Genomic DNA, 52576 nt, shown 5'->3' on the forward strand with positions numbered 1-52576 from the left:
GGCCCGAACGGAAAGCCGCTGGCCCTGTTCGAATCCGGCGCCATCCTGATCTATCTGGCGGAAAAGACCGGAAAGCTGCTCTCGGCCGACCCGGCGACCCGCTACGAGACGATCCAGTGGGTCATGTTCCAGATGGGCGCGATCGGCCCGATGTTCGGCCAGCTGGGCTTCTTCCACCGCTTCGCCGGCAAGGACTACGAGGACAAGCGCCCGCGCGACCGCTACGTCGCTGAAAGCCGCCGCCTGCTGGGCGTGCTGGAGACGCGGCTTGCCAATGACGGGGGAGAACCCCGCGACTGGCTTGTCGGCGACTATTCCATCGCCGATGTCGCCACCCTGGGCTGGGTCCGCAACCTGATCGGCTTCTACGAAGCGGGCGAGATCGTCGGCTTCGCCGACTTCCCGCGCGTCGCCGCCTGGCTGGAGCGCGGCCTGGCCCGCCCCGCGGTCCAGCGCGGCCTCAACATCCCGGCGCGCGACTGATCTGAACCTCGCCTCGTCGGTCGCGTTGTCTGCTCGCAATCAACAGGAGCGCGACCGATGGGCATCTTCTCTTCGATCTGGAACAAGATCACGGGCCACAAGCCGAAGGCGGCCCCCGTTCCGCCGCCCGCCTCGACGGCTGGAATCCCGGCGCCCAACGCCGCGCCGGCCCCGACCGCCGCGCCGGCCTTGCCGCCCGTCGATGTCGAGGCGGTGCTTAGCGATCTGGCGGCGTCCAAGGGCGGCGGCGGCAACTGGCGGACCTCGATCGTTGATCTTCTGAAGCTGCTGGATCTGGATTCCAGCCTGGCCGCCCGCAAGGAACTGGCCGAGGAACTGAACGTCCACGCCGGCGAGCACGGCTCGGCTGAACAGAACATCGCCTTGTCCAAGGCCGTCTGGAAGAAGCTGGCCGAAAACGGCGGTCAGGTCCCGGCCTCGCTGCGCGACTAGCCCCATCCGCTGGATCAGGCCGTCGGCCTGATCCAGCGGATCGCGGCCAGCGCGGCAAAACCCACGACCAGACCCCAGAAAGCCGATCCGACGCCGAACAGGGTCAGGCCCGACGCCGTCGCCGCAAACGTCAGCACGGGCGCCTCGCGCGATCCGATCTCCGTCATCATGATCTGCAGCGCCCCGATCAGCGGTGCGATCAGCGCCAGACCCGTCACCGCCGCCAGCACCGCCGGCGGCATGGCGATGAACAGCCCGGCCAACGGCGCGGCGAACAGGGCCACGACCAGATAAAGACCGCCGTAGATCACGCCCACGATCCAGCGCCTGGCGGGATCGGAATGGGCGTCCGGCCCCGTGCAGATCGCCGCCGTGATCGCCGCCAGATTGACCCCATGCCCGCCGAACGGCGCGATCAGCAGGCTGGCGACGCCGGTGGACAGGATCAGTCGGTTGGCGGGCGGCGGATAGCCGGCGCTCTGCAGCACCACCAGCCCGGGCAGGTTCTGGGCCGCCAGCGTCACTAAAAACAACGGAAAGCCCAGGCTGACCGCCGCCTTCCAGTCGAAGACGGGCGCGACCGGCTCAAGATGGCCGAACAGGCCGGTGCCGGCCGGCAGGGCCAACTGTCCCCGCATCGCCAGCACCGCAAGGGTCGCCGCCAGCACGGCGGGCAAGGCCCAGGTCGGCCACATCCGTCTGAAGATCAGGAACACTGCGATCAGCCCGACGACCAAGGCCGTCTCGTCCGGCGCCACCTTGAACAGTCTCAGCACGAAGGGCAGCAGCACCCCCGCCAGCATGGCCGAGGCGATGGCCGCCGGTATCCGCGCCGCCAGCCGTCCCAGCACCGGGATCAGGCCGGTCAGGATCATCAGCAGGGCGGCGAATACGAAGGCGCCGATGGCCGTCGGCCACGACAGGCCCAGGGTCGAGGCCGCCAGCAGGGCCGCCCCCGGCGTGGACCAGGCCAGCACGACGGGGATCTTCAGCCGCCAGCTCAGCACCGCGCCGGGCAAGCCGATGCCGAGGCACAGGGCCGTCACCATCGACCCGATCTGGCCCGCGTCCGCATCCAGGGCCTGGCCGGCCTGGACCACCAGGGCGACCGTCCCGCCAAAGCCGATCACCGTCGCCACCGCCGCGGACGAAAAGGCCGAGGCGGGCAGGGCGCGCATGGAAAAGGCCGGAGCAGTCATGCCCCGGCCTTAAACCGTCGCTTCAGGTGGCGGAAGGCTGGGATCAGCCCTCCTTGATCAGCCTTCGATGTCTTCCGGCAGGCCCACGGCATGGAAGCCCGCATCGACGTGGACGACTTCGCCCGTGGTCGAGCGGCCCAGGTCCGAGCACAGCCACAGGGCCGCGCCCGCGACGCCCTCCATCGAGGTCTCTTCCTTGATCAGGGAGAACTGGGCCGACTTGGAGTGCAGGCCGCGCCCGCCCGAGATGCCGGCCAGCGACAGGGTGCGCATGGCGCCGGCCGAGATGGCGTTGACGCGGATGTTCTTGGGACCCAGGTCGCGCGCGATATAGCGGGTCGCGGCTTCCAGCGCGGCCTTGGCCACGCCCATGGTGTTGTAGTTCGGAATGACCCGCTCGGACCCCAGATAGGTCAGGGTGATCAGGCTGCCGCCGTTCGGCATCAGCTTGGCCGCGCGACGCGACACGTCCACGAAGCTGAAGGCCGAGATGTTCATGGCCAGAAGGAAGCTGTCGCGCGTGGTGTTGTCCACGAAGCTGCCCTTCAACTCATCCTTGTTGGCGAAGGCCACCGAATGGACGACGAAGTCGATCGTGCCGAAGGTCTTTTCCAGCTCGGCGAAAGCCGCATCCATCGAGGCGTCGTCGGTGACGTCGGCCGGGATCAGCAGCTTGGCGCCGACGCTTTCCGCCAGCGGACGCACGCGGCGCTCCAGGCTTTCGCCCAGATAGGTGAAGGCCAGCTCGGCGCCCTGGGCGGCGAGTTGCGAGGCGATGCCCCAGGCGATGGAGCTGGAGTTGGCCACGCCCATGATCAGGCCCTTCTTGCCCTTCATGAGGTCGCCGGTCGGCATGTCCCAGCCTTCGGAAGTCGCCATGGTTCGTCTCCTGATGATTTGCGCGGAGGGTTAGCAGGGGCGGGCGTAAACCGGAACCCCCGCCGCCTTCCCTAGCGTCAGAGCAGGCCCGCGATCGCCTCGCGCGCCGCATCGCCCAGGTCAGGGCGTTTCAGGGCCAAGGCGACGTTGGCGCGCAGCAGGCCGATCTTGTCGCCGCAGTCGTGGGTGACGCCTTCGTATTCGACGGCGGTGAAGCCCTGGTCCGCCATCAGTCGCGCCATGGCGTCGGTCAGCTGGATCTCGCCGCCCGCGCCCTTTTCCTGCGTCGCCAACAGGTCGAAGATTTCCGGCTGCAGGATGTAACGGCCCGAGATCGACAGGTTGGACGGCGCGGTTCCAGCCGCGGGCTTTTCGACCATGCCCTTCATGACGATCCGCGAACCGTCGCGGCTGACCGGATCGACGATGCCGTATTTGTGGGTCTGATCTTCCGGGACGGATTCCACGCCGATGATGTTGCCGCCGGTCTCGGCATAGACCTCGGCCAACTGTTTCAGGGCGCCGGGCTGAGAATCCACGATGACGTCGGGCAGGATGACGGCGAACGGCTCGTGGCCGATGATGTCGCGCGCGCACCAGACGGCGTGGCCCAGGCCCTTGGGCTGCATCTGGCGGGTGAAGCTCATCTCCCCGGCCGAGGCCAGTTCGGCGTTCATCATCTCCAGGATGTCAGTCTTGCCCTTGGCCAGAAGCTGGGCTTCCAGCTCGATCTGGTGATCGAAATAGTCCTCGATGGCGCCCTTGGAGCGACCGGTGACGAAGACGATGTGCTCGATCCCCGCTTCGCGCGCCTCTTCGACGATGTAGGACAGGATCGGCCGGTCGACGACGTTCAGCAGTTCCTTGGGGGTCGTCTTGGTGCCGGGCAGGACCCGGGTGCCGAGGCCCGCGACGGGCAGTACGGCCTTGCGCAGGCGCGCGGGCGTGGTGGTCATCAAATCATCCTGACAGCTATCCCGCCCCTTCTACGGCCTCGTGCGCTTGAGTTGAAGCGCTTCGCGCTTCAACGGGGCGAACCGGTGAAAGAAGGGGCGGAACGGCGGTCGGGTTCCGCCTTATTTGGCGGGGCGGGCCATCGGGGTCATGGCGGCGATGGTCGCGCGCTGAGCAAGCAGTTGGTCTTCCGGCAGCGGGATCAAGCCGCGGTCGGCCAGATAGCCGCCCTTGCCGGCGGCGCCTTCCGACAGGAACTCCTGCACGAACTGCTGCAGGCCCGGAATGACGCCGATATGGGCCTTCTTCACATAGATGTAGAGGCTGCGCGACAGCGGGTATTCACCGCTGGCGATGGTGTCAGCGGTCGGGGCGACGCCGTCGATGGTCTCGGCCTTCACCGTATCCAGGTTCTGCTCCAGGAACGAATAGCCGAACACCCCCAGCGAGCCTGGCGTGCGGGTCAGGGTCTGGACGATGGCGTTGTCGTTCTCGCCGGAATCGATCCAGGCGCCGTCCTCGCGCAGGGTGTGGGCGATGGCTTCGAACCGGTCCTTGTCGCCTTCGATCGCCTTGACCGCCGGCACCAGCTTGGCGCCCGGCGTCATGCCCAGCTCCAGGAAGGCATCGCGCGTGCCCGAGGTGGGCGGCGGGCCATAGACTTGGATGCGCTGGTTCGGCAGGCCGGCGTTGACCTGGTTCCAGGTCTTGGCCGGATTGGCGACGAACTGACCGTTGGTGCCCGGCACTTCCTTGGCCAAGCCTTCGTAGAGGTCATTCAGTTCGAAGTTGAAGCCGTTGCCGTTACGGGCCGTGGCGATGACGATGCCGTCGAAGCCGATTTTGATCTCGACGATGTCGGTGACGCCGTTCTTGGCGCACAGGTCGAACTCGGACTGCTTCATCTGACGCGAGGCGTTGGCGATGTCCGGGGTGGTCGGGCCGACGCCCTGGCAGAAGGCCTGAATGCCGCCGCCGGTGCCAAGCGATTCGACGCGCGGCGCGGCGCCGCCCGAACCGCGTGCGAAGGTCTCGGCGACCCGCGTGGCGAAGGGGAAGACGGTCGACGAACCGGCCGCCCAGATGCCGGAGCGCGCGCCGGAGGCGGAGCCGCCCCCGCCGTTGTCGCCACAGGCCGCCAGGGCCAGAAGGGCGGCGGCCGAAGCCGCCAGTTTCAGTGTGCGGATCATCCAAGGCTCTCCCTGAGCATCGATTTCGCGATGCTTAGAGCAGAGGATTATGACAGTCCCGCGAAGGAACCGCCGCCGCTACAGCAGGCGGCGGCGCATTACCTGCGACAGGGTGTCGATCAGGGTCACGGCGACCACGACGACGATCACGATGGCCGAGACGGCGCGGAAATCGAAGGCGTTCATGCTGTCGAACAGCACCTGGCCGATGCCGCCTGCGCCGATCAGACCCAGCACGGTCGCGGACCGGCTGTTGGATTCGAAACGGTACAGGGCGAACGAGGTCCACAGCGGCGCGACCTGAGGCAGGACGCCCCAGACGATCTCGTGCAGTTTGCCGGCGCCGGTGGCGCGCACGCCCTCGACCGGACCCTTGTCGATCGACTCGACCGCTTCCGAGAACAGCTTGGCCAGAACCCCGGCCGTGTTCAAGGTGATGGCCAGGACGCCCGCCAGAGGCCCCAGGCCCACGGCGGTCACGAACAGCAGGCCGATCACCAAATCCGGCACAGAACGCAGCAGGTTCATGATCCAGCGCACCGGCGTCACGACCCAGACGGGCGCGATGTTGCGCGCCGCCGCCAGACCCAGCGGGATACCCAGGATCACGGCCAGGAAGGTGCCCCATAGGGCGATCTGCACCGTCTCCCACATCTTGGCGACGAACATCTTCCAGTCGCTGAAGTCGGGACGCAGCAGGTCGTGGACGAACAGCTGGGTGCTGTCGTTGCCGGCGAACAGACGCGAGATGTTGCCCAGATCGACGGCGTCGATGCTGTACAGCAGGACGGCGGCGACGCCGCCCCAGACCAGGACGTCGGCGACCCAGGCGAGGGCGGACTTCTTGGGCGCCGCCGGAATCGCGACGGCGGGAGACGCGACTGCGGTCAAGGCCGGACCTCGCGCAGGCTGCGCAGGCGTTGAAGCTCGCGCTCGGCGGCGGCGGCGGCGGCCGTGTCGCCCTTGGCGCGGGCCTCGCCCAGTTTCTGGTCGGCGATCATCTCGCGGATCGGGTCCAGATAGCTGTCGTCGGCGGCGGTGAAGCGGGAATATTCCAGGTCCGCCAGAACCTTGCGCTGCCGCTCGGCCTCGGCGCCTTCGCCCTGGCCATAGGTCAGGAAGAAGCCGCGGATCTTTTCCTTCAGCGCCGGATCCAGGTCCTCGCGCACGACGATGCCGCTCTCGGGGATCGGCGGCGAGGTCCAGATTTCCTCGATCTGGCCGGCCAACTGCGGGTTTTCCTTGCGCATGAAGATGGTGTTCACGCTGTTGGAGGTCGCCACGTCGATCACGCCGGTCGCCACGCCGAAGGCGTTGGCCTGGTGATTGGCCGAGCGCACGGTCTTGAAGCACTGGCTGGGGACCACGCCGCGCGGATTGAACAGGAAGGTCAGCGGGGCCAGGGTGCCCGACGTCGACTGGGCGTCGCCGATGCCGAAGTTGTACTTCTTGCCGCACGCCATGACCTGATCGAGCGTGATGCCCGATCCCTTCTTGACGATCAGGGTGGACTGATAGCTGTCCAGACCCTCGCGGTTGACGGTGCGGGCGATGACCTCGGCCTTGGCGCGATCGATGGCCTCGACCTCAGGCTTGGCCGAGAACCAACCCACCTGGGTGTGGTTGCCGCGCATGGCCTCGACCAGGACTGTGTAGTTCGAACCGAAATAGGGCTTCACCGGCACGCCGATGGCCTTGGACATGTCGTCCAGCAGCGGCTGCCACAGCGGGCCGGCCGAGGCCTGGCCTTCGGCGGACAGGATCGAGAAGGTGATCTCGCTGGGCGCGCCCCCCGCAGCCTTCTTGTCCTCGCCGCCGCCGCAGGCCGCCAGGCCCAGGATCATGACGGCGGCGCCGGCCGCAGCGATTAGACGGCGGGTGGGGGAAATGCGCGACAGGCTCATGCCTTGGTCTCCCAGAACGCGTCCTCGAACTCGGGACCGTAGATTTCGATCAGGCGCTTTTGGTCCAGCGCCGTGGACGGGCCGTCATAGACGATCTTGCCGCCTTGCAGGGCAATGACGCGGTCGCAGTAGCGGATGGCGTAGTCGACCTGGTGCAGGGTGACGATCACCCCCATGCCGTCGCGCTTGTTCAGCTCGACCAGCAGTTCCATCACCTTGCGGGCGGACACCGGGTCCAGCGAGGCGACGGGTTCATCGGCCAGAATGGCCTTGGCGCCCTGTACGATGGCGCGGGCGATGGCGCCGCGCTGCTGTTGGCCGCCGGACAGGGTGTTGGCGCGCTGGGCGGCGTAGTCGCTGACGCCGACGCGGTGCAGGGCCGCCATGGCCTTGTCCTTGTCCGCCTGGGGCCACAGGCCTAGCAGGCCCTTCCATCCGGGCAGACGGCCCAGCGCGCCCAGCATGACGTTGGAGAACAGGCTCAGTCGCCCGACCAGATTGAACTGCTGGAAGATCATGCCCAGCTTGCCGCGCGCCTTGCGCACGGCGCCGGTGACCCGGCCGTCCTTCTGCACGGTCTCGCCGAACACCTGGATCGTGCCGGCGCCGGCGTCGATCGACTGCAGACCGGTGATGGAGCGGAGCAGGGTGGACTTGCCCGAACCGGACGGACCGATCAGGGCGACCATTTCGCCGGAGGCCACGGAAATCGAGACGCCGTCCAGCGCCTTTCGCGATCCGAAGGTCTTCGACACGTCACGCGCCAGGACTAGCCCAGGGGCGGCGGCGGCTGCGGATGAACTCATGAACTCGCTAGGAGGCTATGGCGAAGGGGCGCCGCAATAAGCTGAAATCGCGCTCGGGCAAGTCCTAATCGCACGTCGGGCGCAATCTCGTCCAGACCCGAGCCGTTCAGGAGCCTTCCGCCGCACCCTTCACCCGGGCGTAGTCCGCCGGAATCGGCAAAGCGGCCCGCGATCGCTCCAGCGCCTGATCGGCGATCATCCGGACCGGCGCGGCCAGACAGGGAATCGAGGCCAGCGCCCTCAACCCTTTTTGCAGTCTGATGGCGACCGCAACGTCGCCGGCCCCATAACGGGCGATCGGGCCGAACAGATCGTCGAGCAGATCGTCTTCGGAGACGCCCGGCATCATCAGGCGATCGCGCAGGGTCCGCTTCTCGTCTTCCGCGCCGTCTCGGGCCCAGATGTCCATCAACCTCACGCCGGTCGACACCACCTGAATGGCCGTTCCGGGATCGTTGATACCAGGCGACAGGGCCTTGGCGGCGATCTCGCCCAGAACGATCAGGCCAAAGCGGGGGTCTTGATCATAGGAGCGCGAGTCTCCGATCGCGAAGGCGGAGCAGAAGGCGTCCTGGGCCTCTTTGTCGCAGGCCGGCAGGCTGACCCGGGCGAGGACCTCGCCGCGTCGCACGAAGGCGCCCGGCGCAGCGACCACCTCCACATGGCAATCCCGCTTTTCGGCCATGGCCTGCAGGCGATCGGGATCGACGTTCTGGACGTAGCCGGTTTCCGGCGCCGTCACGTCCGCGCCGTTTTGCAGATGGCCCCCGCGCCCGCCCAGAAAAGGATTGTCGCGCCGCTGTTCCAGCGCCTCGCGCGCCCGGGCCTCGACCAGATCGATCATGTGACCGACCCGCGCCAGGCTGGACAGACGGTTGATCCAGGCCAGGAGGCGAAACGCCACCAGACCCACCATGGCCAAGCTGATCAGGAACAGGATCGCCCGACCGTTCTGTCCGTAATAATGGGCGTTGATCGCGGTGACGGCGACGATGGCGTAGAGAAAGGCGCCGACGAAAGTCGCCAGCGATTTCTGGGTTTCGTCATCGCTGGTGACCAGGGCCGCGACGCGCGGACTGGCCGCCGACGACACGGACGTATAGGCCGTGACCATCGCGCCGACCGAAAAGGTCGCCACGCCCAGCAGGCTGGACGCCAGAATCGTCAGGATCGATTCCACAGACTCGCCGCCCAGGCGCTCGGCCATCTCATGCGGCACCCATGGGGCCAGGGCGGCGGCCAGCAAGGCTGCGGCGACGCCCGCGACCGCATAGGCCGTGGCGCGCACCCACAGCTGACGCCGCATCTTGCGCCAAAAGAACAGCCATCGATTCATCAAACCCTCCGAGCATCGCAACGGCGCAGAACGGTCAAGGTTGCCGTCGGATCGTGTCGTGGAGGGCGCAGAGCGGATTTGTGACAGCCAAACCTAGGCCCCGCCACGAAAAAACCTCTTTACATGACAGTCGCGCGTCCCCATATCGCGCTCTCCGGCGGACCCCGTAGGTCCTGTCTGCGCCGCTAACGCCGGTCTGGGTTTAACAATTAGCAGGGGGTTACGTGAATTGCGCACGTATCAGCTTCCCCTGGACCTGGTCCGTGAGCGGTCCCCTGAACGTCCCGTCGCCCTCGTGCGGCCGCGTTCGGTTTCCGTAGCGGCGCGCTGGTTCCAGGATAATCTAAAGGCCGACGTCTTCTACGCTGTGAAGGCCAACCCTTCGCGCTGGGTCGTCGAAACCCTGATCGAGGCCGGCGTTCGCGGCTTCGACGTGGCGTCCATCGCCGAGATCGAGCTGGTTCGCTCGGTCAGCCATGACGTGCGCCTGGCCTTCATGCACCCGGTCAAGAGCCGCTCTGCGATCACCAAGGCTTATTTCGATCACGGCGTGCGCACCTTCTCGCTCGACTGCATCGACGAGCTGAACAAGATCCTCGACGCCACCGGCGGCGCGGACGACCTGAACCTGATCGTGCGCATGGCCGTCTCGGCCGACGGCGCCGCCTATACGCTGTCGGGCAAGTTCGGCGTGTCGTCGGATCAGGCGCCGGCCCTGCTGATGGCGACGCGCCAGGCGGTCAAGGACGGCCTGATGGGCGTCTCCTTCCACGTCGGCAGCCAGTGCATGCGCCCGACCGCCTATCAGGCCGCCATGGCCCAGGTCGGCCGGTCGATCAGCCGTGCGGGCGTGATCGTCGATATCGTCGATGTCGGCGGCGGCTTCCCGTCGGTCTATCCGGGCATGGTCCCGCCGGACATGAGCGAATACGCCGACGCCATCCATCGCGGCTTCAACGAGATGCCGGTGTCGGAAACGACCGAGCTGTGGTGCGAGCCCGGCCGCGCGCTGGTCGCCGAATCCTCGTCGATCCTGGCCCGTGTCGACCTGCGCAAGGGCGACGCCCTTTATCTGAACGACGGCTCCTACGGTTCGCTGTTCGACGCGACCCATTCGCGCTGGCCCTTCCCGACCAAGCTGGTGCGGGACGGTGAAAGCGCGAGCGAGCTGAAGGCCTTTCAGTTCTACGGCCCGACCTGCGATTCCATCGACCATATGCCGGGACCCTTCTGGCTTCCGGCCGATGTGCGCGAGGGCGACTTCATCGAGATCGGCATGCTGGGCGCTTACGGCGTGGCCATGTCGACGGGCTTCAACGGCTATGGCGAACACGACATCGCCGCAGTCGAGGACGCTCCGATGGCCTCGCTCTACGGCCTGGCCCCGCGTTCCATCCCCACCGTGCGCACCACGGCGGAGGAGAACGCCCGCAAGGTCGTGCGTCTGTCACGCCCCAAGGGTAAGGCCGGTCAGCGCAAGTCGCGCCGGAAATAGGACGCCCGCACCTGTAATCGTCATCCTCGGGCTCGACCCGAGGATCGGCCCCCTCTGCGTCTTCCTTGCGAGGAACGCGCGGCGGAACGTCCGACCCTCGGATCAAGTCCGAGGGTGACGGCCGATGGTTGGGCGTCTATCGGTCCTGTCGGTCGCTCCGTCCCGGCACGTCTGCTTGTTCGACGGGCGCTCAAATCACAGGGAAACCGCCGAAATGAACGCTCCCGTTCAATCGAACACCAAGGCCCAACTGCTGCAGAATGTCGTCGAGCACGTCGACATCACCAGCTTCGATGCGCGCCCGATCATCGACTCGATGCGCAAGATGTCCTTCTCGTCGCGCGACACCGCCCGCGCCGCCGACATCTTCTCGATGGCCATCGAAGACAAGGACTGCTCGCCCTGGCTGATCCTGGCCGGTTCGACCTCGGCCGGCGGCTGCATGCACGTCTACCGCGACATGGTGAAGTTCGGCATGGTCGACGCCGTGGTCGCCACCGGCGCCTCGATCGTCGACATGGATTTCTTCGAGGCCCTGGGCTTCAAACACTATCAGGCGGCCGGCGAGGTGGACGACAACGTCCTGCGCGACAACTACATCGACCGGATCTACGACACCTATATCGACGAGGAAGAGCTCCAGGCCTGCGACCACACCATCCTAGAGATCGCCAACCGGCTGGAGCCGCGCGGCTATTCCAGCCGCGAGTTCATCTGGGAGATGGGCAAGTGGCTGAGCGAGGGCAATGCGAAAAAGCCCGGCTCGCTGATCCAGACCGCCTATGAAGAGGGCGTGCCGATCTTCTGCCCGGCCTTCGTCGATAGCTCGGCCGGCTTTGGTCTGGTGAAACACCAGAAGGAACGCGCCGCCGCCGGCCATCCCTATCTGATGCTGGACGCCATCGCCGACTTCCGCGAACTGACCGACATCAAGATCGCCGCCGGCGTCACCGGCCTGTTCATGGTCGGCGGCGGCGTGCCCAAGAACTTCGCCCAGGACACGGTCGTCTGCGCCGAGATTCTCGGCGTCGAGGCAGAGATGCACCGCTACGCCGTCCAGATCACCGTCGCCGACGTCCGCGACGGCGCCTGCTCGTCGTCCACGCTGAAAGAGGCCGCGTCGTGGGGCAAGGTCCAGACCACCCACGAACAGATGGTCTTCGCCGAGGCCACCACGGTCGTCCCCCTGATCGGCTCCGACGCCTACCACCGCGGCGCCTGGAAGGCCCGCGACAAGCGCCGCTGGAACAAGTTGTTCGAGAAGGACTGATCAAAGAAAAAGGCCGGCGGATCGCTCCGCCGGCCTTTTGTCTGTCAGTCTACCTTTGAAATCAGGCGGCGCAGGCCTCGAAGCCCGCCTTCAGCGCGGCTTCGTCCAGATCGCGGCCGATGAAGACCGCGCGGCTCCAGCGGCGTTCGGCGGCGCCCCATTCGCGTTGCAGATCGCCTTCCAGGATCATGTGGACGGCCTGAAAGACCAGGCGGCGGTTCTCGCCCTTGACGTCGATGATGCCCTTGGCGCGTAGGATGTTCTGACCCTGCTCGCCCAGCAACCGGTCCAGCCAGGTGGTGAACTTGGCCCCGTCCAGCGGCCGATCCAGCGACAGGGAGATGCCCTTGATGTCGTCCTGGTGGGCGTGACCCCTGACTCCGTGAGAATGGGCCCCGTGGCCGTGATCATGCGCATGGTCATGGTGATCATGGTCATGATCGTGGTGGTCGTGGCCGCAGGACTCGTCGTGCACATGGCCGTCCGCGCCATGCGGCGGGTTCACGAAGTCCGGCTTGACCTCGAGAATGCGCTCCAGATCAAAGGCGCCCAGGCCCAGCACCTGATCCAGCGGCACGTTCGACCGCTCGGCCCGCACGATGGGCGCCAGCGGGTTCAGCGCCCGCAGACGCGCCTCGACCGCGTCCAGTTCGTCAGCCGTCGCCAGATCGACCTTGTTCAGGATGATGCGGTCGGCGAAGGCCACCTGCTCGCGCGCCTCTTTGGAGTCGTCCAGGCGCGCCATCACATGTTTGGCGTCGACCAGGGTCGTGACGCTGTCCAACTGCGTCTTGGCCTTGACGTCCTCGTCCACGAAGAAGGTCTGGGCCACCGGACCGGGGTCGGCCAGACCCGTCGTCTCTACGATGATGGCGTCGAAGGCGGGCTTGCCGGGACGTTGGCGCTTCATCAGGCCGGCGACCACACGGATCAGGTCGCCGCGCACGGTGCAGCAGACGCAACCGTTGTTCATTTCGAACACGTCTTCGTCGGCGCCGACCACCAGGTCATTGTCGATGCCGATTTCGCCGAACTCGTTGACGATGACGGCGTAACGCTTGCCGTGGTCCTCGGTCAGGATGCGGTTCAGCAGCGTCGTCTTGCCCGCGCCCAGATAGCCGGTCAGCACGGTGACGGGGATCTTGCCATTGGCGGGGGACGAGGCGGGGGCGGCGAGGGTGTCGGTCATAGGCCGCTAGATGGCGGCTGCATCGCGCGAAGGGAAGAGGGTCAGGCCTTCTTCACGAACTCGGTGCGCAGGACCAGGCCGCGCACCTTCTCCACATTGGCCTCGATCTCGTCCGTGTCGCCGGTCAGACGGATGTTCTTGACCAGGGTCCCGCGCTTCAGCGTCACCCCGCCCGATCCCTTGACCTTCAGATCCTTGATCAGGGTCACGCTGTCGCCGTCGGCCAGGATGTTGCCGTTGGAATCTTTGGTCACGTCGTCGGTCATGGCCAAGCTTCTAGCGGCGCGTCTCCTCCCCATGCAATGGGGAGGGGGACCACGAAGTGGTGGAGTGGTTCTTCTACCCACACAGTCAAGAGCCCCTCCGTCTCTCCGCTACGCTTCGAGCCACCTCCCCGCAAAGCGGGGAGGAGACGGTCAGTCCGGCACGTTTGCGTCCAGCTCGTCCAGCCACACCCGCGCATTGCCGTCGGACGGCGCGCGCCAGTCGCCGCGCGGCGACAGCGATCCGCCGGTGACGACCTTGGGCCCGTTCGGCAGGGCCGAGCGCTTGAACTGGGCGGTCTGGAAGAAGCGGATCAGGAACTTCCTCAGCCAGCCCTTGATCGTCGCCAGATCGTATTCGACCTTTTCGTCGTCCGGCGTATTCGCCGGCCAATGCCCTGCGCCCGCATCGCCCCAGGCCTGGTGCGCCAGGAAGGCGACCTTGGACGGCGCCATCCCGAACCGGCTGATGTAGAACAGGAAGAAATCGTTCAGCGCATAGGGGCCGACGGTCCCTTCCGTCGACTGGATCACCCCGTCCTTGGCCGGCACCAGCTCGGGCGAAATCTCGGTGTCCAGAATGGCGTGCAGGGTGTCGCGCGCCTCGCCGCCGATCAGGTCGCCGGCCGCCACCCAGCGGATCAGATGCCGGATCAACGTCTTCGCCACCCCGCCATTGACGTTGTAGTGGCTCATATGGTCGCCGACGCCATAGGTGGCCCAACCCAGCGCCAGTTCCGACAGGTCGCCGGTCCCCAAGACGAAGGCTTTGTGCTGGTTCCCCAACCGGAACAGATAGTCGGTCCTCAGGCCCGCCTGCACGTTCTCGAAGGTGATGTCGTGCACCGGCTGACCCTCGGCATAGGGGTGGCCGATGTCCTTGAACATCTGTTCGGCGGCGGGGCGGATGTCGATCTCTGCGCCCGTGACGCCCAACGCGGTCATCAGGGCCCAGGCGTTGGACTTGGTCCCGTCCGAGGTGGCGAACCCCGGCATGGTGAAGCCCAGGATACTGGTCCGCGGCAGATCCAGCCGGTCGAAGGCGCGGCACGCGACCAACAGGGCCTGGGTCGAATCCAGCCCGCCGGACACGCCGATCACCAGCGACCTGGCGCCTGTCGCGGTCATCCGGCGCATCAGCCCCTGAACCTGGATATTGAACGCCTCATAGCAGTCCTGATCCAGCCGCCCGGCGTCGTCCGGCACGAAGGGGAACCGGTCCAGCGGCCTGATCAGCTCGCTGGCCTCATGATCCTCGCGCGCCATGAAGGGCACGACCGTCGCCGGCTCGCCTTCGTTTCTCGCACATTCGGCGAAGGTGCCGTTCCGCAATCGGTCCAGCCCGATCCGGTCCACGTCCACGTCGGCGATGGTCAGATGGCTGTCCAGGGCGAACCGCTCTCCTTCCGCCAGTTTGGACCCCAGTTCGTGGATCGTCGCCTGGCCGTCCCAGGCCAGGTCGGTGGTGCTCTCGCCCCAGCCCGAGGCGGTGAAGACATAGGCCGACAGGGTGCGGGCCGAATGGCTGGCGCTCAGCATCGCCCGCTCGTCCGCCTTGCCGATGACGATGTTGGACGCCGACAGGTTCAGCAGGATCCGCGCCCCCGCAAGCGCCGCGCGGGTCGAGGGGGGCAGGGGCGCCCAATAGTCCTCGCAGATCTCGACCGCGAAGACGAAGCCGGGCCGATTGATGGCCTCGAACAACAGGCCCGGCGCGAAGTCCACCGTCTCGCCGTTCAGCGCGATCACGTCCTCGGCGCGCGCCGTCGCCGGCGCGAACCAGCGTTTCTCATAGTATTCGCGGTAGTTGGGCAGATAGGTCTTGGGCACGACGCCCAGCACCTCGCCGGATCCGATCACCACGGCGCAGTTATAGAGGGCGTCGCCGTTGCGGATCGGCGCCCCGACCACCGCCACGACATCCGCCTCGGCCGTCGCCTCGGCTGCCACGGCGATCTGCCGCTCGACCTCGTCCAGCAGCGCCGCCTGCATGTGCAGATCGTCGATCGCATAGGCCGACAGCGACAGCTCGGGAAAGACCATCAGGTCCACGCCCTGTTCGCCCGCCTGACGGATCAGCGCGACGTGCTCTTGCCCGTTCGCCCTGGGGTCGCCCGGATGGCTGACCGGCGTCGCCGCCGCCACGCGCACGAAGCCGTGGGTCTTGGGAGAATGGAACAGAGCATCAGCCATCGGATCGTCCGTATCACCCGGCCCGCGCCGGTCGTCGGCCTTCATATAGGCCCGAATGATGAAGGGACGGAATCTCTCCTTCACGCGCCTATGCGCCCCGCTTCTCGTCCGGCCTCAGGGTCAGGACCCGCACGCCCTCCTTCGTCACCGCCACCGTATGTTCGAACTGGGCCGACAGTTTTCCATCGGAGGTGACCACGGTCCAGCCGTCGTCCTCGGTCAGGACCGTGCGCACGCCCTGGTTCAGCATCGGTTCGATGGTGAAGGTCATGCCTTCGCGCAGGGTTACGCCGGTCCCAGCCTTGCCGAAATGCAGCACCTGCGGCGCTTCATGCATCTCGCGCCCGATGCCGTGCCCGCAATAGTCGCGCACCACCGAATAGCCGGCCTTCCTGGCGTGTTTCTCGATGGCGAAACCGATGTCGCCCAGCTTGGCACCAGGTCGCACCGCCTGGATCCCCTTCCACAGGGCTTCATAGGTGGTGCGCACCAGCCGCCGGGCCTGCGGTCCCACCGAGCCGATGAGATAGGTCTTGGAGGAATCGGCGATGAAGCCGTCCTTCTCCAGCGTGATGTCCAGATTGACGATGTCGCCGCTCTTCAGGATGTCGTTCGCCGAGGGCACGCCGTGGCAGACGACCTGGTTGATCGAACTGTTCAGCACGAAGCCATAGCCGTACTGCCCCTTGCTGGCCGGCCGCGCCTTCAGCTCGTCGACGATGAAGGCCTCGACCCGTCGGTCGATCTCCAGCGTGCTCAGCCCCTCAAGCGTCATTGCGTCCAGATGGGTGAAGACCGAGGCCAGCAGCCGCCCCGCCTCGGCCATCAGTTCGATCTCGGCCGGTGTCTTGATCATGCGGCGGCGCCCGTCGGGACGGACGCATCGACGCCCGCCGCCCGCAACTCGCGCGCCACCAGTTCCTGGAATGTCACCCCGGGATGTATCTCACACAACATACCGATCCTGATCCAGAACGCCGCCTGGGCGTTGATCGATCGATAGGACGCCTTGGCGGCCCGACGCAGCTGCTCATGCAGTTCGTCCTCGATGTTGACGATGCCCATGATGCTCTCGCTCTATATGAAACGTATACGTTGCGCATATTAAACGCGCCTCAGAAAGGCAAGAAGGCACGTCCTCCCTTTCGTCATCCCCCGGCGCAAAGCGACCGGGGGATCCAGCGGGCGCGCGTGAGCGCGAACCTGTCGTGCACGTCAGGCTTCAAACATTCGCCCAGCAGACGCATCGCCTTCGGCGACGCTGGGTCCCCCGGTCTGCGCCGCAAGCGGCTTGCCGGAGGATGACGAAAGAAAAATGACGACAGCCATCCTAACCGCAGGCTCCAAACGTCGCGCTTTCAACGGCTTGCCGATTTCTAGCGGCCTTCCGCCATCGTCGATTTTGCGAGGGTCTATAATCCTCGTCTTCGCGCTCACGCTGACAGGGAGGTCTCGATTTCAGACCAATTAGACGAATTAGACGGTGTTTTTGTCGCCGACCGTCTGAAACGTCGCGGACGACCTTCGCGAATGCGGATGACGTTGGCCTTCGCCCCCGCTAAAGCCATGGCATGAACGACACGCCGAAAAAGGGCTGGTTCCAGCGCCTGTCCGCTGGGCTCTCGCGCTCCTCCAAACAGATGACCGATCAGGTCGTCGCCACCTTCGTCAAGGAGCCTCTGTCCGAGGCGTCGCTGGAGCAGCTGGAAGAGCATCTGCTGGAGAGCGATCTCGGCCCTGCCGCCTCGGCCCGGATCGTCGAACGCTTTCGCGGGCTGAAGTTCGGCAAGGACGCGCCCGAGCGCGAGGTCAAAGAGGCCCTGGCCGAGGCGGTGGCCGCCGAACTGTCGCCGCGCCAAGCGACCTTCGATCCCCTGTCCGGCCCCAAGCCCTATGTCGTCCTGTTCGTCGGGGTGAACGGTTCGGGCAAGACCACGACGCTCGGCAAGATCGCCGCCGATCTGACGGGCAAGGGCGCCAAGGTGATGATCGTCGCCGGCGACACCTTCCGCGCCGCCGCGCGCGAACAGCTGAAGGTCTGGGCCGAGCGCGCGGGCGCCGACTTCGAAAGCCGTCGCGACGGCGCCGATGCCGCGGGCCTCGCCTTTGACGCCTATACCAAGGCGCGAGCCGAAGGCTATGACGTCGTCCTGATCGACACCGCCGGCCGACTGCAAAACAAGTCCGCCCTGATGGACGAACTGCTCAAGATCGTCCGCGTGCTGAAGAAGGTCGATCCCGAGGCGCCGCACGACACCCTGCTGGTGCTGGACGCCACGGTGGGCCGCAACGCCCTGGCGCAGGAACAGATCTTCGGCCGCACCGCCTTCGTGACCGGCGTGGTCATGACCAAGCTGGACGGCACCGCACGCGGCGGCGTGCTGGTGCCGGTGGCCCAGGCGTCCGACGCCCCGCTGATGCTGATCGGCGTCGGCGAAGGGGTCGAGGATTTGCAACCGTTCGACGCCCGCGCCTTCTCCCGCTCGCTGGTGGGACTGGAAGACTGACATGACCGAAACGCCGAAGAAGGCTTCCAACATCCGCCAGGCCGTCGATTTCGGCGCCCTCGTGGCCTTCATGGCCGCCTATGCGATCAACCGGTTCGCGCGCGGTCTGGACGGGCAGGAAGCCCTGGTTCAGGCGACATGGGTCCTGGTCGGCGCCTCTCTGATCGCCCTGATCGTCGGCTATGTGGTCGAGCGTCGTCTGGCGCCCCTGCCGCTGCTGACCGGCGGCTTCGCCCTGATCTTCGGCGTGCTGACCATCGTCTTCCACGATCCGAACCTGTTGAAGATCAAGCTGTCGATCCAGAACGGCCTGCTGGCGGTCGTGCTGTTGGGATCGCTGCCGCTGAACCGCTATCCGTTCAAATATCTGCTGGGCGAGGCGATCCGCATCACCGACGCGGGCTGGCGCGGGCTGACCCTGCGTTACGGCCTGTATTTCGCCGCCGTCTGCATCATCAACGAGATCGTCTGGCGCACCCAGTCGGATGATGCGTGGGTCGCCTTCCGCGGCGGCCTGTGGATCGCCTCGGCCGTTTTCGGCGTCTGGCAGGTCTTCTTCATCATGAAGCACCTGATCAAGGACGACGAGCCGACGCCCGTCTCGCCCGATACCGGGCTCTAGGCGCCAAGCGGAACTGTCACGGAACCGACGCGCTTTCCCCGTCAAATCGTAAAGCAGAGCTGATACGTGTTCGGACGAAACTTCAGGGGAGCGGCGCGATGGTGAAGGCGGGAAAAGCGGCAAGGAAGGTCGGGCCCCTGGCCACTTCGCCCAGCCACCTGATGCACCGCGCCCTGCAACTGGCGCTCGACATCTATGCCGAGGAGACCGGCGCCGACGGCCTGACCCAGCGCCAGTTCGCGGTGCTTGAGGCGGTGTCGCTCAAGGCTGGCCTGACCCAGACCGAACTGGTGCGCATGACCGGCATCGACCGCTCGACCCTGGCCGATCTGGTCACGCGCATGACCAGCAAGGGCCTGCTGGAGCGGGAACGCTCGACCCTGGACGCCCGAGCCAAGGCGGTGCGTCTGTCGGCTGAGGGCGCCGCCCGTCTGGAGGCCGCGCGGCCGCTGGTCGAGGCCGCCGACAAGCGGATCATGGCCCTGCTGCCCAAGGGGCAGCGCGAGACCTTCCTCAATCAGCTGGCCGATCTGGCCGCCGCCGCCGACGCCGCTCCCGACGCCGCCAAGGCCGAGGCCAAGGCCGCCAAGAAGGCGCTGAAGGCGGCCGAGAAGGAAGCGCGCAAGGCCGAGAAGGCCGCCAAAAAGGCCGACCGCCCTGCCAAGCCCGCCAAGGTCAAGAAGCCCAAGCTCAAGCTGGTGGAGCCGGCCTAGCGCGTCTTGCGCAGCCGTTTGGCATTGGCGGTCGCCGTCTTGTGGATCGGGGCCAGAGCCTCGGTCTGGGCCTTCAGAAGTTCGCCGTTCAGGGTCATGGCCTGGGCCGCCGCCCGACTCCACCAGCCCATGGCATAGCTGAACTGGGCCTCGGCCGCTTTGGCCGGGGTGCGGGCCTGGGTGACGGCCGCCGCCGCTCGCAGGGCATGGGCGCCCTCGTCCATCGCCACACGCCCAAGCCGCTGACCGATGGCCCCGGCGCTGGCGGCCAAGGCGTCGGCGGAGGCGGACAGCGCCTCGGTCTTCTCGGAGCTCATCAGCGACAGCTCCTTGAAGTCCTGCCCCTTGGCGCTGGTCAGGCCCTGCGCCATCAGCCCGGTCCGGGCCGCGATCACCTCGGCCGAGGCGGCCAGGATCTCGGCGCCGACGACGGCTGCGCTGGCGGCTGTGGGGGTTTTGCGGGTCAGTGAGGACCTCCAGGTTGGGTCTCTGCGGCGAAGGCCGCGATGTCGCTCAACAGGGCGGGGATCGCCGCGTCGATGATCTGCTGGCCTTTCTCGGGGCTGGCCTGGGCCGGGTCCGAGCCGATCCGGCCGTCGGGGAAGCGGGCGCGATAGTCCAGGGCGTCGCGGATTGGCCCGTTCGGCGCGATCTGCGGGTTGTAGTCGGCGGTCTTGATCCGCTCGGGATAGGCGGCCTGCGTCACCGCGATCTCGGACGGGGTGGCGTGCATGCCATGGCCGGTCGGAAACAGGCGGTTGCACAGGCCATGGACGCCGGGCAGGTCCCACCAGTTCTTCAGCTTCAGGATGAAGGGCGGGCTGTCCTCGACGAAGCTCCACTCGGCGTAGATTTCCGAGATGGTCGCCTCGATGGTCGCGACGTTCCCGCCGTGACCGTTCAGGAAGTAGATCCGCTCGAACCCGTGACGGCTCAGGGACGACACCCAGTCCGTGATCGCGGCCATGAAGGTCGAGGGGCGCAGGCTGATGGTGCCGGCGAAGGCCAGGTGATGCTGAGCCATGCCGATGTTGAAGGTCGGGGCCACGATCAGGTTGGCGTCGGTCTTCTCGGCCGCATGGGCGATGATCTCGGGGCACAGCCAGTCGGTGCCCAGAAGCCCCGTCGGCCCGTGCTGCTCGTTGGAGCCGATGGGCACGACCACCGTCCTGGACAGCGGACCGCCGTCGTTCAGTCGCGCATCGATTTCGGGCCAGGAGGACAGGTGGATCAGCATGAAGGCGGTCTCAAGCGACAGGGTGGAACGACTGTAGCGCGCCAGGCTCAGGAAGTCTTGGCGGCCGTGGCGGGCGGATGGGCGGCCATGAAGATGCGCGCGGCCTCTCTGGCGCGGCCTGCGCGCTTGTCAGCCTCCAGCTGCGGCACGTCCAGCATGGCGCGCAGATGGCCGTGGCCCAGCACCAGGCCGGCGAACATCTCGGCCGCCTCTTCCGGATCGGCGACGCTCATCCGGCCCAGCCGCGTCTGTTCCGCCAGCCAGGCGCCCAGTTCGCGCAGGCTGCGACGCGGGCCGGCCTCATAGATGGCGTGGGCGATCTCGGGCGCCTCGACCGAGACCAAGGCGACCCCGCGCATCGAGCCGACCTTGTCGCCGCTGCACACCCGGTTCAGCAGCGTCAGGGCCAGGGTCTCCAGCACCGTCTGCGGATCGCCGGCGCCGCGCAGGGGGGCGACGATATCCTCGACGCGCTTTGACGCCAGGGCCTGGGCGATCTCCAGCTTGGAGGCGAAGCGGTTATAGACCGTCTGTTTGGAGACGCCGGCCAGTTTGGCGATTTCGTCCATCTTGGCTTGCAGCCCCTTGTCGGCGAACAGGGTCGCGGCGGCGTCCAGGATCGCCTCGCTCTTTCGTTCATCGACCTGTCCGCGACGGCGCGCCATCAGTGGACGTCCGAAGGCGGGGCGCCGGCCTGGGCCTTCACCGGCTGGGCGGCCAGGGTGACGAAGGCCGCGCCCGCGCACAGGATGGCCAGCAGGGCGAAGGCGTCGCCGAACGCCATCGTCGTCGCCTGTTTCTGCAACATCCCATAGATGGCCTTCATCGCCGAGGCGGCCGGGTCGATGGAGCCGGCAAACCGCTGGGTCATGCCGGCCATCATGTTGCGCATCGCCTGGTCGCCCTGACCGATGGCGCTGGTCAGTTCGCTCATGTGCAGGGCCGTGTTGGACGTCAGGCTGGTGTTCAGGATCGCCAGGCCGAAGGCCCCGCCGACGTTGCGCGACAGGTTGACCAGCCCCGAGGCGTTCTTGACCATGTGTGGTGGCAGGGTCGCCATCGTCACCTGCTGGGACGCGATCATGGCCAGCATCACGCCGACGCCGCGGAAGGCCTGCACCGAGGCGAAGTTCCAGAAGCCCCAGTCATCGGTGACGACGCGCGCCTCCCACATGCCCCAGGCGCACAGCATGAAGCCGCCGAACATCAGCACCCGCGCATCCAGCTTGCGCACCAGTCGTCCAGCAAAGGGGCCGGTGGCGAACATGGCCAGGCCCGACACGACCATGGTGGTGCCGACCTCTGACGACGAATAACCAAGCACGCGGCCCAGGAAGAGCGGCAGCAGGAAGGTGCCGCCGAACAGGGCGAAACCGACGATGAAGGTCATGATGAACCCGACCAGGAAGTTGCGATTGCCAAAGGCGCGCAACTCCACGATCGGCTGGCGATAGGTCAGGGACCGCCAGATGAAAATCGGTCCGGCGACTGCCGCCACGACGGTCAGCAACAGGATGTGGGTGTCGTCGAACCAGTCGTTCTTGGCGCCCTCTTCCAGCACGAACTGCATCGACATCAGAAAGGCGGCCATCAGGCCCAGGCCCCACCAGTCGAAGCCCTTGGCCAGCGATGGATCGCCCTTGTCGAAGTTGCCGTACCGCCCGACCAGGAACAGCACCAGCAGGCCCGGCCCCACGTTGATGAAGAACAGCCAGCGCCAGCTCAGCCACTCCGTCAGGTGCCCGCCCAGCGTGGGTCCGACGGTCGGCGCCAGGGTGACGATCAGCCCCATGACGACGCTGGCGGTGACGCGCTTGTCAGGCGGAAAGGCGGTGAAGGCGACGGCGAAGACGGTCGGGATCATGGCCCCGCCCACGAAGCCTTGGATGGCCCGGAACAGGATCATCATGTCGATCGACGACGACAGGCCCGTGGCGATGCTCATCAGCACGAAGCCAGCGCACGAGACCAGAAACAGCCGCTGCGTCCCCCACAGCCGCGACAGGAAGCCCGACAGAGGGATCATCACCACCTCAGGGATCAGATAGGCGGTCTGGATCCAGCTGATCTCGTCGGCCGAGGCGCCGACGCCGGCCTGGATCTGGGGCAGGGAGGCGGCGACGATCTGGATGTCCAGAATGGCCATGAACTGGCCCACCACCATGCCGGCGAAGCCCAGCAACAGCATGGTCCAGTTGATTTCGGGATGGCCGGCGACGGGACCCTTTTGCGCGACAGGGGCCCCGCCATCTGCGGCGGGGTTGGCGGCGGTCACTGGCCTGCGGCTCCCGTCGTCGTGGCGGCTTCGGCGAAGCTCTGGCCGCCCTGGCTCTTCAGGTCGATCTTGACGTCCACCGACAGGCCGGGACGCAGAGCCAGGCTGCGGTCTGCGCCGCTGACGACGATGCGGACGGGCACGCGCTGGGTGATCTTGGTGAAGTTGCCCGTGGCGTTCTCGACCGGGATCAGGGCGAACTCCGATCCAGTGGCGGGGGCGAAGCTGTCCACGCGGCCCTCGATCTTGCGGCCGGGGAAGGCGTCGGCGGAAATCTCGACAGTCTGGCCCAGGCGCACCTTGTCCAGCTGCGTCTCCTTGAAGTTGGCGACGATGTAGGTGTTGGTCAGGGGCACGACCGACAGCAATTGCGTGCCGGCGTTGACATACTGGCCGGGCCGCACGCTGCGGGCGCCGACGACGCCGGCGACCGGAGCGCGGATCACGGTGCGCTCCAGCGCGATGCGAGCCTGATCGACGACGGCGCGGGCCTGTTCGACAGCGGCGACGCTCTGCTGGCGGGTCGAGCCCAGAACCCCGGCGGTGCGTTGTTCGGCGACCAGGGCGGCCTGGGCCTGCTGGACGTTGGCGGCGGCGGTGGCGGCCGAGGCGCGCTCGGTCTGGATGCGCTGTTGCGAGACCCAGCCCTGTTCGGCCAGTTTGCCGTAACGATCGACCTCGGCGCGGGCCAGGCCGGCCTGGGCGTTGGCCTGGGCGACGGAGGCGGCTCGGGCGGCGATGGTGGCCTGTTCCTGCTCGGCCTGGGCGTCGACATGGCCGACGGCGGCGATGGCGGCGGCCAGATTGGCCTCGGCCTGAGCGAGCTGAGCCTTTTGGTCCGAATCGTCCAGCTTGACCAGGATCTGGCCTGCCGCGACCCGCTGGTTGTCGCCCACCAGAACCTCGGTGACCCGGCCGGACAGTTGCGGGCTAACCAAAGTGGTGTCGGCCTGGACGAAGGCGTTGTCGGTGCTTTCCCAACGCTGGCCGTTCACCCACCAGACGATGCCGCCCACGATCAGGGCCAGGCCGACGAGGGCGGCCGCGAACAGCGGCAGGCGTTTCTTAAGTTCAGGCGACATGGAAAATCCGGGGGAGGTGCGGCGTTTTGAAGCGGCGCTAAAATGGACCCCGCCGTCCAAAAATCAATAGGCGATCGGGACGGCGCCGATCACGACCGGTTTTCGTGTATGTCCTGACGCCATGAACGCCCGCATCTCCGCCTCCCAGCCGCTGCCGTCCCAGGTCGATGTCGTGGTGATCGGCGCAGGCTCCGCCGGCATCGCCGCGGCTCGCCGGCTGATGCGGCCCGGCCTGTCGGTTCTGATGCTGGAGGCCCGCAACCGGATCGGCGGGCGCGCCTGGACGGTTCGGGCCGAGGGCGAAGGGTTGGATATGGGCTGCGGCTGGCTGCATTCGGCAGACGACAATGTGCTGGCCGGACGGGTTGAGGCCGAGGGGCTGACGCTGGACCAGACGCCGCCGCCCTGGCGCACCCAGGCCTTCGATCACGAGATGACCCGAGCGGATCAGGCCGCGTTCGGCGAGGCCTTCGCCGCCTTCGACCAGCGGGTGACCGAGGCGGCGTCGCTCGTCCGCGCGGGTGTGGGTGAGGATCGCCCGGCGTCGGACTTCTTTGAGCCCGACTGTCGCTGGAACCCGCGCATGGACGCCATCTCCGGCGCTCTGAACGGCGCGCGGTTCGCCGAGGTGTCCAGCCTGGATTACGACGCCTATGGCGACACCGGCGTGAACTGGCGGGTGCGCGAAGGCTATGGCCGCCTGATCGCTCGGCTGGGCGAGGCTGTTTCGTCCGTCACGGTCACGGACTGCGCCGTCAGCCGCATCGACCGTTCCGGACCGGTGCTGCGGCTGGAGACCAATCGTGGCGAGCTGACGGCGCGGATCGTCATCCTGACCGTGCCCAACAGCCTCATCGCCAGCGAGGCGATCCGCATCGATCCGCCCGTGCCGACTTTGCTTGAGGCGACGGCGAACGTGCCGCTGGGCCTGGCGTCCAAGGTGCATATGACGGTGCGCGGCGCCGGCGATTTCCAGCCCGACACCCAGTTGTGGACCCGCACCGATACGGCCGAGACCGGCGGCTATCACCTGCGGCCGTTCGGCCGGCCGATGATCGAGGCCTATTTCGGCGCCGACCTGGCCTGGGGGCTGGAGGCGCAGGGGCCGGCCGCTCTGTTCGACTTCGCCGTGTCCGAACTGGTCGCGGCTCTGGGATCGGACATGCGTCGGCGGCTGGAAGCGGTCGCGGTCAGCGGCTGGGGCGTCGATCCCTGGTCGCGCGGCGCCTATTCCCACGCCTTGCCTGGCCATGCGGCGGACCGGGCCAAGCTGCGCACGTCGGTCGAGGATCGCATTTTCCTGGCCGGCGAGGCCACGGCGCCGGTCTATTACGGCACAGCCCACGGCGCCTGGATGGAGGGCAAGCGCGCCGCCGACGCCGCCCTGACTGCCTTGGGTCTTGACCCACGTCGCCCCCGGGACGACAGCGAGGCATGAAGCCCGCCAAGGCCAAGAAGCCCGCCGCCAAGCCTGCCAAACGCCCGGCCGTGATGACCGGGGCGGCCATTCCCGTGCTGCGCTGGCCGCCCAACGAAGACCGCGTCGAGGCCATTTTCGAACGCCTGTCCGGCGTCATGCCGGAACCCAAGACCGAGCTGGATTTCTCCAATCCCTTCACCCTCGTCGTCGCCGTCGCCCTGTCGGCCCAGGCCACGGACGTCTCGGTCAACAAGGCGACCGAGCGGCTGTTCAAGGTCGCGGACACGCCGGAGAAGATGCTGGCCCTCGGCGAGGAGGGGCTGATCCCCTACATCGCCTCCATCGGCCTTTATCGCGGCAAGGCGCGGAACGTCATCGCGCTGAGCCGCATCGTGCTGGAGCAGCATGGCGGCGAGGTCCCGCTGAACCGCGCCGATCTTCAGGCCCTGCCCGGCGTGGGGCGAAAGACGGCCTCGGTGGTGCTGAACGAGCTGGGGATCGAGGCGGCCATCGCCGTGGACACCCACGTCTTTCGCGTCTCGCATCGGCTGGGCCTGGCCAATGCCGGGACTCCGGACAAGGTCGAGGCCCAGCTGTTCGAGGTCGTGCCGGAGGACTGGCTGCCCAAGGCGCACCACTGGCTGATCCTGCATGGCCGCTACACCTGCACGGCGCGCAAGCCCAAATGCCTATCCTGCATCATCGCCGACCTGTGCCCGTCGCGGGCGGGCCTGATGGCGCTGGGCGAGGCGGCGGGCTAGATCCCCGGAGCGGCGTCGGGGCCGTGGGTCAGCTTCTCGGCCAAGGCCTTCAGGACACGGAGTGCGGCAGCCATATCCTCGTCCGAAACGCCTTCAAACATTCGTTCGCGCATGGCCGCGGCATGGATCTCGAACGCCTCGATTTCGGCGCGCCCGGCTGGCTCCATCTGGATCAGCCATGACCGGCCGTCTCCAATCATCCGACGCCGGCTGACCATGCCGTCTTTCTCGAGTCTTTGCACCAGACGGGTCAGCGACGCGCCGGACAGCTCCATCCTGTTCGCCAACTCGGAAAGCGTCAGGCCCTTGGGCTCGTCCGCCAGGAAATAAAGCACCACGGTCGGGGCACCCGTGTGTCCGGACTCTCGGAACAGATCGGCGACACGTAACTTCCATCGCTTGGCCGTCACTATCAGTGTCATGGCGACGTCGAGCTGAAGGGCGCTGCGCTGATCTGACGACAGCAGGTGCGGGCGTTGCGACAAATATGACCTCTTGGAACCAGCGGGCGGCGTAGCGGCTTTAAGGCGACTAAAGCTAGACCGCAGAGGAATATTCTCCCCGAGGTTGAGCCTTTAGCGCGCTAACCATGCTGACACCTGATTTAAAGTGTTGCTATGGCATTAACGTTCATCTCAGCACGAAAGATTTTTGCATTGCGCCTTTTCGCCAAAACCAGAGATGACAAGACGCTCAACGAGCTGCGCAACATGATGGCTGCCGTCAGTCGCTCTCAAGCAGTCATCCAGTTCGATCTCGATGGCGTCATTCTGGAGGCCAATCAGAACTTCCTATCGGTGGTTGGATATGAGCCGGCTGAGATTGTCGGACGTCACCACAGGATGTTCGTCGATCCGACTGAGGCGCAGACACCGGCCTACGCCGAGTTGTGGCGAAAGCTGAACGCCGGCGAGTTCGTGGCGGACAAGTTTGTGCGCTACGGCAAGAGCGGCCAGCGGGTGGTGATCGAGGCCAGCTACAACCCGATCCTGGACAGCGACGGCCGCCCCTACAAGGTGGTCAAGTTCGCCACGGACGTCACCGCCGTCGAAGAAGAGCGTGAGCGCCGCGCCGAGGCCGATCGTCAGGCCGCCCAGGTCCAGGCCGCCGTCGTTGAAGGCACGGCCAGGGGCTTGTCGGCCATGGCCGCCGGCGATCTATCCTATCGCATCCAGGACGACTTCCCGGGCGACTACGCCGTCCTTCGCGACAACTTCAACCAGGCCATGGCGACGCTGGATCAGGCGCTGGGCGTAATCGGCGTCAACGCCGGGTCGATGCAGTCGGGCGCACACGAGATCGGCAGCGCCGCCGAGGATCTGTCACGCCGCACCGAACAACAGGCCGCCAGTCTGGAAGAGACGGCCGCCGCGCTGGACCAGATCACCGCGACGGTGCGCAAGACGGCCGAGAACGCCCAGGCCGCCGACACCGTCGTCACCCAGGGGCGGACCCAGGCCGAGACCGGCGGCGTGGTCGTCCAGAAGGCCGTCGCGGCCATGGGCGAGATCGAGCGCTCATCCAACGAGATCAGTCAGATCATCGGCGTGATCGACGAGATCGCCTTCCAGACCAATCTCCTGGCCCTGAACGCCGGGGTCGAGGCCGCCCGTGCGGGCGAGGCCGGCCGTGGCTTCGCCGTCGTCGCGTCCGAAGTGCGGGCCCTGGCCCAACGTTCGGCGGAATCGGCCAAGGAGATCAAGACGCTGATCTCGGCCAGTTCCAGCCAGGTCAAGGACGGGGTGGTTCTGGTGCGTCAGTCGGGCGAGGCCCTGGCGGGCATCGCCGGCCGCATCGAGGAGATCACGACCTTGATGAGCGAAATCCGCGCCTCGACTCAGGAGCAGGCGGTGGGTCTGGCCGAGGTCAACACCGCCGTGAACCAGATGGATCAGGTCACTCAACAGAACGCGGCCATGGTCGAGCAGTCGACCGCCGCGAGCCTGAGCCTGAGCCGCGAGGCCGCCGAACTGGCCGAACTGGTCGGACGCTTCGAGACCAGCCAGGTCGCGGCGGCTCCGTCGCCGATCCACAAGGCTCCCATCCAGCAGATGAAAGCGCGGGTCGAAAGTTTCGCCCGCGCCCACGCCGCCCCTGCGCGCGCCCGCATGGCGGCCGGCGGCGGGCGGGCCGCTGTGGCCACCGTTCAGTCGGACTGGGAAGAGTTCTGAGCTCCAGGCTCGGTTGGGCGCGATTCAGCGCCAGGCGGCCTAGGCCTCCAGCCGCGCCTTGACGGCGTCGGCGAAGCCGGCGCCGTTCGCAGGGTCGTGGTCCAGATAGAAGTCCGGTTCGATCAGTTCGGCCTCCATCAGCACCCATCGGCCGGCGTCGTCGCGGGCCATGTCGATGCGGGCATAGAGTAGTGGTTCGTCGATGGCGGCCAGCACCTGCTCAGCCAAGGCCATCGCCGCCGCATCCGGCGTCACGGCCGTATACAGGCCGCCGAACTGGACCTGGATGCGGAAGTCGCCGGCTGCCGGCCGTTTGTTGACCGCATGGCTGAACCGGCCGCCGAAGAACAGCAGCGAGGTCTCGCCCTCGGTCTCGATCGACTTCAGATAGGGCTGGATCATCGCCGCGCCTTCGGGCGCATCGCTCAACACCTCTCCGGGCGTCAGGCGCAGGGTGCGAAACGCCCCGGCCGACACCGTCGGTTTGACGATCAGCACCGGTGCGCCCGTCTCGGCGAAGGCGGCGTCCACCTGTTCCTGGGTCACGCCGTCGGTCCATCGCGTCGGCGGGATCGGCACGCCCCTGTCCGCCAGACGCGCCAGATAGGCCTTGTCAGAGTTCCAGCGCAGCACCTCGGCCGGATTAGCGATCGCCAGGCCGGCCGCGCTCCACGTCGCGCAGGCCTTCAGCCAGCGCCCATGGTCGCGGTGATAGCCCCAGGCGATGACCGGCAGAATCAGGTCATAGGCCGCGAGGCCCGACACATCCTCGACATGACCGGTCCAGGGCATTGCCGTGACCGTCGCGCCCGTGCTCTCCAGCGTCGCCTTCAACCGTTCCAGCACCTGGGGCCAGCGCCCGACATAGGTTTTGTCGGCGGGATCGGGGGTGAGGACGGCGATATGGGTCATGCGGTCCTCATACCGAAGCGACGCGGAGCATATAAGGGCTTCCTTATATGATTTCGGGTGACGTGCGGGCATTCACCGGCTAAGGCGCGACCATGACCCAGAACACCGCCCAATATGACGTCTGCGCCGTCGGCAACGCCATCGTCGACGTCCTCAGCCCCTGCGACGCCGCCTTCCTGACGGCCCAGGAGCTGGCGCCCAACTCCATGCAGCTGGTCGACGCCGAACGCAGCGCCGCCCTGTATGACGCCATGGCGCCGGGCGTGGAGGCTTCGGGCGGGTCGGCCGGCAATACCGTGGCGGGCGTCGGCTCGTTCGGCGGTCGCGCGGCCTATATCGGCAAGGTCGCCGACGATACGCTGGGCCAGGTCTTCACCCACGACATCCGCGCGGCGGGCGTTCACTTCGACACCCCTGTCCTGACGGGCGGGGCGGATCAGGGCTTCGGCACCGGCCGTTGCCTGATCAACGTCCTGTCTGACGGGGCGCGCACCATGGCGACCTTCCTGGGCGCCGCAAACCAGCTGTATGCCGACGACATCGATGAGGCCCTGATCGGCGCTAGCGAGATCGTCTATCTGGAAGGCTATCTGTTCGATCCAGCGCCCGCTCGCGCCGCCTTCGAACGCGCCGCCGCCGCCGCGCACAAGGCCGGCCGCAAGGTCGCCATTACCCTGTCGGATACCTTCGTCGTCGCCCGCTGGCGCGCCGAACTGCTGGACTTCATCACCCAGTCCGCCGACATCGTCCTGGCCAACGAGGCCGAGCTGGGCGCCCTGTTCGAAACGGATGATTTCGATGCCGCCGCCGCGAAACTGGCCGCCATCGTCGAGATCGCCGCGATCACGCGCGGCGAGCACGGCTCGGTCGTGATCAAGGGCGACGAGCGCATCGTCGTCGCCGCCTGTCCGGTCGCCAAAGTCATCGACACCACCGGCGCCGGCGACCAGTACGCCGCGGGCTTCCTGCTGGGCCTTGCGCGCGGCCTGACGCTGAAAGAGGCCGGCAAGCTGGGCTCGCTGGCCGCCTCCGAAGTCATTGCCCACTGGGGCCCGCGCCCGATGGTGAAGCTGGTCGATCTGGCCAAAGAGAACGGGCTGAAGCTGTAAGACCAAGTGTCTCCTCCCCACGCAGTGGGGAGGTGGCTCGGAGCGAAGCGAAGAGACGGAGGGGCTCTTATCGCATCGCCAGCGTCTGTGGGACTTCAACAGCCCCTCCACCACGCTTCGCGTGGTCCCCCTCCCCACACAGTGGGGAGGAGACGTTCGTCTTTAGCTATTCCACCTCAGCGTCATAGGCTGGATCGGGTTCACGAACGGCCGATCCTCCGCCCGGCTCTTCGCCCATTCGCGCTTCAGCTGCTGATACCATTTGGCCTGCTTGTCGGCGTCGTCGATCCAGATCAGAGCAGGTTCGTAGCGCAGGCCCTCGTTTTGCAGGTTCACCATGCCGCCGTCCTGTTTCAGGAAGGCGACCACCCCCATCCGCAGGAAGGGCTTGGCCAGGCCGAAGACCCAGTGGTCGGACCAGAAGATCTGGGTGATCCGCGTCTTCGTGTCGGTGATCGGGGTCAGGCAGGTTAGGGCCAGGACCTGTTTTTCGCCCACCTGAATGTGCTCCCAGCGGAAGCCGGGCAGGCGGAAGGTGATCTCGGTCGCGGGCGCCCCGCCCAGGATCTTATACAGGCGGCTGTTCGACGAGGGCGCATGGCGCACCATAGCCCAGCCGAACGCGGTCGGGGCGAAGGCCTTGGACTTCTCGTGCATCGAATGTTCGGACCGCCACCACCATTGCTGGTGGACGTAGGGGCCGTGGGCGGGGTCCATCAGGCCGACGACGGCGTGGTCGATATGGCTGTCGAAATCCATCGCCTCGACCAGCTTTGCCTCGCCGCCGACCACGCCGGGGAAGACCGGCGGCTCGTGGTCCGGCTCCATCGGATTGCGGGCGTCCGACGCCATCCAGACGAAGACGATCCCTTGGCTCTCGCGCACCGGATAGGACCGCACGCGGATGCGGTTCGCCTCGAACGCCTGATCCTCGACCAGCGAAGGAATGGCGGCGCAGACGCCGTCGGGACGGAACCGCCAGCCGTGATAGGGGCATTCGACCGTCTCGCCCTCGCCGGGCTTCTCGACCAGCTTGCCGGCCGACAGGGGCGCAGCGCGGTGGGGACAGATGTCGCGCATCGCATAGATCTGACCCGCGCGGGTGCGGCCGATCAGCACCGGCTCGCCCATGATCTCGTAGCGTTTCAGACTGGCCGGGGCGACGTCGCGGCCCAGGGCGACGAAATACCAGGCGTCGGTGACGAACCCCTTGCCGAACGGCTGCGCGCCGGCTTTTGAAGGGGCGGGTTCGACCTGGGGGGACTGGACGGGAGCGGCGTCGGCGGGCTTCATGCCGACTGTCTAACAGAGCCGCGCGGCGCCTGTCTCATGGCGTATGACAGAGAACTTTACATATCAAAGTCGGCGCGGCATAAGCGGGCGTCAAAGGGGAGTTTGATCATGACCATCGTATCCATTCTGAACCGCACCGTCGGCGCCGCAGCGGCCGCCGCCTTGATCGCTGTTGCCCCAGCGGCCTTCGCGCAGGACGGGCACGGCGCCCATGCCGAAAGCGGCCATGCCCACGGCCATCAGCATGCGGATTTCCAATCCGACCGCATCCATGTCCGCGTCGATGGCGACGCCGGCGGGCGCGACATCATCCTGATCCCCGGCCTCAGCTCGTCGCCGGAGATTTGGCAGGGGACGGTGGATCATCTGGGCGCCGGCTGGCGCGTGCATCGCATCCACGTCCAGGGTTTCGCCGGCGCGCCGGCCGAGGGCAATGCGCAGGGCGCGACGCCGTCGCCCGTCGCTGCGCCTGTCGCCGAAGAGATCGCCCGCTACATCCGTGAAAAGGGCCTGGCGAAGCCAGTCGTCGTCGGCCATTCGATGGGCGGCACCATCGGCATGATGCTGGCCGCGCGTCATCCCGATGCGGTCGGCAAGCTGATGGTCGTGGACATGATCCCCTTCATGGGCGCGATGTTCGCCGCGCCCGGCGCCTCGGCCGAAAGCGTGACCCCGGTCGCGGACCAGATCTGGGCCGCCCAGACCAATAGCCCGCGCGAGGCCTATGTCGCCCAGGCGACCACCAGCATCAACGGCATGATCAACACCGAAAGCCGCCGCGCCGAGGCCTTGGAAGACATGCGCGAAAGCGATCAGAAGGTCTCGGCCGCCGCCTTCCGCGAGCTGATCACGACGGACCTGCGTCCCGAACTGTCCAAGATCACCGCCCCGACCGAGGTGGTGTACGTCAAGTTCAACGATCCGCGCATGACGCCCCAGATCACCGACAGCATCTATCGGATGTCGTTCGCCAATCTGAAGGACGCCCAGCTGAAGCGGATCGACAACAGCGCCCACTTCATCATGTTCGACCAGCCCCAGGCCTTCTACGCCGACCTGGACGCCTTCCTGGCGAAATAGGCGCGGTGACCCATCCGTCGGAGAAACGGATCGTCGGCCTTGATCAGAACAAGGCCGACGTGGGCATGACCGTCGAATACGCCAGGGCGGACACCCACGTGTGGCTGGCCGGGCGCGCCTTTCTTTCGGCGAAATAGCCGCTCACGATCCCGTGAAGTCGGCGGGACCGTTTCGGCGGGCGTTCATACGCGATACACAGCCGATGAACGAGAACTCGCCCAAGGCGGCATCTGAAGGACGGACATGGCGGGACCGGTGAACACGGGCGGACCACAGGCGCAGGGCAAGCCCCGCCGGTCGGCCCTAGGACGGTTGTTCTACTGGAGCGCCGTTCTGGCGGTCTGGGGGCTGATCTTCCTGGTCGTCTTCTTCGCGGTCTTCGCGCGCGGCCTGCCAGACACCTCCAGCCTGTATCAGGTCGATCGCCAGCCCTCGATCACCTATCTGGATCGCAATGGGGCGTTGATCGCGACGCGGGGCACCCAGATGGCGCCGCCCGCCGATCTGGACGCCCTGCCGGACTATGTGCCGGCCGCCTTTATCGCGATCGAGGATCGGCGCTTCTATCACCACCCTGGCTTCGACCCCATCGGCATGATGCGGGCGATGGCGACCAACGTCCGCGCCGGTCGGGTGGTGCAGGGCGGCTCGACCCTGACGCAGCAGCTGGCCAAGAACCTGTTCCTGACGCCCGACCAGAACATGCGCCGCAAGGTGCAGGAGTTGATGCTGGCGGTCTGGCTGGAGATGAAATTCTCCAAGAAAGAGATCCTGGCCCTCTATTTGAACCGGGTCTATTTCGGCGCCGGCGCCTACGGAATCGAGGCGGCGTCGCAGCGCTATTTCGACAAGTCGGCCAAGAACCTGACGGTCGGCGAGGCTGCGTTGCTGGCCGGTCTGCTGAAGGCGCCCTCGCGCTATTCGCCGGTGTCGGAGAGCGAGCGCGCCGCCGCCCGCGCCACCGTCGTGCTGAACGAGATGGAAGAGGCCGGCGTCATCACCGCCGCCCAGCGCGAACAGGCCGTGACCCAGCCGGTCATCGTCTCGCGGACGCTGGCGACGCAGCACGCCCAGTATTTCATCGACTGGCTGGACAAGTCGATCCGCAGCCTGGTCGGCGAACCGACCGAGGACATGGTGGTCGAGACCACCCTGGACCTGACGCTGCAGACGGCGGCCGAGCGGTCGGTGCGCCGCATCCTGGATCGTGACGCTGGCAAGGGCGTGCAGCAGGCGGCCCTGGTCGCCCTGGACGGCGACGGCCGGGTGCGGGCCATGATCGGCGGCTCCTCCTATGCCGACAGCCAGTTCAACCGCGCCGTCGACGCCAAGCGCCAGGCGGGTTCGGCCTTCAAACCCTTCGTCTATCTGGCGGCGGTCGAGGCCGGCTATACGCCCCAGACCCCGGTGGTCGATCAGCCGATCACCATCGGCAACTGGTCGCCCCGCAACTATTCCGGCACCTTCAGCGGAAACATGACCCTGGCCCAGGCCGTGGCCCAGTCGACCAATACGGTCGCCGCCTACGTCGCCGATCAGGTCGGGCGCGACAGCGTGGCCCGCGCCGCCAGACGCCTGGGCATCGAAAGCCGCATCGGTCTGGAGCCGGCGATGGCGCTGGGCGCGGTCGAGGTCTCGCCGATCGAGATGGCCACCGCCTACGACGCCTTCGCCAACGGCGGCCGCCGCGTCGACGCCTATGGCATCAGCCGTATCCGCACGCCCCAGGGCCGCGTCATCTATCAGCGCCAGTCGGGCCAGAGCGGTCAGGCGATCAACAATCCGTCGCTGTACTACATGAACCAGATGTTGCGCGGCGTCGTGACCAGCGGCTCGGGCCGGTCGGCGGCGATCTCGGGCCGCGACCTGGCGGGCAAGACCGGCACGACCTCGGATTACAAGGACGCCTGGTTCGTCGGCTACACCGGCGGCTTCGTCACCGCCGTCTGGGTGGGCAAGGACGACAACACCGCCATGCGCGACGTGACCGGCGGCTCGTCGCCTGCCGCCATCTGGAAGGGCTTCATGGAGGCGGCCCTGCCGCGCCTGGACGCCCCCGCCATCCCCAACGGTCCGCCCATGCCCGAGGGCTGGGTCGCGCCCGATCCGGTCGGCGACCTGATGAGCGGCCTGGATCAGAACGGCCTGCCCATCGAACCCGTCGATCCCCTGGCTGGCGAACCCTATGTCCCGGACGACGAGGCGCCGATGCAGCCGCCGTCGCCGCAGCCGTCCAGTCCGGCGTCGCCCAAGGGCGGCTATCGCGATGCGCCGAACCCGCAGCAGCCCGAGGGCCGCCCGGCGCCGGAGCGCAAGGGCGATGCCCTGTTCTTCTGATCGCGACGCCAACGGCGCGTAAGAAAGGGAAGCGACCCGGCGGTCGCCTCCCTTTGCATTTCAGGCCTGGGTCAGCGGGGGCAGGACAGGTCGCCTTCCTGACATTGGCTGAGGGTCCGCAACTGGCGTGTCCGCTCCGTCGTCAGACGCGCGAGGCAGGTCGAATGCACCATCGGATAGGCGGAACCGCCCTGGACGCCGGACGCCTCGAACCGGCATTGCTGATCGCGGAAGCTGATCCAGGTGCGTTGGGCGGTGCGCAGCAAGGTGCGGCTGGCGGGCGACAGCCGTCCCATCGTCGTCGTGTACTGGCTATTGAGCGCCCGATCGGCGCGCTGAAGTTCCTGAGCGGCGTTGGCGTTCATCGTGGCCTGCGACTGGGCGCTGGCGGACGAGGCGGCGGCAGCGGCGAGACCGAGCGCGATTGACAGGGTGATCATCGTTTTCATGGGGCGTTCCTGAGTGGGCGGGCCATGCTGAAACGCGCCCGGCCGCCGGGGTTTCCGCCTACCGCCCCACGGCGTGCAGCGCGGCGCCGTAATCCTTCAGCCATTTGCGCCAGGGTTTGTGGTCCCCGACAAGCCGTTCGACCACGGACCAATAGGCCGGGCTGTGGTCGGCGTGGACCAGATGGGCGACCTCGTGGGCGGCGAGGTAGTCGATGACCGGGGGCGGGGCCATGATGACGCGCCAGGAGTAGCGGATGGTGCGGTTGTGCGGGCTGCATGAGCCCCATCGCGACCGGGTGTCGGCGATGCCCATCTTGACCGGGCCCTGGCCAAGTGTGCGCAGATGGTGGTCGGTGCGTTCCAGAAGCGTATCGCGCGCCTCGCGCTTCAACAGGTTTTCAACCCGGCGGGCATAGGCCTCGCCCTCGCCGCCTGAGCGGATGATGGTCCCGTCCTCGACCAGGCGCGCGGCGCCCGCGCCAGGCACGGCCTCTAGCCGCACGGGCCTGCCGCGCAGGGAGATCACCTGGCCCGGTTCCAGGGGGCGGCTCTTGGGGCGGACAGCCAGGCGTTCGCTGATCCAGACGGCCTTGGATCGGGCGAAGGCGACGGCCTGGCTCAGGCCGCGCTCGGTCGGGGCGATGACCACGGCCTCGCCGGCGCGCGCGTCGATCCGCACCGACAGACGTCGCGCACGGGGATTGACCGACAGTCTCAGGGTCGGGCCGGAACCTTCGCTCCCGCCGGCCCCGCTTTCGTCAAGCGGCAGCCGCTGACCGTTGCGATACGCCACCGGCGGCCTCGTTCTGGGCGATGAAATCGCGCACGCGGGGATAGATCTCGTCACGGAAGCGACGGCCGTTGAACACGCCGTAATGGCCGACGCCCGGCTGGACGTAGAGGACGCGGCGATCCTCGGGGATATTGGGGCACAGGCCGTGCGCGGCCTGGGTCTGGCCGACACCGGAGATGTCGTCCTTCTCGCCCTCGACGGTCATCAGGCCGATGTCGGTGATCCTCGACAGATCGACCTTGCGCCCGCGATGCTCCAACAGGCCCCGCGCCAGCAGATGCTGCTGGAAGACGATGTCGATGGTCTGGAGATAGAACTCTTCGGTCAAGTCCAGCACCGACAGATATTCGTCGTAGAATTCCTCGTGCTTTTCGACCTCGTCGCCATCGCCGGCGATCAGGCTGGTGAAATAGTTCCAGTGGGCGTCGCGGTGGCGATCCTCGTTCATCGACATGAAGCTGTAGAGCTGGACGAAGCCCGGATAGACGCGCCGCCCGAAGCCCGCATAGGGCAGGGGCACCGTGTGGATCATGTTCGACTTGAACCAGGTGAAGGGCTTTTCCTCGGCCAGCTGGTTGGTGACGGTCGGCGACAGGCGCGCGTCGATGGGCGACCCCATGAAGGTCATCGACAGGGGACGGTTTTCGTCCTCGTCCTCGGCCATCACCGCGCCGGCGGCCAGCACCGGCGGGCCGGGCTGGCACACGCCGACGACGTGGGCGCGGCCGCCGATCTCTGCCAGCATCAGCCGGACGTGGTCGATGTAGTCGAAGAAGTCGAACCGGCCCTCCAGCATCGGCACCTGGCGGGCGTTGACCCAGTCGGTGACATAGACGTCGTGGTCCTGAAGGAAGGCTTCGACCGTGCCGCGCAGCAGGGTGGCGTAGTGGCCCGACAGCGGGGCCACGATCAGGACGGCCGGGCCGGAGGCGGGCTTCTTGGCGCGCTTCAGGTCGCCGATGTTGCGGGCGAAGCGGACCAGGCGGCACCACGGGCTCTGCCAGATCACCTGTTCGGTGGTGCGCACGGGCTTGCCGCCGATGTCGATGGTTTCCAGCTTCCAGGCCGGCTTGCCGTAGCGCCGCGTCACGCTCTCGAACAGTTCTGCCGAGGCGTAGGCCGTGCGGCCGATGGCGGTGTCGGCCGCCGGGTTGAACGGCGAGGTCCAGAAGCTGCGGGCCAGTTGCGCGCCGACCCGGAACGGCAGGGCCGACTGGTAGGCGAGTTCATGAAAGGCGTAGAGCATGACGATCCGATACGGCCGAGCGCCGTTTGTGCAGGGCAACATATAATGCATCACCCTGCAAAAGGATTATGGGGTCGCTGCTAACCCCGCGCCATCGCCTGTTCGATGATCCTGGTCGTCTTGTCTGGACCCATTCCATAGGCGACGGCGGTGCGGAACTTTCCGTCCGGGCCCATCAGATAGACGGTCAGGGAGTGGTTCATCGTATAGCCCTCGCCCTCGCCGACCTTCTGATAGAAGGCGCGGTAGGCCTTGGCGGCGGTCGCCACCTGTTCGGGCGTGCCCGTCAGACCGATGGTCCCCTTGGGAAAGCCGTCGGATGACAGATAGTCCTTCAGCGCCTGGGGCGTGTCGCGTTCAGGGTCGATGCTGACGAAGACGATCTGCAGATTGTCCGCCTTGTCGCCCAGCCGCTGCTGCACCGCGCCCAGCTCGGCCAGGGTGGTCGGGCAGAACTCGGGGCAGTAGGTGAAGCCGAAGAAGACCAGGCTCCATTTGCCGTTCAGCATCGTCTGATCGACGGGGCGCCCATCCTGATTGACCAGTTTGAAGTCGCCGCCGACCAGGGGCTGGCCGGTCGACGTCACCTCGGCGCCGTCCGACGTGGGCGCACGACCGCTGACCACCACGACGGTGATGATGGCCAGCGCCACGGCGATGGCGATGCAGGCGCCCGCGAACAGCAGGATGGAACGACGCGGCATGACGGCCTCTCACGAAACGGATGTGATCGGTCTATAGAAGGCGTGTGACCTCGACAGAAGCCCGCATGGCGCCGCACGGCGCATCCTCTTCGGAGCCGTTGAACGGCTGGAGCGATGCGCCGCGTCGCGGTCGGGGGTTTTCGCTGCGGACCCTGATCGTTCTGCGCTGGCTGACGATCATCGGCCAGAGCGCGGCGATCCTGACGGCGCATCAGGGGCTGCATTTTCCCCTGCCGCTCTGGCCGTGCCTGATCGTGATCGCCATCAGCGCGGCGGTGAATGTGGGGGCCATGGCGCGGGTGCGCCGGCTGGAGGCCAGCCTGCCCGACGGGCGCACGACGGCGATCCATCTGGGCTTCGACATCTTCCAGCTGGGCGTGTTGCTGGGTCTGACCGGCGGGCTGGAGAACCCATTCTGCCTGCTGCTGGTCGCGCCCGTCACCATCGCGGCGGCGGCCCTGCCGGCGCGTCAGGCCCTGATGCTGGGCGTGCTGGCCCTAATCGCGGTCGGGGTGCTGTTCTTCTGGTCCGAGCCTCTGCCGTGGCGACCGCACGAGAACTTCCACCTGCCGACGCTTTATCGTCTCGGCATGGCCATGGCTTTGGTGACCGGCGTGGTCTTCACCGCCGGCTACGCCTGGCGGGTGGCGGCCGATGCGGAGAAGCTGGAGCTGGCCCTGGCGACCACCCAGGACGTGCTGCAACGCGAACAGAGGCTGGCGGCGCTGGGCGGGCTGGCGGCGGCGGCGGCGCATGAGCTTGGCACGCCGCTGGCGACCATTCAGGTGGTGGCCAAGGAGCTTCAGCGCGCCTCGGCCCCCGATAGCGACGCGGCCGAGGATGCGGCCCTGATCCTGCAACAGGCCGAACGGTGCCGGGGCATTCTGACCCAGTTGTCGCAGCAGCCCGAGGGCGACGACGCCCTCTATGCCGACGTCTCGCTGAAGGCCCTGCTGGAAGAGGTGGTGGAGCCCCACCGGGGCTTCGACCTGGCCTTTGATGTGCTGGTCAAGACGCCGCCGGGTCAGCCCGCGCCGCGCGTGCGCCGGATGCCCGAGGTGATCCACGGCCTGTCCACCCTGGTCGAGAACGCCGCCGATTTCGCCAAGACGACGGTGCGGGTCCAGGCGGTGGTGGACGCCGGCTGGATCGAGATCGAGATTCTGGACGATGGCCCGGGCTTTGCGGGGGACATCCTGCCCCGGCTGGGCGAGCCCTATGTGACCAGTCGGCCGCAGGGCAAGGCGCGCCAGGCCTTGGCCGCCCAGATCGCCGCCGCCGCCCGACCGTCCAAGTCTCGCGCCCTGGCATCTGGAACGGTCGAGCCGCCCATCGCCCCCAGCCAGGGCGGCATGGGGCTGGGCTTCTTCATCGCCCGCACCCTGCTGGAACGGACCGGCGGCTCGGTCAGCGTGGGCCAGGGCCTGCCGCAATCGGAGGCCAAGGCGGCCCCGCGTGGCGCACGCGTGGCGGTGCGCTGGGCGCGGCCGGCGCTGGAGGTCGCGGCATGAGGCGATTGGGTCGAAGCGTCGCAGGCGGAACCTTGGCCTTGACCCGCGCGCTACCCGTCCCGACTTGAAGCGGCAGGAGAGAGAAACGCATGTCAGAACTCGAAGCCCGCATCGCCGCCCTTCCTGACAAGTCCCTGCTGCTGCTGGACGACGACCAGGCCCTGCGCACCCGCATGGGGCGGGCGCTGGAGGCGCGCGGCTTTCAGGTGACGACCGCTGAATCCGTCGCCGAGGCGATGCAGCTGTTGCGCGACAAGGCGCCGGCCTTCGCCGTGCTGGACATGCGGCTTGAGGACGGCAACGGCCTGAAGATCGTCGAGGCGGTGCGCGAAAAGCGCGAGGACGCCCGCATCGTCATGGTGACCGGGTACGGCGCCATCGCCACGGCGGTCGCGGCGGTCAAGGCCGGCGCCGTCGACTATCTGTCCAAGCCCGCCGATGCCGACGATGTGGTCAAGGCCCTGCTCGCCACCGGCGACTCGCCCGAACCGCCCGAAAACCCGATGAGCGCCGACCGCGTGCGCTGGGAGCATATCCAGCGCGTCTATGAGCTGTGCGACCACAATGTCTCGGAGACGGCGCGCCGCCTGGGCATGCACCGCCGCACCCTGCAACGCATCCTTGCCAAGCGCGCGCCGCGATAGGCCGAACCCTCAGTCCTCGTCGTCGTCCTCGACCACGTCGGGGATTTCCGGGGTGACCACGGTCGGGGCGATGGTCTTGATCTCGCCCAGCTTGGCGCCGGGGAAGGCCTGGAGCACCGCCTGGACGAAGGGATTGGCCTCGACCTCGGCGCGTTCCGCGGCGCGGGCCTTCTTCTGGATCTCAATGACCGTCTCGGCTCCGCCCTGGCCGTTGGCGGCGATCAGCCAGGTGCGGCCAGTCCATTCGCGCAGGCGGGCCGACAGCTTGCGCGCCAGTTCGATGGGCGCGCCCTGGACGCTTTCATAGACGATGGCGCCGGGCTTGAACGAGACCGGCTTCACATACCGCTCCACATCCATCTGAAGTCCGACCTCGCGCTTCTCGCCGATCAGGGCGACGACCTGTTCGAAGGTCTGCGGATCGGGCAGGGCAGGCGCCATCACCGGCCGCGCGGCCACCTGCGCCGAAGTTCCGCCGCCGCTTCCACCACCGCCGCCACGCGGGGCCGAGCCGCCGCCCATCGGTTCACCGGACTGCAGCCGCTTCAGCGCCTCCTCCGGTCCCGGCAGATCGGCGGCATAGGCCAGGCGCACGATCGCCATTTCCACCGCATCGGCCGGATTGGGCGCGCGCCGCACCTCGTCCAGCGCCTTCAGCAGCATCTGCCAGGTTCGCGACAGGGTGGCCGCCGGGATGGCCGCGCCCAGAGCCGCTAGCTTCTGGGCCTGGTCGTTAGGCAGGCGGGTCGCGTTCGGCCCCAGCATCTTGGCGACGGATGCCGCATGGCAATGCTCAAGCAGGTCGTTCGTCACCTGCACCGGATCGGCGCCGAAGCCATAGAGGGTGCGGAAGCTTTCCAGCGCCTCGGGCGTACGGCCGGCCATGACGCTTTCGAACAGGGCGATGGTATGGGTCCGGTCGGCCAGACCCAGCATGTCGCGGACCGTCTCGGTCTTGACCGTCTCGCCGCGCTCGGCCTGGACCAGGGCCTGGTCCAGCAGCGACAGGCCGTCGCGCACCGACCCCTCGGCCGCGCGCGAGATCAGAGCCAGCGCGTCGGTCTCGATCTTCATGCCTTCGCGGTCTGCGATCCGGCCCAGATGCTCGACCAGGATCTCCGGCTCGACCCGACGCAGGTCGAAGCGCTGGCAGCGGCTCAGGATCGTCACCGGCACCTTGCGGATCTCGGTGGTGGCGAAGATGAATTTGGCGTGGGGCGGCGGCTCTTCCAGCGTCTTCAGCAGGGCGTTGAACGCCTGCGTCGACAGCATGTGGACCTCGTCCAGCACATAGACCTTGTAGCGCGCCTCGACGGGGGCGTAGCGGACGCTCTCCAGGATGTCGCGGACGTCGTTGACGCCGGTGTGCGACGCCGCGTCCATCTCCATCACGTCCATATGCTGGCCGGCCATGATGGCGGCGTCGTGCCGGCCGTGGGCGGTCAGGGTCAGCGACGGCTTGTCGATGACGTCGGTTTCGTTGTTCAGGGCGCGGGCCAGAAGGCGGGCGGTGGTCGTCTTGCCGACGCCGCGCACGCCCGTCAGCATGAAGGCGTGGGCGATGCGGCCCGTGGCGAAGGCGTTGGTCAGGGTGCGCACCATCGCCTCCTGACCGATCAGGTCCTCGAAGGTGCGCGGCCGGTATTTGCGCGCCAGCACCTGATAGGCGGCGCCGTCATCGACGTGAGCCGCGACTTCAGCCGGGGCAGGCTTGGTGACGACAGGCGCGGCGACCGGCTCAGGCGCCGCCGCGGCGGGTGCGCCGAACATATCTTCGGTGTTCTCGTCGCGTTCGACGACGTTGTCCTCTTCCCAGGGCGGGCCGTCGAGATTCGTGTCGCTGTCCGTCATGGGAGGAAGTCTTACAGCGGGCGAGGTCCGCAGCGAAGCGGCCGTTCACCCAAAAGGCTGGATTATCTCGGATTGGAAACGCGGCGCTAGGACTCGGTCATGCAGGCAAGTTCATCAGCCGTACGTGCTGGTACCCTCGCATCTGCAAGTCCTTAAGAATTCCAACGACGTCGGTGTATCGATTGGATGTTTTCGGCCCGACGTAGATCGGGTTCCTGACATCGAGGCCCATTTCGTACAGGCGGCGACCGATTTCACTTGCGGGAGTACGTTGAGATTTGTCGCCGTTGTACGTCGAAATCTGGACGGTTCCGTCAGGGTTGAGATCGATCTGAGCGCCGTTTGTCTGAAGCGCCGTCTCGTAACAGCCCATCGTCCGGTAGACGCTGAACCCCGTCAACTGCGGTCGCGGCTCCGCGGGCGCCGATCCACAGGCGCACAACCCCAACAATCCAAGGAGCCATACACGTCTCATAGGACGACGTTCGCAGAAGTTGTGGCGTATCACAACCGTCTGCCCTGGCGTTCAAAAAATGGCGCGCCAAACGCGCTCGAGCAGCGAGCCTCCGTGCGGCGAGCGCTAGCGCAAAAAAGAGGAAGTAGAGACCGCGACCCGAAGGGGAATTCGTTGTGGCTGCTGCCTTCCGGCCCTGACCAGATTGGCGAAACCTTCGCCCGCGATCTCCAAGCGGAGATATGACGGGTGCGGCGGTTGGAATCAAGAGCTACAAACCCGCATGGCCCATCACAACACCTTCGCCGGCAATCCGCTCGATCGGGCCGGGGACCTGAGGAATGATCCCGACTGGCTGGCCGAGCAGGCCGCCAAGCCCTACGCCCAGGCCCTGGTGCTCTGGGAAGGGCGGCTGCTGATCGAGGAGACGGGCGAGGGGCCGAGGCTGGCGTGGCTGCAGATGCGCCATGCGCGCGCTCTGGTGCGCGATCGCGAGGCGTTTCTGGGCCTGTGGAACGACGAACCCGTCTTCGCCATCGAGTTCGAAGGCTCCATCGATCCGACCGACGGGCCGCTGGCCGGGCTGGGCGCCTTTCACGAGTTGCGGGCGGCGGCGGCGATCCTGCCAGCGGCGGATGCGGCGATCGCGGGCGGGGCCAAGAGCCTGTTCGACTGGCGCCGCAAACACGGCTTCTGCGCCAACTGCGGCACGCTGAGCGAGACGGCGTCGGGCGGCTGGAAGCGGATCTGCCGGGCCTGCTCGACCGAGCATTTCCCGCGCGTCGATCCGGTCACAATCATGCTGCCGGTCTATAAGGGCGGGGCAGAGCCCATCTGCCTGCTGGGCCGGCAGGCGGCCTGGCCTGCCGGACGAATGTCGGCCCTGGCCGGGTTCCTGGAACCGGGCGAATCCATCGAGGAGGCCTGCGCCCGCGAGGTGAAGGAAGAGGCCGGCCTGACCGTGATCGCCACGGCCTATCACTCCAGCCAACCCTGGCCCTTTCCGTCGCAACTGATGATCGGCCTGATCGCGGAGGTGTCGGACGATCAGGCGCAACCGGACCAGACGGAACTGGAAGCCGTCGCCTGGCTGACGCGGGCCGAAGCGCGCGCCGTGCTGGCAGGCGAGCATCCGAGCATTCAGGCCCCGCCGCCCTTCGCCATCGCCCACAGCCTGATCAAGGCCTGGGTCGACGAGGTCTAGGCTAGCGCCCGCGCCGCCTCCAGGTCGGCGGGATTGTCGACGGACAGGGGGGCTTCGTCGATGACGGCGGCCCAGATCTGCATGCCCATTTCCAGGGCGCGCAGCTGTTCCAGCTTCTCGCGTTTTTCCAGCGGCGACGGCGGCGCGGCGCAGAAGCGGTTCAGCGCCTCACGGCGATAGCCATAGACGCCGATATGACGCCAGACGGGGGCGTCGCCGTACAGGGTCGAGCGCGTGAAATAGAGGGCGCGCGCCTGACGTTCGCCTTCGCCCAGGGCCAGCACCGCCTTGACCACGTCGGGATTGGTCCGGTCCGACCCGTCGGCCTCGGCGGCGACCAGGGTGGCGATGTCGCAGGTCGGCTCGCCGTGCAGAATGGCGGCGCAGGCGACGGCCAGACCGGGGCTGGCGAAGGGCATGTCGCCCTGGACGTTGATGACGGCGTCGAAATCGCGCTCGGGGTCGATGGCGTCCACGGCGGCGCGGATGCGGTCAGAGCCCGAGGGCAGGGCCGGGTCGGTCAGGACGGCGCGGCCGCCTGCGGCTTCCACCGCCTCGACGATTTCTGGATCGCCGGCGGCGACCACGACCGGCAGGCCCGAGGCCTCGGCCTGGCGATAGGCGCGCACGATCATCGGCGTGTCGCCGATCAGGGCCAGCGGCTTGTTCGGCAGACGGGTCGCGGCCATGCGAGCCGGTATCATTATCAACGGATTCATCGACTTCCCTGACACCTGTCTGACCCGTCGCGCGTTGGGCCGGTTGCGAAGGCGGCGCTACCGTGCCAGAGACGCCGAAGCAAGATTATGTCCGGGGCGTGTTTTCGAGGGGCCCGGCCGGCAGAGGGAAACGACCAGGCGTATGAGCGGCGATCTTAAGTGGAACAAGATTTTCGGCGCGGCTCTGGGGACGGCGTTCGTCATCCTGGTCGTCCAGCAGGCCTCGGGCCTCGTCTATCATTCGGAAGCCCCCGAAAAGATGGGCTATTTCGTCGATGCGCCGGAAGAGGCCGCCGGCGGTGAAGCCGCCGAACTGGCGCCCGACTGGGGCACGGTCCTGCCGACCGCCGATCTGGCCGCCGGCGAGGCCGCCTTCGCGCGTTGCCAGGCCTGCCATGACGCGCACCAGGGCGGCGCCGACAAGATCGGTCCGAACCTTTGGGGCGTGGTCGGCGGGCCGGTCATGCACCGTCCGGGCTTCGCCTATTCCGACGCCATGGCCAAGCACAAGGCCGAGGCGCCGACCTGGGGCTATGACCAGATCAACAGCTTCATCACGGCCCCGGCCAAATACGTGCCCGGCACCAAGATGTCCTTCGCCGGCATCCGCGACACCCAGACGCGCATCAATCTGATCGCCTGGCTGCGCACTCAGGGCTCGAGCGGCTTCGCCATCCCGGCGCCGGATCCCACACGTCAGCCTGGTGCAGCCGCGCCGGCCGCCGGCGCGCCTGGTGCGGGCGAGGCCCCGGTGACCGAGGGCGCCGCAGCGACCGAAGCGACCGGAACCACCCCGGCCGCCGGCGCCCCCGCCGCGTCTCAGGCGACCCCGGCGGCCCCGCCCGCCGCGACGGCGTCTGCGCCGCCCAACACCTGATCGCTGCGGCGATGAACGACAAAAGGGCGGCCCGACGGGCCGCCCTTCTTCGTTTCGCGATGAGCGCTCGGCTCAGAGGATCTGCGCGGCCTCGTCGAACGACAGGCGCGGTGAGCGTGGAAAAAGGTTCTCGTCCGAGCCATAGCCGAGGTTGAGGATATAGTTCGGCTCCACATTGCTGTCGGGGAAGAACTCGGCCTTCACGCCGGCGGCGTCGAAGCCGGACATCGGGCCGACATCCAGGCCCAGGGCGCGGGCGGCGATGGTTAGATAGCCGCCCTGCAGCGAGGCGTTGCGGAAGGCGGTCTCTCGCCGGCCGGCCTCGTCTGCGAACCAGGCCTTGGCGCCCGGCGCGTGGGGGAACAGGGCGTCGAGATGGTCGTGGAAGTCCATGTCCTGACCGACGATCACCGTCACCGGGGCCCGCTGCGTCTTGTCGCGATTGCCTTCGCTCATCAGCGGGATGAGGCGGGCCTTGGCCTCGGGCGAGGTGATGAAGACGAAGCGGGCCGGCGATCCGTTGACCGCCGTGGGCCCGAACTTGGTCAGGTCATACAGCTTGCGCAGCAGTTCCGGCGCAACGGGGCGGTCGGTCCAGCCGTTGCGCGTGCGCGCCTCGGTGAACAGTTGCGACAGGGCGGCGTCCGACAGCGGGACGTCGCGTTGATGACTAGCGTCATAGGCCATGGGAATGCGTTCCTGACTTAAATAGCAACGAGTACGGGTGCTAATTAGGGTGTTTTGCAACAGCCGCAAGCGCCAATCCCGAAAGGCTGGGTTTCGATATCACGCACCGAGCACAACCCCTCTGTCGCCCGAGCTTTGTTCGCCCTATCTAGAGGGCATGAAAGATCTGACCCAACTGATGCAGCAGGCGCAGGCGATGCAGCAAAAGCTGCAGGACGCCCAGGCCAGGATGGCCGAAACCACAGCCGAGGGTTCCTCCGGCGGCGGCCTCGTCTCAGTGTCCCTGAAGGGCCCTGGCGAGATTACGGCCATCAAGATCGACGACAGTCTGCTGACGCCGGGCGAGGGCGAGATCCTGGTCGATCTGATCGTCGCCGCCCATGCCGACGCCAAGCGCAAGCTGGATGAGCAGAACAACGCCCTGATGCGCGAGGCCGCAGGCCCCATGGCCGGGATGAACATTCCCGGAATGCCGAAACTGTTCTGATGGCCGCCTCCGCCGGTCCGGAGATCGAACGGCTGATCTCCCTTCTCGCCAAACTGCCGGGTCTGGGTCCGCGCTCGGCGCGGCGTGCGGCGCTGGCTCTATTGAAGCGGCGCGAGCAGTTGCTGGTGCCGCTGGCGGCGTCGCTGGCCGAGACGGCGGAAAAGGTCGTGTCGTGCTCGGTTTGCGGCGCGCCGGATACGCGCGACCCCTGCGCCATCTGTTCGGATGGAGCGCGAGACAACGGTCTGATCTGCGTGGTCGAGGAGGCCGGCGCCCTGTGGGCGATGGAGCGATCCGGCGCCTTTCGCGGCAAATATCATGTGCTGGGCGGACTGCTGTCCGCGCTCGACGGTGTCGGACCCGAGCATCTGCGGGTCACCGAACTGGTCGGGCGCGTAAGGGGCGGGGGCGTGCGCGAGGTCGTGCTGGCCCTGCCGGCCACGGTCGATGGCCAGACGACCGCCCACTATGTCGCCGAGCGGATCGCCGGACCAGATGTGGAGATCACCTCGCTAGCGCGAGGAGTGCCGGTTGGCGGCGAACTCGACTGGCTGGACGACGGCACCATCGTCCAGGCCCTTCGCGCCCGCCGCCCGGCCTGACCGAATTAGTTCGAAGGCACCGTCGGGGCGTTGACGTTCGGCGCTTCGCCCGTGGGTGTGGCGACGGCGCGGCCCGTCGAATCCGTTGGCGCGTCGGCGGCGGGCGGCGTCTGGCTGTCGCCCGCGAACGCCTGGGTCTCGGCGGCGGCGGCCTCAGGACCCGTCTCAGCGTTCTTGGCGTTGAAAGCGCCGTTGGTCACGAACCACAGTCCCAACAGCAGCACCGCGGCGGCGAGGGTCGAAACCGCCAGGATGACGGCGATGCGCGGGTTCTTGCGGCCGCTGCGCACCAGTTCGGCGTCGACCGGCCGGCCGTCGTGCACCGCATCGGCGGCGGTGTCGTGGCGGTGGGGCTTTTCCGGGGTCATAGGCGGGTCCTTCGTGCAAATGGCTGAGACACCAACGTCATCGCAACGGCGACGTTCCGGACAAGCGGCGCCGGAAGGGCCCCGCTTCTCATTGAAGGCGACTCCCGTTAGGAACGGAGCATGAACATGCTTGTGCCGATCCTCGCTGTCCTGGCCGCCGCGTTCGCGGGCGGTTTTCTGTGGGCCTATATGGGCTGGCAGAAGACGAGCGGCGCGCTGGCGGCGGCCGAGGCCCGCATCGATCTGGTCGAGGAAAGCCGTGTGACCATGGGCGAACTGCTCAAGGCCCAAGCCGCGCAGTCGGCCCAGGTCGTGGCGGATCAGATGGTCAGTCGCGCGACCGAGACCTTCCGCGCCCAGGACCAGCTGGCGCGCGAGCGGATGGCCGCCCAGCTGAAACCTGTCGCCGACACACTGACTAAGTTCCAGGAGCATGTCGCCGCGTTGGAGAAGACGCGCTCCGAAGAGACCGGGGGCCTGCGCGAACAACTGGCCCAGCTGATGACGGCCTCGTCCGCCACGCGCGACGAGGCGCGCAAGCTGACCGAGGCCTTGCGCGGCAATACGGGCCGTCGCGGCCGCTGGGGCGAGCAGACCTGCCGCAACGTTCTGGAGGCCGCTGGCATGGCGGGGCGGTTCGACTTCACCGAACAGACGTCCAGCGCCGACGACGAGGGCCGTCAGAACCGGCCCGACTTCATCGTCCGCCTGCCCGGCGGCGGCATGTTCGTGATCGACGCCAAGGTCCCACTGGCCTTCGACGACGGGGAGGGCGACGAAGAGGCGCGCGCCCGCTCGGTCGGCCTGCGCACCGCCGCCAGCCTGAAGACCCATGTGCGCCAGCTGTCGTCCAAGGCCTATCAGGACCAGTTCAAGCCCAGCCCGGATTTCGTCGTCCTGTTCATGCCCGGCGATGCGTTCCTGGTCACGGCTCTGGACCATGAGCCGGATTTGATGACCCAGGCGATGGCCTCGCGCGTCGTCATCGTCACCCCTTCGACCCTGTTCGCCCTGTGCAAGGCCGTCGCCTATGGCTGGCGCGCGGAAGAGCAGGCGGCCAACGCCGACAAGGTCGCCGCCCTGGGCCGCGAACTCTACAAGCGGCTGTCGGTCATGGGCGGTCATGCCTCAGCCGTCGGACGCGCCCTGGACACGGCCGTCGGCAAGTACAATCAGTTTGTCGGTTCGCTTGAGAGCCAGGTCATGGTCTCCGCTCGCCGGTTCGAGGATTTGCAGGTCGATCACGAGGGCAAGGCCTTGCCGGATCTGACGCCGGTCGAAACCGCGCCCCGCGCCATCGCCCGTCCCGAACTGATCGCCGCCGCCAAGGTCGAGTGAGGCGTCTTTTCATGGAAAGGGCGCTTGACAGCGCTGGGGTCGTGATGTCAATGTAGCTTGTCAATAGGACAAGGGGTGTTGACTGATGCGCAAGTGGCGGCCGGTAATCAAGGCGACGGTGATCACGTTCGGCGGCGGCCTGCTGTTCGCCTTCCTCGGCGGCATAGCGGTCGGTTACGCCTCCAGTTCGGGATGGATCGCGCCCGAGATGGGCGAACTGATCGTGACCGCAGTCTTCGCCGCCGCCATCATGGCCGGCGCCCTGTGGATCGGCGCCGAATGGATGCGTGTGATCGACGAGGCTGCGCGGGAGGCGCACAAGGCAGCCTGGTACTGGGGTGGCACGGCCGGCATGTGCGTCAGCGGCGTCGGCCTGATCCTGTCCTCGGCCGGGCCGTGGCGTGACATCATCGCGCGTGAAATCGGCTCAGGCGGCTCGCCCATCGACTATGTGTCCGCCGGCGCCGCCTTGATGATCGCCCCCATGCTGATCGGCTATACCGTCGTCTGGGTTTGGTGGTGGCTGGCGCGGATGCGGGGCTGAGCCATGAACAACCGTCTCAAGGTCCTGCGCGCCGAGCGCGATTGGAGCCAGGCGCAGCTGGCCGAACATCTGGGCGTATCACGTCAGACCGTGAACGCGCTGGAGACCGGCCGTTACGACCCCTCCCTGCCGCTGGCCTTCAAGATCGCGCGCGTCTTCGGCCAGCCCATCGAGTCCATCTTCTCGGACGATCAGGCCTGATCGGTCCTTCTTCTCCTTCATTTTCGACAACAACGAGACCTTTCATGACCTTCACTGATCGCCTTCTGTCGTCCGTTTCCAGCCTGGCGCGCGGCGCCGTGGGCGTCGCCGGCGGCCTGGCGCTATTCGTCGCCATCGCGGGCGTCCCGGCCGACGCCCTGGCCCAGACCGCCGCGCCTGCTGCGCCCGCGCCCATCCAGGGCGAAGGCCCCGCCCTGTGGGTGGTCAAGGATGCGGATTCGACCCTGTATCTGTTCGGCTCGGTCCATGTGCTTCGCCCGACGACCGGCTGGGCCAGCCCCCGCGTCGAGGCCGCCTTCGACAGCGCGTCGGACATCTGGTTCGAGATCAGCAATCCCGACGACCAGGCCGCCATCATGCCGCTGATCCAGCAGCACGGCCTGTCGCCCGAGACACCCCTGTCCAGCCGCCTGACGCCGGAAGAAAACGCCGAACTGGACGCGGCCGCCCAGGCCATGGGCGCCTCGGCCGCCCAGCTTCAGCCGATGAAACCCTGGTTGGCGGCGCTCAGCCTGTCGGTCGCGCCGCTGATCAAGGCCGGCTACGATCCCAAGTCGGGCGTCGAACTGGTGCTGAAGGCGCGGGCCGAGGCGGCGGGCAAGCCGATCCACGGCTTTGAGACCATCGACAAACAGATCGGCATCCTGGCCGGCCTGCCCGACGACGTCCAACTGGTCTTCCTGCGCGAGACGCTGAAGGACTACGAGAACGCCGCCACCAAGCTGGATGAAATGGTCGAGGCTTGGGCCCGAGGCGACGTCGCGACGCTGGACCGCGTCACGATCGCGGAAATGAAGGAGGCCTCGCCGGCGCTGTATCAGGCCGTTCTGGTCGATCGGAACACCGACTGGGCCAACCAGATCCAAACCCTGCTCGAAGGCTCCGGCACCGCCTTCATCGCCGTCGGCGCCGCCCACCTGACCGGCGACGACAGCGTCCAGGCCATCCTGCAAAAGCGCGGCGTGACGGTCGAAGCGGCGCAATAACCTCTGCCTTGAGCGCGGCTGCTGCGGCGGCTAGAACAACGAACGCCGGAGCGCGCGCACGCCGCTCCGGCGTTTTTTCTGTGCGGGTGTAGTTCAGAGGTAGAACGTCAGCTTCCCAAGCTGAATGTCAGGGGTTCGATTCCCCTCACCCGCTCCAATCCCGATCCTTGACGCGTTGTCGCATTGGCCATGAAGCGGCGCCATCGCCTGCGGCCACTCTATTTTGTGTGCCATTGTGAAACAGTGCGCTAGCGGTGGTTGTCCCGAGATAGGACGCTACGGACGCGCGTGGTCGTCCCCGAAATACCCTGCCTGGCGTCGCCGCCCGAGCCGCACCGAACACGGTGACAAAGTTCGGCGAACGCCGCGCCCTTGCGGCGGCCTGACGCACAACGCCGTTCAGCAAACACATTGCATACCGCCGCTCTTAGGCGTAAAGCGGCCTCCGTTAACTGATTGTTAACCAAAGCCTGCCCGTCGCCGAACGTCTCGATTCGGAGTGGCATGGCTTTTGGAAGGGGTGGGGCGAACCGTCAGGGGTGACGGGCCGTCCTGGGGACGGAAACGGGGTTGGGCAATGCAGAATTCTTCGAGGCCTTTGCGCGCGTCGGTCCGCCGGCTGAGCGGCGTCGTTGCGCTGATCGTATCCGCCGTCGCATCGCCGACCCTAGCAAAGCCTGTCGCTGACAACCTCGACGTGGGCAAGACGCTGAATGTCACCGTCACCGGCCGCATCGTCCCGCGCTGCGAGATCCAGGGCGGGGGCGACATCGACTTCGGCGAACTGACGGGGGGCGAGCGCGCCACGGCCCTGTTCGGCCTGGACTGCAACGTGCCGTTCGACCTGGGCGTCACCTCGGCGCGCGGCGGCCTGGCCCATGCGACCAAGCCCCAGGGCGAGGGTCCCTTCTCGGGCGTGCTGCCCTATGACGTGACCCTGACCGTCCCGACCCTGCGGCCCGAGCCGCGCACCGTCCGCGCCAGCTTCAGCAGCGTCGACCATACCGGCGTGCTGTCCAGCGGCGACGGCATCGCCGCCGGCGGCGGCAAGATCGAATTCCGCACGCGACAGCCCGCCGGGGCTGGACTGCTGGCTGGACAGTATTCGGAAACATTGACTGTGACGGTAACGCCGCGCGTCTGACTGTTTCCGTACACTTCGTCACAATACTGAAGAATTCAGTTTGGCTTATGCTGAAAGCAGAAATGGCCTATGCTTGACTTGAGTAAAAGTGCGTATTCGGCTTACTGGGGAATCGTTCCGAATTCATCCCTAACGGCGTTTTTTATTGTTGACTGACTTGTTAACCGGGCGTTAAGTTCCCGCCGATCGGACGGGGAGGGATGACCGCCCTGATCGACTTTTTTTCGCGAAATCCTTCGCTTGGAGAGACTGCTATGAAGAAGTTTGCTGCTCTGATGGCCGGCGTCGCCGCCATCGCCACCGCCGGCGCCGCCTCGGCCGACCCCATCTACCAAGGCTCGGCCACGGGCTCGGTCACCATTCCGTTCGTGGGCACCCTGTCGGGCACCAGCACCAACCCCTTCCTGGTTGGCGCGATCGACCTGATCGTGAACCCCGGCGTCAACAGCAACATCTCGCTGTTCACCGTCTCGGGCGGTTCGGCCGGCAACAACGGCCAAGCCATCGGCAACGACGGCGCGACCTTCACCCTGAAGGGCGCCGTGTCGACGGACTGCGCCTACTACACCGGCAACGCCTCGACCACGATCGACTTCGGCACCATCGGCATCTA

General features: G+C 67.1%; 55 protein-coding genes, 1 tRNA gene and 1 other RNA gene (1 of these 57 cut by a window edge). 27 read left to right on the forward strand and 30 right to left on the reverse strand.

Features of this window, described 5'->3' with window-relative positions:
• Positions 1–483, forward strand: partial view of a glutathione S-transferase N-terminal domain-containing protein gene (locus ASF81_RS12140; protein WP_055808902.1) — the 3' portion only. 234 nt of this gene lie to the left of the window's left edge; 483 of the gene's 717 nt are visible here — the last part of the coding sequence; its start codon lies beyond the left edge, outside the window; it ends in the stop codon at positions 481–483.
• A 57-nt stretch (positions 484–540) separates the two neighbouring features.
• Positions 541–936 carry a DUF3597 family protein gene (locus ASF81_RS12145; protein WP_039245841.1) on the forward strand — a complete coding sequence of 132 codons (396 nt, stop codon included), beginning with the start codon at positions 541–543 and terminating at the stop codon, positions 934–936.
• Positions 937–950: 14 nt separating this feature from the next.
• On the opposite strand, the gene ASF81_RS12150 is transcribed toward ASF81_RS12145, so the two are convergent.
• The 8 genes from ASF81_RS12150 to ASF81_RS12185 form a co-directional block, all read right to left on the reverse strand.
• The gene (locus tag ASF81_RS12150) at positions 951–2135 is read right to left on the reverse strand and encodes a benzoate/H(+) symporter BenE family transporter (RefSeq protein ID WP_235559361.1); all 1185 of its coding nucleotides are present in this window, start codon (positions 2133–2135) and stop codon (positions 951–953) included.
• Between the two features lie 57 nt (positions 2136–2192).
• The gene (locus ASF81_RS12155) at positions 2193–2990 is read right to left on the reverse strand and encodes an enoyl-ACP reductase (protein WP_162237597.1); all 798 of its coding nucleotides are present in this window, start codon (positions 2988–2990) and stop codon (positions 2193–2195) included.
• 101 nt (positions 2991–3091) lie between these two features.
• Positions 3092–3970 (reverse strand): UTP--glucose-1-phosphate uridylyltransferase GalU, encoded by an 879-nt coding sequence (gene galU, locus ASF81_RS12160; RefSeq protein ID WP_055808906.1) that lies wholly within the window; start codon positions 3968–3970, stop codon positions 3092–3094.
• Positions 3971–4090: 120 nt separating this feature from the next.
• Complete coding sequence (locus ASF81_RS12165; RefSeq protein ID WP_055808908.1) at positions 4091–5158, reverse strand: substrate-binding domain-containing protein; 1068 nt, start codon at positions 5156–5158, stop codon at positions 4091–4093.
• A 78-nt stretch (positions 5159–5236) separates the two neighbouring features.
• Positions 5237–6049, reverse strand: coding sequence for a phosphonate ABC transporter, permease protein PhnE (gene phnE / locus ASF81_RS12170; protein ID WP_045809538.1), 813 nt, complete (start codon positions 6047–6049; stop codon positions 5237–5239).
• Positions 6046–7062 (reverse strand): phosphate/phosphite/phosphonate ABC transporter substrate-binding protein, encoded by a 1017-nt coding sequence (gene phnD, locus ASF81_RS12175; RefSeq protein ID WP_055808910.1) that lies wholly within the window; start codon positions 7060–7062, stop codon positions 6046–6048. The genes phnE and phnD overlap by 4 nt, the downstream gene beginning before the upstream one ends.
• A complete protein-coding gene (gene phnC / locus ASF81_RS12180) occupies positions 7059–7868 on the reverse strand; it encodes a phosphonate ABC transporter ATP-binding protein (protein ID WP_055808912.1) in 810 nt (269 codons plus the stop codon). Before phnC ends, phnD begins: the two co-directional genes overlap by 4 nt.
• Before the next feature lie 106 nt (positions 7869–7974).
• Positions 7975–9204 carry a DUF2254 domain-containing protein gene (locus tag ASF81_RS12185; protein WP_055808915.1) on the reverse strand — a complete coding sequence of 410 codons (1230 nt, stop codon included), beginning with the start codon at positions 9202–9204 and terminating at the stop codon, positions 7975–7977.
• 229 nt (positions 9205–9433) lie between these two features.
• Here ASF81_RS12185 and ASF81_RS12190 point away from each other — a divergent pair, with 229 nt between their 5' ends.
• Together ASF81_RS12190 and ASF81_RS12195 are read left to right on the forward strand one after the other, a co-directional pair.
• On the forward strand, positions 9434–10699 hold the full coding sequence (locus ASF81_RS12190) for a type III PLP-dependent enzyme (protein WP_055808917.1): 1266 nt from the start codon (positions 9434–9436) through the stop codon (positions 10697–10699).
• A 214-nt stretch (positions 10700–10913) separates the two neighbouring features.
• Positions 10914–11969: a deoxyhypusine synthase gene (locus ASF81_RS12195; protein WP_055808918.1), complete on the forward strand. Its 1056-nt coding sequence runs from the start codon at positions 10914–10916 to the stop codon at positions 11967–11969.
• A gap of 61 nt (positions 11970–12030) precedes the next feature.
• Here ASF81_RS12195 and ASF81_RS12200 read toward each other — a convergent pair whose 3' ends face one another.
• The 5 genes from ASF81_RS12200 to ASF81_RS12220 form a co-directional block, all read right to left on the reverse strand.
• Positions 12031–13158 carry a GTP-binding protein gene (locus ASF81_RS12200; RefSeq protein ID WP_055808920.1) on the reverse strand — a complete coding sequence of 376 codons (1128 nt, stop codon included), beginning with the start codon at positions 13156–13158 and terminating at the stop codon, positions 12031–12033.
• Between the two features lie 41 nt (positions 13159–13199).
• On the reverse strand, positions 13200–13424 hold the full coding sequence (locus ASF81_RS12205) for an alkylphosphonate utilization protein (protein ID WP_055754537.1): 225 nt from the start codon (positions 13422–13424) through the stop codon (positions 13200–13202).
• A gap of 150 nt (positions 13425–13574) precedes the next feature.
• Positions 13575–15614 (reverse strand): NAD(+) synthase, encoded by a 2040-nt coding sequence (locus ASF81_RS12210; protein WP_055809021.1) that lies wholly within the window; start codon positions 15612–15614, stop codon positions 13575–13577.
• 88 nt (positions 15615–15702) lie between these two features.
• Positions 15703–16470 carry a type I methionyl aminopeptidase gene (map, locus tag ASF81_RS12215; RefSeq protein ID WP_055808923.1) on the reverse strand — a complete coding sequence of 256 codons (768 nt, stop codon included), beginning with the start codon at positions 16468–16470 and terminating at the stop codon, positions 15703–15705.
• Entirely contained in the window at positions 16467–16679 is a 213-nt protein-coding gene (locus tag ASF81_RS12220; protein WP_055808925.1) for a ParD-like family protein, read from the reverse strand. The genes map and ASF81_RS12220 overlap by 4 nt, the downstream gene beginning before the upstream one ends.
• A gap of 506 nt (positions 16680–17185) precedes the next feature.
• Between ASF81_RS12220 and ftsY the strand changes: the two genes are divergently transcribed.
• The 3 genes from ftsY (at position 17186) to ASF81_RS12235 (ending at position 19456) form a co-directional block, all read left to right on the forward strand.
• The gene (ftsY, locus tag ASF81_RS12225) at positions 17186–18121 is read left to right on the forward strand and encodes a signal recognition particle-docking protein FtsY (RefSeq protein WP_055808927.1); all 936 of its coding nucleotides are present in this window, start codon (positions 17186–17188) and stop codon (positions 18119–18121) included.
• Position 18122: 1 nt separating this feature from the next.
• A complete protein-coding gene (locus ASF81_RS12230) occupies positions 18123–18743 on the forward strand; it encodes an inner membrane-spanning protein YciB (protein WP_055808929.1) in 621 nt (206 codons plus the stop codon).
• A gap of 98 nt (positions 18744–18841) precedes the next feature.
• Positions 18842–19456, forward strand: coding sequence for a MarR family winged helix-turn-helix transcriptional regulator (locus ASF81_RS12235; protein WP_055808931.1), 615 nt, complete (start codon positions 18842–18844; stop codon positions 19454–19456).
• On the opposite strand, the gene ASF81_RS12240 is transcribed toward ASF81_RS12235, so the two are convergent.
• From ASF81_RS12240 to ASF81_RS12260, 5 genes are all read right to left on the reverse strand, one after another.
• Complete coding sequence (locus tag ASF81_RS12240; protein ID WP_235559362.1) at positions 19453–19827, reverse strand: phasin family protein; 375 nt, start codon at positions 19825–19827, stop codon at positions 19453–19455. The genes ASF81_RS12235 and ASF81_RS12240 overlap by 4 nt on opposite strands.
• 92 nt (positions 19828–19919) lie before the next feature.
• Positions 19920–20693 carry a creatininase family protein gene (locus ASF81_RS12245; RefSeq protein ID WP_055808936.1) on the reverse strand — a complete coding sequence of 258 codons (774 nt, stop codon included), beginning with the start codon at positions 20691–20693 and terminating at the stop codon, positions 19920–19922.
• A gap of 47 nt (positions 20694–20740) precedes the next feature.
• The gene (locus tag ASF81_RS12250) at positions 20741–21358 is read right to left on the reverse strand and encodes a TetR/AcrR family transcriptional regulator (protein ID WP_055808938.1); all 618 of its coding nucleotides are present in this window, start codon (positions 21356–21358) and stop codon (positions 20741–20743) included.
• Complete coding sequence (locus ASF81_RS12255) at positions 21358–22968, reverse strand: DHA2 family efflux MFS transporter permease subunit (RefSeq protein ID WP_055808940.1); 1611 nt, start codon at positions 22966–22968, stop codon at positions 21358–21360. The genes ASF81_RS12250 and ASF81_RS12255 overlap by 1 nt, the downstream gene beginning before the upstream one ends.
• Entirely contained in the window at positions 22965–24050 is a 1086-nt protein-coding gene (locus ASF81_RS12260) for an HlyD family secretion protein (RefSeq protein WP_055808942.1), read from the reverse strand. The genes ASF81_RS12255 and ASF81_RS12260 overlap by 4 nt, the downstream gene beginning before the upstream one ends.
• 121 nt (positions 24051–24171) lie before the next feature.
• Between ASF81_RS12260 and ASF81_RS12265 the strand changes: the two genes are divergently transcribed.
• Both ASF81_RS12265 and nth read left to right on the forward strand, forming a co-directional pair.
• A complete protein-coding gene (locus tag ASF81_RS12265) occupies positions 24172–25488 on the forward strand; it encodes an NAD(P)/FAD-dependent oxidoreductase (RefSeq protein ID WP_055808944.1) in 1317 nt (438 codons plus the stop codon).
• Positions 25485–26231: an endonuclease III gene (nth, locus tag ASF81_RS12270; RefSeq protein WP_055808946.1), complete on the forward strand. Its 747-nt coding sequence runs from the start codon at positions 25485–25487 to the stop codon at positions 26229–26231. The genes ASF81_RS12265 and nth overlap by 4 nt, the downstream gene beginning before the upstream one ends.
• On the opposite strand, the gene ASF81_RS12275 is transcribed toward nth, so the two are convergent.
• The gene (locus ASF81_RS12275) at positions 26228–26716 is read right to left on the reverse strand and encodes a MarR family winged helix-turn-helix transcriptional regulator (protein WP_055808948.1); all 489 of its coding nucleotides are present in this window, start codon (positions 26714–26716) and stop codon (positions 26228–26230) included. The genes nth and ASF81_RS12275 overlap by 4 nt on opposite strands.
• 225 nt (positions 26717–26941) lie before the next feature.
• Here ASF81_RS12275 and ASF81_RS12280 point away from each other — a divergent pair, with 225 nt between their 5' ends.
• The gene (locus ASF81_RS12280; protein ID WP_235559363.1) at positions 26942–28402 is read left to right on the forward strand and encodes a methyl-accepting chemotaxis protein; all 1461 of its coding nucleotides are present in this window, start codon (positions 26942–26944) and stop codon (positions 28400–28402) included.
• A gap of 39 nt (positions 28403–28441) precedes the next feature.
• Here the strand turns inward: ASF81_RS12280 and ASF81_RS12285 are convergent, their stop codons facing one another.
• Positions 28442–29314 (reverse strand): RimK family alpha-L-glutamate ligase, encoded by an 873-nt coding sequence (locus ASF81_RS12285; protein ID WP_055808952.1) that lies wholly within the window; start codon positions 29312–29314, stop codon positions 28442–28444.
• Between the two features lie 92 nt (positions 29315–29406).
• Between ASF81_RS12285 and ASF81_RS12290 the strand changes: the two genes are divergently transcribed.
• Positions 29407–30423 (forward strand): adenosine kinase, encoded by a 1017-nt coding sequence (locus ASF81_RS12290; RefSeq protein ID WP_055808954.1) that lies wholly within the window; start codon positions 29407–29409, stop codon positions 30421–30423.
• A 162-nt stretch (positions 30424–30585) separates the two neighbouring features.
• Here ASF81_RS12290 and ASF81_RS12295 read toward each other — a convergent pair whose 3' ends face one another.
• Positions 30586–31716: an aromatic ring-hydroxylating dioxygenase subunit alpha gene (locus ASF81_RS12295; RefSeq protein WP_055808956.1), complete on the reverse strand. Its 1131-nt coding sequence runs from the start codon at positions 31714–31716 to the stop codon at positions 30586–30588.
• Between the two features lie 108 nt (positions 31717–31824).
• Between ASF81_RS12295 and ASF81_RS12300 the strand changes: the two genes are divergently transcribed.
• From ASF81_RS12300 to ASF81_RS12305, 3 genes are all read left to right on the forward strand, one after another.
• The gene (locus ASF81_RS12300) at positions 31825–32796 is read left to right on the forward strand and encodes an alpha/beta fold hydrolase (protein ID WP_055808958.1); all 972 of its coding nucleotides are present in this window, start codon (positions 31825–31827) and stop codon (positions 32794–32796) included.
• Between the two features lie 5 nt (positions 32797–32801).
• Positions 32802–32933 carry a hypothetical protein gene (locus ASF81_RS15560; RefSeq protein WP_255353883.1) on the forward strand — a complete coding sequence of 44 codons (132 nt, stop codon included), beginning with the start codon at positions 32802–32804 and terminating at the stop codon, positions 32931–32933.
• A gap of 106 nt (positions 32934–33039) precedes the next feature.
• On the forward strand, positions 33040–35133 hold the full coding sequence (locus ASF81_RS12305) for a transglycosylase domain-containing protein (protein ID WP_055808960.1): 2094 nt from the start codon (positions 33040–33042) through the stop codon (positions 35131–35133).
• A gap of 71 nt (positions 35134–35204) precedes the next feature.
• Here ASF81_RS12305 and ASF81_RS12310 read toward each other — a convergent pair whose 3' ends face one another.
• The 4 genes from ASF81_RS12310 to ASF81_RS12325 form a co-directional block, all read right to left on the reverse strand.
• Complete coding sequence (locus ASF81_RS12310; RefSeq protein ID WP_055808962.1) at positions 35205–35582, reverse strand: lysozyme inhibitor LprI family protein; 378 nt, start codon at positions 35580–35582, stop codon at positions 35205–35207.
• Positions 35583–35640: 58 nt separating this feature from the next.
• Entirely contained in the window at positions 35641–36375 is a 735-nt protein-coding gene (locus tag ASF81_RS12315) for a M48 family metallopeptidase (RefSeq protein WP_055808964.1), read from the reverse strand.
• The gene (locus ASF81_RS12320) at positions 36341–37621 is read right to left on the reverse strand and encodes a polyhydroxyalkanoate depolymerase (protein ID WP_055808966.1); all 1281 of its coding nucleotides are present in this window, start codon (positions 37619–37621) and stop codon (positions 36341–36343) included. Before ASF81_RS12320 ends, ASF81_RS12315 begins: the two co-directional genes overlap by 35 nt.
• An 80-nt stretch (positions 37622–37701) precedes the next feature.
• Positions 37702–38325: an SCO family protein gene (locus ASF81_RS12325; RefSeq protein ID WP_055808968.1), complete on the reverse strand. Its 624-nt coding sequence runs from the start codon at positions 38323–38325 to the stop codon at positions 37702–37704.
• A gap of 44 nt (positions 38326–38369) precedes the next feature.
• Between ASF81_RS12325 and ASF81_RS12330 the strand changes: the two genes are divergently transcribed.
• Positions 38370–39836 (forward strand): ActS/PrrB/RegB family redox-sensitive histidine kinase, encoded by a 1467-nt coding sequence (locus tag ASF81_RS12330; RefSeq protein ID WP_235559364.1) that lies wholly within the window; start codon positions 38370–38372, stop codon positions 39834–39836.
• A gap of 89 nt (positions 39837–39925) precedes the next feature.
• Complete coding sequence (locus tag ASF81_RS12335) at positions 39926–40480, forward strand: ActR/PrrA/RegA family redox response regulator transcription factor (RefSeq protein WP_055754444.1); 555 nt, start codon at positions 39926–39928, stop codon at positions 40478–40480.
• A gap of 9 nt (positions 40481–40489) precedes the next feature.
• On the opposite strand, the gene ASF81_RS12340 is transcribed toward ASF81_RS12335, so the two are convergent.
• A complete protein-coding gene (locus ASF81_RS12340; RefSeq protein ID WP_055808972.1) occupies positions 40490–42331 on the reverse strand; it encodes a DNA polymerase III subunit gamma/tau in 1842 nt (613 codons plus the stop codon).
• A gap of 594 nt (positions 42332–42925) precedes the next feature.
• An RNA gene (gene ffs / locus ASF81_RS14900) (signal recognition particle sRNA small type) lies at positions 42926–43021 on the reverse strand.
• Between the two features lie 47 nt (positions 43022–43068).
• On the opposite strand from ffs, the gene nudC reads away from it, so the two are divergent.
• On the forward strand, positions 43069–43989 hold the full coding sequence (gene nudC / locus ASF81_RS12350; protein WP_055808976.1) for an NAD(+) diphosphatase: 921 nt from the start codon (positions 43069–43071) through the stop codon (positions 43987–43989).
• Here the strand turns inward: nudC and ASF81_RS12355 are convergent.
• Positions 43986–44708 (reverse strand): 3-deoxy-manno-octulosonate cytidylyltransferase, encoded by a 723-nt coding sequence (locus ASF81_RS12355; RefSeq protein ID WP_082503561.1) that lies wholly within the window; start codon positions 44706–44708, stop codon positions 43986–43988. The genes nudC and ASF81_RS12355 overlap by 4 nt on opposite strands.
• 142 nt (positions 44709–44850) lie before the next feature.
• Between ASF81_RS12355 and ASF81_RS12360 the strand changes: the two genes are divergently transcribed.
• The gene (locus tag ASF81_RS12360; RefSeq protein ID WP_055808980.1) at positions 44851–45585 is read left to right on the forward strand and encodes a cytochrome c family protein; all 735 of its coding nucleotides are present in this window, start codon (positions 44851–44853) and stop codon (positions 45583–45585) included.
• A gap of 72 nt (positions 45586–45657) precedes the next feature.
• Here ASF81_RS12360 and ASF81_RS12365 read toward each other — a convergent pair whose 3' ends face one another.
• Positions 45658–46272, reverse strand: a complete 615-nt coding sequence (locus ASF81_RS12365) for a malonic semialdehyde reductase (RefSeq protein ID WP_055808982.1) — start codon at positions 46270–46272, stop codon at positions 45658–45660.
• Between the two features lie 157 nt (positions 46273–46429).
• Between ASF81_RS12365 and ASF81_RS12370 the strand changes: the two genes are divergently transcribed.
• Positions 46430–46759 (forward strand): YbaB/EbfC family nucleoid-associated protein, encoded by a 330-nt coding sequence (locus tag ASF81_RS12370; protein WP_055808984.1) that lies wholly within the window; start codon positions 46430–46432, stop codon positions 46757–46759.
• A complete protein-coding gene (gene recR, locus ASF81_RS12375) occupies positions 46759–47361 on the forward strand; it encodes a recombination mediator RecR (RefSeq protein WP_055808986.1) in 603 nt (200 codons plus the stop codon). Before ASF81_RS12370 ends, recR begins: the two co-directional genes overlap by 1 nt.
• A gap of 5 nt (positions 47362–47366) precedes the next feature.
• Here the strand turns inward: recR and ASF81_RS12380 are convergent, their stop codons facing one another.
• Positions 47367–47729, reverse strand: coding sequence for a hypothetical protein (locus ASF81_RS12380; protein ID WP_055754450.1), 363 nt, complete (start codon positions 47727–47729; stop codon positions 47367–47369).
• Positions 47730–47849: 120 nt separating this feature from the next.
• Here ASF81_RS12380 and ASF81_RS12385 point away from each other — a divergent pair, with 120 nt between their 5' ends.
• The 7 genes from ASF81_RS12385 to ASF81_RS12415 all read left to right on the forward strand — a co-directional run.
• Entirely contained in the window at positions 47850–49067 is a 1218-nt protein-coding gene (locus ASF81_RS12385; protein ID WP_055808988.1) for a DNA recombination protein RmuC, read from the forward strand.
• Between the two features lie 85 nt (positions 49068–49152).
• Positions 49153–49611 (forward strand): hypothetical protein, encoded by a 459-nt coding sequence (locus tag ASF81_RS12390; RefSeq protein WP_055808990.1) that lies wholly within the window; start codon positions 49153–49155, stop codon positions 49609–49611.
• Positions 49612–49614: 3 nt separating this feature from the next.
• Entirely contained in the window at positions 49615–49812 is a 198-nt protein-coding gene (locus ASF81_RS12395; RefSeq protein ID WP_055754453.1) for a helix-turn-helix transcriptional regulator, read from the forward strand.
• 44 nt (positions 49813–49856) lie between these two features.
• Positions 49857–50819, forward strand: coding sequence for a TraB/GumN family protein (locus ASF81_RS12400; RefSeq protein ID WP_082503562.1), 963 nt, complete (start codon positions 49857–49859; stop codon positions 50817–50819).
• Between the two features lie 82 nt (positions 50820–50901).
• Positions 50902–50976 (forward strand) — tRNA-Gly (locus tag ASF81_RS12405).
• 540 nt (positions 50977–51516) lie between these two features.
• Complete coding sequence (locus tag ASF81_RS12410; RefSeq protein ID WP_156363253.1) at positions 51517–51963, forward strand: hypothetical protein; 447 nt, start codon at positions 51517–51519, stop codon at positions 51961–51963.
• A gap of 254 nt (positions 51964–52217) precedes the next feature.
• Positions 52218–52576, forward strand: a 359-nt coding sequence (locus ASF81_RS12415; protein WP_156363255.1) for a hypothetical protein, incomplete at its 3' end; no start/stop codon positions are given.

Origin of the sequence: Brevundimonas sp. Leaf168 (assembly GCF_001423685.1) — a bacterium.
Taxonomy (GTDB): domain Bacteria; phylum Pseudomonadota; class Alphaproteobacteria; order Caulobacterales; family Caulobacteraceae; genus Brevundimonas; species Brevundimonas vesicularis_C.

Coding starts and splice junctions, on each gene's coding strand:
- ftsY (WP_055808927.1), top strand. CDS start 17,186: ATGAACGACACGCCGAAAAAGGGCTGGTTCCAGCGCCTGTCCGCTGGG.
- ASF81_RS12210 (WP_055809021.1), bottom strand. CDS start 15,614: ATGGCTGATGCTCTGTTCCATTCTCCCAAGACCCACGGCTTCGTGCGC.
- ASF81_RS12320 (WP_055808966.1), bottom strand. CDS start 37,621: ATGCTCTACGCCTTTCATGAACTCGCCTACCAGTCGGCCCTGCCGTTC.
- ASF81_RS12285 (WP_055808952.1), bottom strand. CDS start 29,314: ATGACCCATATCGCCGTCCTCACCCCCGATCCCGCCGACAAAACCTAT.
- ASF81_RS12380 (WP_055754450.1), bottom strand. CDS start 47,729: ATGACCCCGGAAAAGCCCCACCGCCACGACACCGCCGCCGATGCGGTG.
- ASF81_RS12340 (WP_055808972.1), bottom strand. CDS start 42,331: ATGACGGACAGCGACACGAATCTCGACGGCCCGCCCTGGGAAGAGGAC.
- ASF81_RS12220 (WP_055808925.1), bottom strand. CDS start 16,679: ATGGGCATCGTCAACATCGAGGACGAACTGCATGAGCAGCTGCGTCGG.
- ASF81_RS12400 (WP_082503562.1), top strand. CDS start 49,857: ATGACCTTCACTGATCGCCTTCTGTCGTCCGTTTCCAGCCTGGCGCGC.
- map (WP_055808923.1), bottom strand. CDS start 16,470: ATGATCAAGACACCGGCCGAGATCGAACTGATGGCCGAGGCGGGGCGG.
- ASF81_RS12205 (WP_055754537.1), bottom strand. CDS start 13,424: ATGACCGACGACGTGACCAAAGATTCCAACGGCAACATCCTGGCCGAC.
- ASF81_RS12390 (WP_055808990.1), top strand. CDS start 49,153: ATGCGCAAGTGGCGGCCGGTAATCAAGGCGACGGTGATCACGTTCGGC.
- nudC (WP_055808976.1), top strand. CDS start 43,069: ATGGCCCATCACAACACCTTCGCCGGCAATCCGCTCGATCGGGCCGGG.
- ASF81_RS12385 (WP_055808988.1), top strand. CDS start 47,850: ATGAACATGCTTGTGCCGATCCTCGCTGTCCTGGCCGCCGCGTTCGCG.
- ASF81_RS12355 (WP_082503561.1), bottom strand. CDS start 44,708: ATGAATCCGTTGATAATGATACCGGCTCGCATGGCCGCGACCCGTCTG.
- ASF81_RS12280 (WP_235559363.1), top strand. CDS start 26,942: ATGATGGCTGCCGTCAGTCGCTCTCAAGCAGTCATCCAGTTCGATCTC.
- ASF81_RS12360 (WP_055808980.1), top strand. CDS start 44,851: ATGAGCGGCGATCTTAAGTGGAACAAGATTTTCGGCGCGGCTCTGGGG.
- ASF81_RS12335 (WP_055754444.1), top strand. CDS start 39,926: ATGTCAGAACTCGAAGCCCGCATCGCCGCCCTTCCTGACAAGTCCCTG.
- ASF81_RS12155 (WP_162237597.1), bottom strand. CDS start 2,990: ATGCCGACCGGCGACCTCATGAAGGGCAAGAAGGGCCTGATCATGGGC.
- ASF81_RS12150 (WP_235559361.1), bottom strand. CDS start 2,135: ATGACTGCTCCGGCCTTTTCCATGCGCGCCCTGCCCGCCTCGGCCTTT.
- ASF81_RS12325 (WP_055808968.1), bottom strand. CDS start 38,325: ATGCCGCGTCGTTCCATCCTGCTGTTCGCGGGCGCCTGCATCGCCATC.
- ASF81_RS12370 (WP_055808984.1), top strand. CDS start 46,430: ATGAAAGATCTGACCCAACTGATGCAGCAGGCGCAGGCGATGCAGCAA.
- ASF81_RS12230 (WP_055808929.1), top strand. CDS start 18,123: ATGACCGAAACGCCGAAGAAGGCTTCCAACATCCGCCAGGCCGTCGAT.
- ASF81_RS12295 (WP_055808956.1), bottom strand. CDS start 31,716: ATGAAGCCCGCCGACGCCGCTCCCGTCCAGTCCCCCCAGGTCGAACCC.
- ASF81_RS12250 (WP_055808938.1), bottom strand. CDS start 21,358: ATGGCGCGCCGTCGCGGACAGGTCGATGAACGAAAGAGCGAGGCGATC.
- ASF81_RS12185 (WP_055808915.1), bottom strand. CDS start 9,204: ATGAATCGATGGCTGTTCTTTTGGCGCAAGATGCGGCGTCAGCTGTGG.
- ASF81_RS12245 (WP_055808936.1), bottom strand. CDS start 20,693: ATGCTGATCCACCTGTCCTCCTGGCCCGAAATCGATGCGCGACTGAAC.
- ASF81_RS12145 (WP_039245841.1), top strand. CDS start 541: ATGGGCATCTTCTCTTCGATCTGGAACAAGATCACGGGCCACAAGCCG.
- ASF81_RS12195 (WP_055808918.1), top strand. CDS start 10,914: ATGAACGCTCCCGTTCAATCGAACACCAAGGCCCAACTGCTGCAGAAT.
- nth (WP_055808946.1), top strand. CDS start 25,485: ATGAAGCCCGCCAAGGCCAAGAAGCCCGCCGCCAAGCCTGCCAAACGC.
- galU (WP_055808906.1), bottom strand. CDS start 3,970: ATGACCACCACGCCCGCGCGCCTGCGCAAGGCCGTACTGCCCGTCGCG.
- ASF81_RS12300 (WP_055808958.1), top strand. CDS start 31,825: ATGACCATCGTATCCATTCTGAACCGCACCGTCGGCGCCGCAGCGGCC.
- ASF81_RS12365 (WP_055808982.1), bottom strand. CDS start 46,272: ATGGCCTATGACGCTAGTCATCAACGCGACGTCCCGCTGTCGGACGCC.
- phnD (WP_055808910.1), bottom strand. CDS start 7,062: ATGAGCCTGTCGCGCATTTCCCCCACCCGCCGTCTAATCGCTGCGGCC.
- ASF81_RS12235 (WP_055808931.1), top strand. CDS start 18,842: ATGGTGAAGGCGGGAAAAGCGGCAAGGAAGGTCGGGCCCCTGGCCACT.
- ASF81_RS12165 (WP_055808908.1), bottom strand. CDS start 5,158: ATGATCCGCACACTGAAACTGGCGGCTTCGGCCGCCGCCCTTCTGGCC.
- ASF81_RS12395 (WP_055754453.1), top strand. CDS start 49,615: ATGAACAACCGTCTCAAGGTCCTGCGCGCCGAGCGCGATTGGAGCCAG.
- recR (WP_055808986.1), top strand. CDS start 46,759: ATGGCCGCCTCCGCCGGTCCGGAGATCGAACGGCTGATCTCCCTTCTC.
- phnC (WP_055808912.1), bottom strand. CDS start 7,868: ATGAGTTCATCCGCAGCCGCCGCCGCCCCTGGGCTAGTCCTGGCGCGT.
- ASF81_RS12310 (WP_055808962.1), bottom strand. CDS start 35,582: ATGAAAACGATGATCACCCTGTCAATCGCGCTCGGTCTCGCCGCTGCC.
- ASF81_RS12260 (WP_055808942.1), bottom strand. CDS start 24,050: ATGTCGCCTGAACTTAAGAAACGCCTGCCGCTGTTCGCGGCCGCCCTC.
- ASF81_RS12200 (WP_055808920.1), bottom strand. CDS start 13,158: ATGACCGACACCCTCGCCGCCCCCGCCTCGTCCCCCGCCAATGGCAAG.
- ASF81_RS12305 (WP_055808960.1), top strand. CDS start 33,040: ATGGCGGGACCGGTGAACACGGGCGGACCACAGGCGCAGGGCAAGCCC.
- ASF81_RS12240 (WP_235559362.1), bottom strand. CDS start 19,827: ATGGCGCAGGGCCTGACCAGCGCCAAGGGGCAGGACTTCAAGGAGCTG.
- ASF81_RS12290 (WP_055808954.1), top strand. CDS start 29,407: ATGACCCAGAACACCGCCCAATATGACGTCTGCGCCGTCGGCAACGCC.
- ASF81_RS12265 (WP_055808944.1), top strand. CDS start 24,172: ATGAACGCCCGCATCTCCGCCTCCCAGCCGCTGCCGTCCCAGGTCGAT.